Raw genomic sequence first — 57,671 nt, 5'->3', positions numbered from 1 at the left:
CTGCAAGTTCCGAAACAGTTCTGCCTAAAATCATGGAAAAGATGGAGAAATTCGGATGTCCTAAAGCTATTGCAACCTTTGTAGTACCAACAGGTTATTCTTTTAATTTAGATGGTTCTACTCTTTACCAAGCTATTGCTGCAATATTTATTGCACAATTATATGGTATTAATTTATCTATACCTGCTCAAATTAATTTAATGCTTGTATTAATGCTTACTTCAAAAGGTATAGCAGGCGTGCCAGGAGTATCTTTTGTAGTTCTACTCGCTACTCTTGGTTCTGTTGGAATTCCAGCCGAGGGTCTAGCTTTTATAGCTGGAATAGATCGTATACTTGATATGGCTAGAACTGTTGTAAATGTATTAGGCAATTCTTTAGCAGTTATTGTTGTATCAAAGTGGGAAGGAAAATATAATTCTATAAAAGGTAAAGAATATATAGACTCCATAAAAAAAGCTGCTTAATTGTACAGTAAAAAAAGTGATTGTTCATCTAGAAATTATTTTCTAAGTGAACAGTCACTTTTTATTTTTATATTCTATTATTCTAGATTAATTTCTACTTAATCTTAGTATATAATTATATAGATAATCTTTTGCTATTGCCTACAACTTATCTATAATCTTTTTCTGTATATATCTAATTACATCGCCTCTACTAATAACTCCAACTACTCTTCTGTCTTGATCTATGACCGGTATCTTTTTAAAGTTATGTTTTGAGAAAATAGACAAAACCTTTTCCATGGTATCTTCTGGAAAAGCGCAACAAACATCTTTACATTTTGCAATAGTCATGATACTAGTATCCTTTATTAATCCAATTTCTTCTTCTAATTCCTCTTTTTTAAGATAAAATACATATGAAATCAAATCATACATTTTTCCTTCTTTTGGATTTATGTTTCTTATAATATCACCATCGCTTACAATACCTAAAAGTATTCCCCTGTTATCTACTATTGGTACTCCACCTATTTTATTAGTAACCAGTATCTTCATTACATCTTTAATAGTATTTTCTTTGCTTGCGAAAATTACATCAGTAATCATAAAATCCTTTACTTTCATTATTCTATCCCCTTTAATTAATTTACTTTATAAATATTTTCTTATTTCCCTATTAAATTCATTAGTAAAATTCTATATTATTTTTATATAATTATCTTTTTAGTTTTGATATATCTATCTTTAAACAACATAATGTACTATCATAATTTAATTTTTTATATCATCTTCTAGTTCTCATAAATAATGTTAAAAATATAGCGATAGCAGCTATAGCTCCAGTTACCGAAATAGAATATGCCATAGCATCTACAGATGCTTGTCCTTGAATAATTTTCGCCAATTGAGATAGTGCCATAACTTTAGAAGTTTCTTGTGAAAAACCTTCATACATATATGATTTTGTTAATGAATTTATAGTTCCTACTGCTGTTTTATTGTATATATTTATTTGCTCTGCAAGTTTTGAATAATTATAACTTGTTTTCGATTGTATTATTACTGTCATTATAGTTACAGCAAGAGAACTTGCCACCTGTCTTATAGTGCTATTCAATGCTGATGCTCTTGGAATCATTTCGCCTTTTACTACATTCATACCAGCAGTGCTAATAGGCATCATTGCTATTCCTAATCCAATAGATCTTATACAGTTAATAAATATTATTGATTCCTTGCTAGAATTCATATTTATAGCTGTTGACAACTTAAATGTAGCCAGTGCTAATATAATAAGACCAGGTATAACTACAGGCTTAGCTCCGAATTTATCATAAAGCGTTCCGCTTAATGGCATCAATGCCCCCATAACTAGTGCTGATGGAAACATAATAAGTCCTGCCTGCATAGCAGTATATCCCCTTACATTCTGCAGAAATAAGGGCAATACATATGACCCTCCCATTAATCCTATAGTTAACACAGTTATTATAACTAAGCTCATACTAAAATCAAATAATTTGAGAACTCTCAGATCTAATAGTGGGTCTGGATGTGTAAGTTCATTAATCACAAATAATATGAGACTTAAACTCCCCAACGCTACTAACATTGGATTTATCATATCACCCCAATCAATTGATGATCCTTTTCCAAGTACATATAACAAACTTACTAAACCTACTGTAGATGATAAAAATCCTACTATATCAAATGCCTTAAATGGTTTCATAGGTTGGCCTTTTAAAATAATCATCCCCAACACTACTCCTATTATTCCTATTGGGATATTTACTGTAAAAATTAGCCTCCAATCCATTTTTTCTATAATCAATCCACCAAGAGTTGGTCCTATGGCAGGTGCTGCCATGGCTGCTATTCCATAAACCCCAAGTGCAAGTCCTATCTTTTTTCTTGGAAATACAGAATATATTATACTCATACCAACAGGCTGCATCATTCCTCCTCCAATAGCTTGAAATACACGAAATGCTATCATACTAGAATTGCTCCATGCAAATCCGCATAGCGCGGACCCTATTGTAAAAATTGCCAATGCAACTATATATACTTTTTTAGCACCAAAAATATCTTGAAGATATCCTGTTAAAGGAATAATCGCTCCAAGTGCTAATGTATAAGCTGTCATTACCCACTTCACATCATCCAATCCTACTCCAAATACAGACATCATTTTAGTTAATGCAACATTGATTATACTACTGCTTAGTACCGACATAAATGTACCAACTATGATAACTATCATTGCTAACCATGGATTTGCCTGTTCATTGCTACTATCCTTCATTCTTTACTCACCCCATTATTTAACATATTACTAGGCATTAAATAAGCTAAAACATTTACATACTCCTGTATCTAAGTTACTACAACTTCCTTATGCGTCTCTTCTCATTAATTTATGACTTTTTATCATATCTACGATTTCGAAAATATAAGTTACACTATGAAACTTATTTAAGTATAAGTTACGCCGCGTAACTTGTCAATGAGTTTTGAGTAACATTAGTAACTTGTAAGTTTATGATTCATTTGCTATTATGTAATTGTCAATTAGTAAGGAGGTAAAGAAATGGAATTTCAACGTGCTCGAAACGAAGAACAAAAAAGCATTAGGCGTGAACAAATCATCGAGGCTACATTAAAGCTATATGAAAGAGAGCCCTTAGAAAAAATCACACTTGCTTCAATTGCTAATGAGTTAAACTTTTCAAGAGCAAATTTATATAAATACGTTTCTACTAAGGAAGAAATTTTCCTATGGATATTAAGTTCAGATTTAGAAAAGTGGGTAAAAAAGACATATGATAAACTTAAAGACTATGCTCAATTGGAACTTAAAACATTTTGTCTGTTGTGGTCAGAACAAATGTATGAAAATCAGCGTTTTTTAAAGCTGTTCTCAATTTTAGTTTCAGTATTAAGAAGTAATGTGACAACAAAATCACTGGATATATTGAAGCAAGATCTTTCTAATAGCTTTGGTAAATTAAATTTGATTACTAAAAAGTTTATTCCTAACCTGACAGACGATCAACTTAAACTTTTTAATGAATATCAGATTTATTATGCCTCTAGTTTATATTCTCCAGCAGTGTCTTCTAAAAACCAACGTCAAGAATTTCAAACTGTCTCACTACTCGAAGCCCCTCCTGATTTTGTTTCGCGTTTTGCAGGATATCTTGAAGTAATTATATTGGGTCTTCAAGCGAAAAATAAATAATATTTATTTTATGATTCTTATGTATAATTCAAACTGTAATTAGTATAATAATTTATCTAAAAAAAGTAGGAATCAATTAAAGATTCCTACTAATTATTTCAATATTAATATATATCAAGATTATAACTTATTTATCTTTGTTTTTATCTAAATATATAAACATCTTATTAATTTTATAAATATACATAATCATTCATTACAGGCTGCAAGCCTTTAGACTTAATTGCTTCATACACTTCATCTACAGACCTGTTATCTGCAATTTCAAATTGATTATCTCCCCTGTCTTCTGCATCTTCCGCATGGCTTCCTATTCCTGTACTTACACCTGCTGAAATCTTAGTAGCTGCTAAGCCAATTACATTATTACGAAATCTTTCGCATTCTCTTGTTGAAATCGTAATATTAGCAAAAGGCATAAAAAGACGGTATGCTGTAATAACTTGCACTAGTTGTTTCTCATGCACATCCTTTGGATTAATTTTATCATTATTAATAATTGGTCTTAGCCTTGGACATGAAAATGCTATCTCGGCATGTGGATACTTTCTTTGAAGAAGGTATGCATGTACCCCTGTCGCAAAAGCATCTTTTCTAAAGTCATCTAGGCCAAGTAATGCTGCAAATCCAACACCACGCATCCCACCTTTTAGAGCTCTTTCCTGCGCATTAAGTCTATATGGAAATATGCGCTTATGCCCTTCAAGATGAAGTGTTTCATATTTATCTGAATTATAAGTTTCCTGGAATACAGTTACAAAATCTGCACCGCATTCTTGAAGATATTCATATTCATCAGAATTCATGGGATATACTTCTAATCCTACCATCTTAAAATACTTGCGTGCTATCTTACAAGCTTCTCCAATATATTTTACATCTGACATTTTTCTACTTTCACCAGTAAGCAGAAGCACTTCCTCCAAACCTGTTTTAGCTATTGCCTGCATTTCTTTCTCTATTTCATCGAAATTTAACTTCGCTCTGCGTATTTTATTATGACAGTTAAATCCACAATAAATACAATAGTTCTCACAATAATTCGCTAGATATAGTGGTGTGAACATGTAAACTGAGTTACCAAAATGCTTTCTTGTTTCCTCTTTAGCTAATTGAGCCATCTCCTCTAGAAACGGCATAGCTGCTGGTGATAATAATGCTGCAAAATCTTCTATTGTACGATAATCATTGTTCAAAGCTATTCTAACATCTGTTTCTGTATACTTATCATAATCATAAGCTTCCATATGATTAATTACTTTGTCCATTACATCTGATTCTAATACTTCCATCCCAGTCATATATTCCATGTGATTTATACGTTCTTCGCTCATAGTCTGCCTCCTAATCTTCTAAAAATCCAGTTAATGGTGAAGACGCAGAAGCACCTTTATCTAGAACTCTACCTAGTCCTGAAAGATATGCTGCACGTCCTGCTTCAATTGCTTGTTTAAATGCTCCTGCCATAGCTGGAATATCACCAGCTGTGGCAATTGCAGTATTAGCCATAACAGCTGCTACTCCCATTTCCATAGCTTCACAAGCTTGAGATGGTCTTCCAATCCCTGCATCCACAATAATTGGAAGATCTATTTCATCTACTAATATTTTTATAAATTCTTTTGTAGCTAAACCTTTATTAGATCCAATCGGTGATGCAAGAGGCATAATACATGCTGCTCCAGCATTAACTAGATCACGAGCCACATTTAAATCTGCATGCATATACGGCATTACTATAAAACCTTCTTTAGCAAGAATCTCAGTTGCTTTAATAGTCTCATAATTATCTGGAAGCAAATATTTTGAGTCATGAATTATTTCAACTTTTACAAAATCACCACAATTCATTGCTCTTGCAAGTCTTGCAATTCTAACTGCTTCTTCCGCATTTCTTGCCCCAGATGTATTTGGAAGCAATGTAACACCTTCTGGAATAAAATCCAAAATATTTTCACCTCCGTTTGTATTAGCGCGTCTTAATGCCAAAGTAATCATCTGTGCGCCTGCATTATCGACCGCAGCCTTAATTAAATTCAAATTATATTTTCCAGAACCTAGTATGAATCGTGATGAGAATTCATGTCCTCCAAGTGTTAATACATCTTTTTTCATTCCAATACTCTCCTTTAGCATTTTTCAGCAAGAACTAGCAGTATATAAAATTCGATTACTAAAATAAATTAATATGTATAACCAAATTATTAAATAAATAACTTAATTTAAAAGCTTGTCCTTTTCTAATCTAGATCTTGCAGTAAAATTATTATTTTTATTGTTGATAATATACATTAGTGATACTTCTGAATTTATTAATGCATCAGCCGCCTCCGACAAAGCTAATTACTTCTAAAGAATCACCATCTTTAATATTTGTCTGCTTATATTGGGATTTTGGCATTATCTCACCATTTAGCTCAACTACAATCTTATCTATTAAATATCCTTCACTGATAAGAAAGTCCTCTAACGATAATCCGGTTGCATTATCTGCCTCTTTTCCATTCACTTTTACCATTTAATCACCTCTTAAATATTTAATATAACTAAAAAAGGCCACACGAAAAAATACACCCAAGGTGGTGTACCCCTTCGTGTGACCTTCACACTCTGTAAATAATTATATCATTACACTAAGTTAGTGTCAAATTAACTTTAATTCAAAATGTCGTTATAAGTGGCTGCTATTGCTTAATATAACTATTTATAACATCCGCAATTTATTATAATTTTTCTCTCATACAGTCATTTCATTTCCTTATTACCAATTTGCTTTAATAAAAAATGCATTACAAAATCGAAAAACAAATTTTTGTAATGCATTTTTATCTTATTCTGACTATTCTTCATTATATATTTTATAAGCATTCCTTAATAAGCCTTTATATAAAAGACTACTTCCAACAAGCGAAATAATAATACAAATTCCAAGTATAACCAAATAATTCCTCAAAATTATGGCAACTGCCACTAATCCAGCTCCCAATATAAATATAATAAGCATAATTAACAGAGGTATATAATTGTTTTTAAACATTGCCTTTTCATTTTCCCATTCCAATTTTGGTGATCTAAAGTCTATATATAATCCCAATAAAGTTATCATAAGTATTGATCCAAATGAAGATATTGTTCCGAGCAATATTATGATAGGACTTACGTTTACTAGCAAGAGTCCTAAGACAACTATAACCATCCCAAATTCATTTATAAATAATGATGAAAGAATCTTAGAGTATAGCTGAGTTTTATATTCTACTGGAATATACTTCGATACAATAAAATCTTTACCTTCTCTTGAAAGTGCACTTGCACCTGCTCCACCTGACATTATACATACCGTTCCACCTACAAATGCAATTGCTATGGTAATCGCATTCCATTTGGGACTACTATTTAATAAATACCTATACTCTGATAGTTTACCACCAGAAAAAAATGCAACACCCATTACTGCCGGCATGTAAAACATCATCGCTATGCAATTAATAAAGAATTGAGGAGTTCTGAATAAGATTTTAACATCTCTTATAATTAATGCTTTTAATTTTGAATTTTCTTTTATTATTTTATCTGCCTTACCGTTTTCTAATATATTTTCCCTCTTGCTATAAGTTTCAGAAATCCCTATTACTCCCTTTAAATATAACTTTCCTCCTATATAATAATATATTATGAAAACTATTAAACTTAGACATAAAGACATAAGTATATTAAGCAAACCTCTAATATCATTATTATATAATAGCCCATTCGAAGAAAATCTACTTGTTATGAAAATATCATTTAGTGTACTTATCGCGCTGTTATTTCCATCTGAAAATCTTTGAATCATTTGCTGTGAATTTGTACTTCTTCCAGAACTTGATGTAAAAAGATTGAATCCTACTATCAATATTAGTGATGCACACCCTGTAAATACTCTAAATGCATCTTTATGCTTAGATAAGCTAGTAAACCTCATAAGAATCATGCATATTAATGATGCCAATACCATCGGTATAATAGGAGTTATTAATAACACTATAATTCCATATAAATAATATACAAAGCTTGCCTTTGACACAATTCCATATACTATAAGTGGCAAAATTAACATTGATGTATACACATACATATTAATTAACACTGCCATGAACTTTCCAAATACTATTTCACTGCTTTTAAAAGGAAGTGGCAATATAACTTCAATATCATTTGAAAAGTATAGGATATTTATTATTGTATACATTCCAAAGATGAAAGAAACACTCTCCCCAATTGACAATATTATTGATAATAATATTCCTTCCTGCCTCATAGCATGAAGTGGTCCGTAACCTTCACCTATCATTACTGTGAAAGGCATAGAGAGCATAACCACAACAAATATCATTAGAATTACTGCGAACACAGGCGTAATTTTTTTACCACTAGCAAACATTTCCTCAAATGCATTTCTTATAAAATATTTTGTTATTATCTTAAGCCTATTCATCTTGAATCATCTCCAAAAACATCTCTTCTAAGGATTCATTTTCTTTAAACTCTTTTCTCATATTGCTTAGTGTTCCATTAAATATTAATTGACCTTTATTAATAATCGCGACTTTATCGCAGACTTTCTCTGCAACTTCCAACACATGTGTAGAAAAAATCACGGTATTTCCTTCATCAGCATGTTCTCTCATCATTTCTTTTAATGTAAATGCTGATTTTGGATCTAACCCTGTCATTGGTTCATCTAATATCCAAACTTTTGGCTTATGAATCAAAACTCCCATAAGAACTATCTTTTGTCTCATACCATGAGAATATGAATATATCTTATCTCCTAATGCCAAGTCCATTTCGAATCTCTTTGATATTTCTTTTACCCTTAACAATCTTTCTTCCTTTGAAACTCCATAAACATCGGCCATGAAATTTAAATATTCCATTCCACTTAATCTTAAAAACATATCCGGGCTATCTGGGACATAACCAAATTGCTCTTTTGCTCTAACTGGCTCTTTACTAATATCAATTCCGTTAATTTCAATTTTTCCTGATGTGGGCGCTATTATTCCAGTTATCATTTTAATAGTTGTTGTTTTTCCAGCCCCATTAGGCCCTAATAATCCATATATTTCTCCATCCTTGATTTCCAAATTTAAATTGCTCACCGCATTATAATTTCCATTATAACTTTTTGTTATATTGCTTATATTTATCATAAACTTATCCTCTCCTTGGAATTATTATACTAAAACTCGGTCTTATAACAACTTAAATAAATCTTAATTTTAGATTAATTATTCAGTTCTTTTTAACATACATCCATAATCTCCACAATTATAATCACCATATATACCATATGATATACATTTTGCTCCGCCATTACATAAACTTAAAAATCTGCATTCAGCACACCCTTTAGGAATGTCTATTTTAGTAAGAGGATGACTAAAATAGACATTAAACTAAATGATGCAAATATTGAAATTTAATTAAGTAGTATATAACTTCCAAACATATTACATATATCCTCAAAAACATGTTTAACTAGAATCTATATATTAGAAAAGACTTCGTTTAAATACTTCCTATTTACTATCTTATAATTTAGATAACATTTTTCTTAATTCATCAATATCATTTACTGGAGCCATACATGATTTTCCTTTACATAAATAATATGTAGATTTTTCATTTATAAGATCATATTCCTTAATAAATGGTACTAGATCTTCTATTTTATTTCTATTTTCATCATTCTTAATTAGTGTCGTTAAATTAAAAATAGCCCTTTCACTTAATAAATCTTTAACTTTTTCTTCTTCACCTTTATCATTAATAACACATACTAACTCTTGTGATTCATCTAACGCAAATGATGCTGCCATTAAAAAGAATGAATGATTTATCTCTTCATTAAATACTGATCCGCAAATAAAATTGAATTGCTTCTCTGCAATTTCTTCCAGACTTAAATCTCCAGTAAGTCTTGCAAGCTTTATTAAATTATACGCTGCAACAGAATTACCTGAGGGCATAGCTCCATCAAAAAGTTCCTTAGGCCTAGCTATTAATTTTTCACTATCTTCGCCATAAAGGAAAAATCCACTTTTTTCATTATCCCAAAATAAATTAATCATATCCTTGTTCACTTCAATCGCTTTATTCAAGAATTCAACATCATAACTGCTTTCATAAAGCTCTATAAGGCCAAAACAAAGAAACGCGTAGTCATCCAAGTAAGCTTTATGACGTGAATCATTATCTCTATACCTTGCAAGAAGCCTTTTATTTTCATCAACCAAGTTATTGAAAATAAACTCTACTGCTTTCTTAGCATATTCGAAGTATCTTTCATCCTCAATAACTTTATAGGCTTTTCCAAGTGCAGCTATCATAAGTCCATTCCATGAAGTTAGTATTTTATCATCTTTATGTAATTCTGTTCTATCACTTCTATATTGAAGTATTTGTTCACTGAGTGACTTTATACTATTATCTGACTTATGAAAGTTTTTGTTTTTTATCAAATTTAGAATACTCTTGCCCTCAAAGTTTCCTTCAATGGATATGTCAAAATAATCATTAAAATATGTACCGTCCTCTTCTCCCAAAACATTTAAAATTTCTAAAGGTTCAAACACATAATATTTTCCCTCTTCACCTTCACTATCTGCATCCTCCGCACAGTAAAATCCACCATCTTTACTAGTAAGTTCTCTAAATACATATTCAAGCACTTTTGTTGCTACCTCTTTGTAAATCTCATTTTTTGTAACCTCGTATCCCTCTAAATACGCAATAACCAATAAAGCATTATCATAAAGCATCTTTTCAAAATGTGGTACTAACCATTTACTATCAGTAGAGTATCTTGAAAAGCCAAAACCTATATGATCAAATATTCCACCTCTATACATAGAAATCAAAGTTTTTTCAGCCATTTCTAAAGCTTTAATTTCTTTATGAGATTTATAATATCTAAGCAAAAACATTATTATATGAGGCGTCGGAAATTTAGGTGCATCACCAAAGCCTCCATACTTTTCCTCAAAAGCGTGTGAAATTTGATTATATCCATTTTTTAATGTCTTAGATGTCAACTTCATTTTGCTTGTTTTACCATCAAAATAGCCACCAAGTTCTGATAAAATACTATCACCAGATGATATAAGCTTATCCTTATTATCCTTCCATTGCTTATTTATTGAATTTAAAATATCTATAAGTCCTGGCATATTATACTTAGCTTTTTTGGGAAAATAAGTACCTGCAAAAAATGGTTTTTGATCTGGAGTCATTATCACTGTAAGCGGCCAACCTCCATGACCAGTTAAGGCTTGGCAGACTGTCATATAAACACTATCGATATCCGGCCTTTCCTCTCTGTCCACTTTAATTGCAATAAAATTATTATTCATAATTTCTGCAATTTCTTCATCTTCAAATGATTCATGAGCCATCACATGACACCAATGACAAGTTGAATAACCAATTGATAGAAAAATAGGCTTATCTTCCTCTTTAGCTTTTGCAAATGCTTCATCACTCCATGAGTACCAGTTTATCGGATTGTTCGCATGCTGCAGTAAATAAGGAGATTTTTCATTTATTAAATTGTTGGTTTTTATTGTAGATAACATATAAACAACACTCCTTTTATAATCTATTAAAATTATCTTTGCCATGCTGAAAAAATATATACACTGATGTAATACATGTAATAAAAAGCTTATTACATTATTATTTTCAGATTAAAATCTTTCTAGATATCCATACTATACTTATGAAAGGAGTGATAGTATGAGTAGTGATAGCAATAAATTTGATAATGAATTCAGTGATTTATCCACAGAAGATATATATTTCATAAGACAAATAGAAAAAAGAATAAATGAACACCATAATCCTCCAGTATGCCTCATAGCATATGATAAACAAAATGAAGGTAAGTAAATTTTATAAAAGATATAATTTAATATTTTTTACAAATCATTACTTAGCATAAAAAACTTTTAAAGTGGAAAGTTATTAATGTAAATAATAACTCTTAGATTTATAAGAATATTATTAATAAGCTCTACTAGTTTAAAGGAGGGATAAATATGAGAATTCGAGAAGGAGCAATACCAACTGCATTAGGTACAGTTGTAACAGGTGTAGGTGCAGCTATGGTAGCAATAGAGGTAGCACCAGTTATCGCTGCTGGAGTCGTTGGATTCGGTGCAGCTCACGTAGTTCTTGGAGCTATAGATTTAGTTGAACATAAAAAACACCATAGAAGAAGATAAATAAAATGTGATGTAATATAGTTATCTTGCCTGGTAGATTATAAATTTAATTCACCAGGTTTTTTATTTATACAATTTGATTTCACTCATATTGATTATTTGGTATTTATAGATTATACTAAAATTAATTTGTCGACAGTATACATTGTATAAATATTGAAATTAATTAGTCACTTTAACAAAACCTGTAGGAGGATATAATAATGGAAAAATATAAAATTGAAAAAGCCCCTTCTTACTATGATCAAGCTTACACTTCGATAAAAGCTATGATATTTAATGGCATTCTGAAACCCGGAGATAGAATCTATGAATCTAAACTTGCCAGCGAATTTCAAATAAGCAGAAGTCCAGTAAGAGAAGCCATACGTTCTTTGGAAAAAGACGGACTACTTGTTATTGGAGATAAATCAAAAATTACAATTTATAAGCCAACCAAAGAAGACATCGAAAATATTTATGAATGTCGCCAAGCTTTAGAATCTCAAGCTGCAAAGTTAACTACTCTTAAAGCATCTAACAAAGAATTAGATAAAATTGAAAAAATATTATTAGAAATCAAAAAAAATATAGATAACTTTGATGATACACTTACTAAAAATATTATTGAACTCAATACTAAATTTCATGATTTAATCTTAGATTTCAGCCAAAATAATCATCTAAAAAAATTGAGTAAAGATTTGAGTTCACTTACTTACTTTTATAGATCTATAGATATTTATGAACCTGAGCGTAATATGGATATTTTCAATCATCATCTTGAGATATTTCATTGCATTAAACAAAGAGATGAAGAAAAAGCATATAAAGCTATGTATAACCATATAGGCAATGATTTAAAACATTTGAAAAATATCTTATCAGTGGATTTCATTGTATAAGCCAAAGTGTAATCCATTATTCTTTAATTCAATTAATTTAAATATATATTAAAGGAGAATTTATAATGGTTATTTTTAATGCATTAGGAAGTGTATTCAGTATAGTTCTTATGATTTCTACTGGATTCTTTTTATCTCATAAAGGCTGGTTTGATGAAAAAACTTCGAAGCTTTTTTCAAGACTAGTATGCAATCTCGCTATCCCCTGCCTCATGATTTCACAATTTGCAGAAAGCTTTGATAAAGATAAACTGTTAAATCTTGGTGGTGGATTATTCGCTCCATTTACCTCCATGGCAATCGGTTATATAATTGCCGTAATTATTTCTAAAGCTATTAAAGTAGAAAAGAAACGAATTGGTACCTTTAGATCAATGTTTTTTGTATCCAATTCTATATTTATTGGCCTTCCAGTGAATATGGCTTTATTCGGTGAAAAAAGCATCCCGAATGTGTTATTATACTACATAGCAAATACTACTTTTTTTTGGACACTCGGTGTATATGAAATTAGTAGAGATGGAGATTCTACCAATGCCAATATCATCTCCTTTGATACAATAAAACGGATTATGTCACCCCCGCTGTTAAGTTTTACGTTTGCCGTTTTGCTTATATTGCTTGATATTCATCTTCCAAAATTTGTTCTGGACACTTGCAAATATTTCGGTAATTTAACAACACCATTAGCTATGTTGTTTATAGGGATAACAATTCACTCTGTTAATTTCAAAGAATTTAAATTTAGTTGGGACATGCTAGCAATAATTTTAGGAAGGTTTATCATTTCCCCAATATTAATTTTATTATTATGCAATTTTGCAAATACTCCTTTACTTATGAAAGAAGTGTTTGTTATCCAAGCAGCAATGCCAGTTATGACTAATACAGCAATAGTATCTAAACGTTATAATGCAGATTACGAATATGCAACAATAAATACAATAATAACAACTATTTTCAGCCTAATTGTCATTCCTATTTATATGTTATTGTTAACTTAAACTCAGAAATATATATTAAACCACTATATACTTATAATATATATTTTCTGTATTGCTAAAATTTTAATGATAAACTTTATTCCTTAACAATACAAAAAAGAGCAGCTTTTAAAACTACTCTTTCTACTGCTAAATTATATATCTACTTTTTATTAAACTTTACAATTTTAATTATATTAAAATCTATTTCTGTTTATTGGATGTGGTACTCGGTTTGCGTACCATTGAATAAATTACAAATACTGTTATTATTACAAATGTCATCTGTACCCCCCCTAATCTAATTGTTAATTATATATTACTATAATTATGTAATCGTATCAACGAACAATTAGTGGTATGAAAAGATAAAAAATACATTTTGTAAAATAATAAATAAAATTATCTTTAGTCATTTATTGAAAAATATAACTTATATTTTTTCGTATAAAAAAATTCAATTAACTAATAATACTATTGTTAATTAAAATAATATTATTAGGAGGTAACAACTATGAAACCAGAAAAAATGGACTCACCAAACCAAGGAATCAAATGTGTTGTTAATACATGTCAATATTATATGTCAGGTGATCACTGTTGTGCAGAAAAAATAGAAGTACAACCTAAAAATGCTAGCGATACTCAAGAAACAGACTGTGCTACATTCATCCCTGAAAATCAAATCTAATTTTATCTATGAGCTCGTTGGAATTATTCTGACGAGCTTTATTTTTGTTTTTATAACAATTATCAATCGTAAGACATCAGACATCACCCTTGAAAGATACACTTTTTTATTATATTATATAGACATAACCTAAAAGGAGGTTTGTTTATGCCACGAAAAGAAAAAAGCTTATCAGAAAGTGTTGCTGATGATATACTAGCAATGATTACTATAGATAAAAGATTTAACATTGGTGATAAACTGCCAAATGAAAATGAGCTTTCAACTGAATTAAAAGTAAGCAGAACTACTCTAAGAGAGGCCATTCGTATTTTAGTTGCCCACAATATTTTAGAAATTAGACGAGGTAAAGGTACATTTGTATCAGAACTAAAACACATTAATGAGAACATAGGTTTAGAGAATATTTCTACTCAAAAATTAGATGTTAAAGATTTATATGAAATGAGATTAATTTTTGAACCTGAAACGGCTTACTATGCTGCTAAACGTGCTACTGATAAGGAATTAGAAAGAATACTCTACTACGGAAAACTTGAAGAAGAAATGATCTTAAATAATGAAGATCGAACAGAAGTTGAGAGATCCTTCCATAAATCTATCGCAAAAGCCACTCACAATGAATTTATGAATAAACTGATGCCTATATTATATAAAGCAATTGATAATGGTGTTATTTTATCTGATGAAAATAAATCAATTCTTCAAAATACTTTAAACGATCATCGTATGATAATGGAATTTTTGGAGGCTCGAGATGCTGAAGGTGCAAAAACTGCAATGAAACTTCATATTATTCGGGCGATGAAAGACTTGGATATATCTAATGAATAAAAAAAAGTGCTAATTCTTTATATTGTAGAAATAGCACTTTTTTATTTTGAATTGACTTCTGTAATTGACAGCAGACATCATACAACATATAATAAAAATATACAACGCGATAATTTTTATATAGAAGGAGATTATGCTATGAGAAGTGATGTTATAACAAAAGGATCTAAAAGTGCACCTCAACGTTCATTACTTAGTGCATTAGGTTTAACAAAGGAAGAAATAGAAAGACCTCTTATTGGTATCGTTAGTTCACAAAATGATATAGTACCTGGTCATATGAATTTAGATAAAATAGTAGAAGCTGTAAAAATGGGAGTTTCAATGGCTGGAGGTACTCCAATTGTCTTTCCTGCAATTGCCGTTTGTGATGGTATTGCTATGGGACACGAAGGAATGAAATATTCATTAGTTACAAGGGATTTAATCGCAGATTCTACTGAAGCTATGGCAATGGCGCATGCCTTTGATGCATTAGTAATGGTTCCTAATTGTGATAAAAATGTTCCTGGACTTTTAATGGCTGCAGCTAGGGTTAATATTCCTACTATCTTTGTGAGCGGCGGACCAATGCTTGCCGGAAAAGTTGACGGATGCAAGACAAGCCTGTCAAGTATGTTTGAGGCTGTTGGTGCTTACAATGCTGGAAAAATTACCGCTGAAAAATTAGATGAATATGAAAATAACGTATGCCCTACTTGTGGTTCTTGTTCAGGAATGTATACTGCAAACAGCATGAACTGCTTAACAGAAGTACTTGGTATGGGACTTCAAGGTAATGGTACAATCCCTGCAGTTTATTCTGAAAGAATAAAACTTGCAAAGCATGCCGGTATGAAAATCATGGAACTACTTGAAAAGAACATAACACCAAGAGATATTATGACAAAAGATGCATTTATGAATGCCATGACTATGGATATGGCTCTTGGTTGCAGTACAAATAGTATGCTGCATTTACCTGCAATTGCACACGAAGTTGGTTTCGATTTAAATGTTGATATCGCTAATGAAATTAGTGCAAAAACACCAAACCTTTGTCATCTTGCTCCTGCAGGACATACTTATATTGAAGATCTAAATGACGCTGGTGGGATTTATGCGGTTATGAATGAAATAAACAAGCTTGGTTTATTAAAAACCGACCTACTAACATGTACAGGAAAAACTATTGCCGAAAACATTGAAGGATGTATAAATAAAAATCCTGAAGTTATTAGACCTATCGAAAATCCATATAGTCAAACTGGTGGTATAGCAGTTCTTAAAGGAAATCTAGCACCTGATTCATGTGTCGTTAAGCGTTCGGCTGTTGTACCGGAAATGTTAAAACATGAAGGTCCAGCTAAAGTGTTTGACTGTGAAGAAGATGCCCTTGAAGCCATAAATACAGGAAAAATTGTTGGTGGAGATGTTGTTGTTATTAGGTATGAAGGTCCAAAAGGAGGTCCTGGAATGAGGGAAATGCTTAATCCAACTTCTGCAATTGCAGGAAGAGGACTTGGAAGCTCCGTTGCTCTTATAACAGATGGGCGTTTTAGTGGCGCAAGTCGAGGCGCTTCAATTGGCCACGTTTCTCCTGAAGCCGCTGTTGGTGGCAACATTGCTTTAATTGAAGACGGAGATATAATTCAAATTGATATCAATGCTAACACAATTAACTTTGTAGTTACTGATGAAGAATTAGCAATAAGAAAAGCAAACTGGAAACCAAGAAAACCAAAAATAACGACAGGTTATCTTGCAAGATATGCCGCTCTTGTTACATCAGGAAATAGAGGTGCTATCTTAGATATTCCTAAATTTTAATTGAATTACTATTAATTATATACTTAATTTAAATAGTAAAATTAATATACTTTAGTTAATTATAATATAGCTGCAGATTTCTAATCTAGGAATAATTCCTATGACTAGAATTTCTGTAGCTATATTCTTTATTGCCAAATAACAAGACATCCCCTTAACATTTGATATCTTGATATTTCCTTCTTTCTATATAAATATAATAATGATTGCAATTTTTTAATTACATCCCCTACTCTCATCCTGCTAAAAAACAATTTACCGATTGTGTGATATACAACTTATTTGTATTATTTTCACATAAATATGTTATAATTCAAGATATATTTATGATAATCTTAGGAATTATATAGATATAAATACCACTTTAGGAGGCATATTTATATGACACAAATAATTCGAAGAGGCTTTATTCCATCTGATAAGATTGAATTTGACGAGAAGAACTTAACATTATTGAAAAAAGCTCAAAAAGATATCTGCTACTTAATAAATCATGGATATGGTATAGATAAAAGTGTTGAGTTTGTTGGAAATCATTTTTTATTTTCTACCAGGCAAAGATTAGCATTAAAAAGAAGCATATCTTCTTATAAAGATATTACTAGCAGGCAGAAGCGTAAAATATTAGATAAATATGAAAATAGCACACTACATATTGATGGTCTTAATATAATTATTACTCTTGAAGTAGCCTTGTCAAACTCAACACTCATTAAATGTATGGATGGAACATTCCGCGATTTAGCTGGACTTCGAGGAACATATAAGTTAATTGACAAAACAGATATAGCAATAGATTTGATTGGTAAAAGATTAGATAAAATGAAGATACAAAAGGCCATTTTTTATCTTGACTCCCCTGTTTCTAATACAGGAAGATTGAAATTAAGAATATTAGAAATTCTAGATAGATATAACTTTGATATAGAAGTTCTTCTTATTCCAAATGCAGATGTTATCCTAAATAAATTGGATCATGTTGTAACTAGCGATGGCATAATCCTTAATACATGCGAAAGTTGGATAAACCTAGCATATGAAATTGTTAAAGAAGACTTACCTAATACGTCTTATATTGATTTTGAAATTAGCTACTAGTATATTTAGAACAAATATCAAATTATATAAAAATATAAGCATTATATTAAAGTAAATTATAACAATCTACAACTCTTATGAATATATTATCTATAACTAATTTCCGAGGAGTAAAATATAAATGCTAATTGATAATGAGTTCACTAGTGAAGATACTGTGGACTTCGAAAACTTTGATAAATTTGAATTTTCACCAATTTTAGATGAATCTTTTGAAAAAAAGCGTGCACCTTTCACACCAAATAACGGAGGTTTTCCTCCACTAGACAACTATCCACCTAATTTTAATTTCAATCCTCCTAATTTTGATTATGACACTTCTCCAAATTTTAATTATCCTGGCGGTGGAGTATTTAATCCTCCTGGAGCACCAAAATCTCCACCACCTAATTACATTCCACGAAAAAATGATTCTGGAGTTCAAAAAATTGGAGTTAGTGGAGGAGTAAATGCTAAAGCCGTTAGTTCTAACTCTATAAGATTTTGTCTTTATAAATACACATATATCTGGGAGGAAAATGGAACAAACTATTGGGCTTTCTTATTAAGTGTTAATAGACGTACAGTATCTGGTTTTAGATGGTTCCGTAGAAATTGGGTATATTTCGGATTAGATTTAAGAAGGATAGATTCTTTCATATGCTACAGATCTGATTCAGAGACAGAAGAGAAATGTAATGATTGTATGAATCTAAATAGAAGCGATAAAACATTATTTCTAAATAATCAAAAAGAATATTCACTAAATGGAAGCAAGGATATTTATACTAAAACCTTAGCTTCAATAGATATACCTGATATTAAAGAAGATGTTATGAATAAAACAGTAGGCTATATAGATGACAACGAAATTACTAGTGAAATACCTTGTGTAAAAGCTAGAAACATTTGTTATAGAATTAACTTAGAAGTAGCTTACCCAAGCGAGTATGATATAAACTTAAAAAGAAATATAAACGAATTGGTAGAAGAAGCAGGTAATGATGCATATAAAATTGCTGGATTAACCAGAAACATCGACAGTGATTCTAATCCACTTGAAACTTTCAATTTATCTGCTAAATCAATTCCTGATGCTCTTAGGGCTTTCTCTGATTCCTTTAGCAGTAAACTTAACCTTTTAGATCCCGCTCTAAACCCTGAAGACATCACCTACTGCGTAAGGAGTGAAAAGATTTATAACAATTGGAAACCTTATTTTTACAATGATTCATTATATTAGAAGATAGCTTTTATGCATTTCTGACAATTGATTAAAAAATAAGACTAGAGAAATTCTTCAACTTCTCTAGTCTTATTTTCTATTATTAAAAGCATTTAAATTGTATAATTTAAATATAATCCTTCAACTTTTTCCCAATCTATTAAATTCCATATGTTTTTTACATAATCTGCCCTTAAATTCTTATACTTTAGATAGTAAGCATGTTCCCATACATCTATAGTCAGAATTGGAACAAATCCATTCATAGCAGGTGAATTTTGATTTAGTGTATTTCTTACCGATAATTTTCCATCTTTATCTTTAACTAAGAAACCATACCCAGATCCAAATTGACCTATAGCAGCATTACTTACTTCGGTTTTTAGAGTATCTAAATCTCCAAATGTATTATATATTTCTTCTAATAACTTTCCCTCTGGAGCTTTCTTTGGAGTTGGTGAAAGAAGTGCAAAATATAAATTATGATTTGATACTCCCCCACCTTGATCTATTACTCCTTGCCTAATTTCTTCTGGCAATTCATTCACACTTGCTAGCAATTGATCTAAAGATTTTCCCTCTGTATACTGTTCATAGCCTTTTATAAGTGAATTTAAGTTGTCTACGTATTTTTGAAGATGCTTACTATAATGTGTTTCAACTGTTTCTGCATCTATATATGGTTCTAATGCATCAAATGCATATGGTAATTGGATTTTATCAAACATATTTCATCTCTCCTTAGTATTTTATTAATTTGAAATATTAATAGTTTTAGCAAGAAAAAATGATTTATGTATTGTAACTTATATTTATAATATTATATATCTGTCTCCCATGGGTTCTCTTTATTTTCTGAGAATAATATGCAACTTTTTATTGAATTTTCAATCATATCACTTACTGCTTGATCTGTATAAAAGCCTGCATGAGGTGTTATTATTACATTAGGAAAAGAATTCAAAACCGCTAAATTCCTGTTCTTTAACGTCTCGCCCTTTAGATCACTATAATAAATATTAGATTCCTGTTCAATTACATCCAAAGCAGCTCCACCTATCTTTTTACTTTCAATGCCTTGTATTAAATCATTTGTATTAATTAATGAACCACGAGCAGTATTAACAATAAAAACTCCGTTTTTCATTAGTTTAATAGCTTTCTTATTAATTATATGATAATTCTCCTCGGTAGCGGGCATATGCAGAGTTATAATATCACTATCTTTAAGTAAATTGTCCAACTTTACATATTCAGCATTTGATTTCACTTCATCATTTTCATAAATATCATGTGCCAATATTTTGCAACCAAAACCACTTAAATGATTGATAACAGTCCTTCCTATTTTTCCTGTACCTATAACACCTATTGTCAAATTAGGTAATTCCTTACCTTGAATACCCCTTAAAGAAAAGTCTTGTACATTACTTCTTTCCATTATAAGTTTGATTTTTCTAACTGCCATTAATATTAGCATTATAGTATAATCTGCTACACTATTTGGCGAATAAGTTACATTTCCCACACGAATACCAAGTTCCTTGGCTTTTTTCAAGTCTATATGGTCATATCCTATAGTCCTTGTTGAGATAAATTTAACACCTAACTCATGAAATTTTTTAACTAATTCCGAATTTATATTTGTTGTAATTATACTGATACAATCAAAACCTTTTGCAAGATGTGCTGTTTCTAAATTTGGTTCCTCATTACATAAAACAACTTCAACATTATACTTTTTACTAAATTCCTTAAAATACTGTGTTTCATCGCGCCTATGACTATATGCTAAAATTTTCATTTAATATCAGTTCCTTTCAGAAATTATTATTTCTACAATATTTATTTAATTCTAATTTTACCATACTTTTTAACTTAATTTCCAAATTATTCATAAACTTATCATATCTCTAATACAGCAAGCTAATTATAAAATTCCTAGAGAAGAACAAAATCGCAAGCGACCGTGAAGCCGGAGATTTTTTCACGCATCTGCCTTTTCGAACGCATGTGAGAAAAATCTGCACATCAGAAATGGCAGCTATGCTACATATAAGAACATTTTATGCAGGCGAATAAGATTTCTTTTTTATTCTTTTTAAAATATAAAAACTAGTCAATCAACCTTTTTTAAGTTATACCCTCAAGCAGTACCTCATCCACAGATTTTATTAGAATATAAATTTCTAAAGAATAAAAAAAGGGAGCACAACTGCCCCTCTTACAATTTTGAACTACTATATTTCTTAAAATGAACTTATCAATAGCATGACATTTAAAATAGTAACTATTCCTGCAATACTCCATAAAACAATCTTTTCTAATGTAGTGTTTTTATATTTTCCCATTACTTCTTTTGATGATGTTAAATATATTTGTGTAAAAATTGTTATTGGTAATTGTATACTTAATAGCATTTGGGAATAAAGTAAGCCCTCAAATGGATTGCTAACAAAAAATATAATAACTAAAGCAACCAATATAGTTATTAATACTCCGATCTTACTGCTTTTACTGTTTATATCATATTCTTCTCCAAATAAACCAGCGAATATTGATCCTCCAGCCATACCAGCTGTAACTGATGATGCTAATCCAGCAAAAAGCAATGCTATAGCAAATATTATCGAAGCTGAATTTCCAAGCAATGGTTTTAACATTGTTTGAGCTTGTTCAAGTTCGGTAACCTGAACATTATTATTATAAAATGTTATTGCAACTAAAATCATAGCACTATTTATTATAAATCCAATTATCATTGATAACATTGTATCCATAAATTCATACTTTAATTGTCTCTCTAATATGGATTTATCTTTTAAATTCCACTTTCTACTCTGGATTACCTCAGAATGTAAAAATAAATTGTGTGGCATAACTACAGCCCCCAATACACTCATTATTATTGGTAGGGAATTTACTGGAATACTAGGTACAACTGCACTACGTATTGCTTCTCCCCAATTTATATTCACCAAGAAAGTTTCAAATATAAATGATATTCCTATAATTGATACGAATCCAATTATTACTTTTTCTATTTTCTTATATGAATTGGAAAATAGCATAAATATAATTACTAACGCAGAAATTAATGCACCTAATTTTAGTGGAATATTAAATAACATGTCCAAAGCTATCGCTGCTCCTAATACTTCTGCCATAGCAGTACTCACTGCTGCTAACATTGCTGTTATTGTAATTACTCGTCCTAAAAATTTATTTATATGTTTATTAATTGCTTCCGAAATACATAATCCTGTTACTATTCCTAAATGAGCAGCATTATGTTGTAATATTATTAGCATTATTGTTGATAGAGTAACAATCCAAAGCAGTTTATAACCATAATTAGATCCGGCTGCAATGTTTGATACCCAATTTCCTGGATCTATAAAACCTACTGTAACTAAAATTCCTGGTCCAATATATTTTAATAGATCTTTTCCGATTAATTTATTTTTAGTTAGATCTTTATTTTTCTCATTCATATATAGATCCACTCCTTTCTTCTACTTATTATATGATAATGATTATCAACTGTAAATACCTTTTATTTTCTTTAATATATAACTTATTATTGCTTACCCAATTTATCCCTTCTTAATTATAATATATAAAGATATAGTTTTTAACCCTAATCGGTGACAAACTTCTAATTGTTTTAATAAAAAAATAACATAAGTTATTGAAATATCAATAATCTATGTTATTCCTATCATATATAAATTAGTACAAATCTATTTTTCTTCTAATTATCTCCATCTAAAATATTCCCAAGCATCCCCAGAACACCGCCTTCTTCTCTATTTTTTCCACCAGAAGTTGGAGCCGCCGCAAATACACGTTCTGCAAGTCTACTAAATGGTAAACTTTGAACCCATATCTTTCCTGGTCCCATTACAGTTGCAAAGAATACACCTTCTCCACCAAATAGCGTATTCTTAATTCCCCCCACAAATTGTATATCATAATGCACATCTTTAGTCATAGCAACTAAACACCCAGTATCTATTTTTAATGTTTCTCCAGGCAATAAATTTCTTTCAACTATCGCACCACACGCATGTACAAAGGCTAATCCATCACCTTCTAATTTTTCGAGTATGAAACCTTCACCACCAAAAAAACCTACACTTAGCTTTTTTCTAAAATCTATCCCTACAGATACACCTTTAGCTGCACATAAAAAAGCGTCTTTTTGACATATTAATTTTCCACCCAATAAACTTAAATCCATAGGAATTATTTTTCCTGGATAAGGTGCAGCAAAATACACTTTTTCTTTTAATGCTCCCGAATTTGTGAATGCAGTCATAAACAAACTTTCTCCAGTAAGCACTCTTTTTCCTGCAGAAAAAATTTTATTCATAAAACTGCTGCTACCTTGCTTAGACCCATCTCCAAATATAGTTTCCATTTGTATATTAGGATCCATCATCATCATCGCTCCAGCCTCTGCTATTACAGTTTCTGTAGGATCAAGCTCGATTTCTACATATTGTATATCGTCACCTTTTACCTTATAGTCAATCTCATGCGAATACATCAGTTGTACTCCCCCTTATTGCTAAAATTTTAATTTTCTTAATCAACTTTTTATTGATTATTTATAATAAATTTATCATTCTGTAACATTTCTGTAACATAAATCTATTATAATAATATTTGTAAAGTAGTTAAAGCATTATTATTAACCCTAATTTAAAAATACTTATAAATAGTATTTTAGAATGGCTTATTCCCCTAAATAAGTCATTCTTTTTTTCTATCATATTTTATTATATTGAGTCAAATATGTTCTCTGAATCACTTTAAATTCTTTGTAAGACCTAAAGTTGTATCTGTTGTTTCCATATCTACCTTATACTGCTCTCCTAAATCATAAGCATTGTAATAACCTTTCTCCATCATGTAATTTGATATTTTTTCATGAGTTTGAATTGCATCTTGTAATTGCTTCTTTAATATAGCTCTAACTTCTAATGAAGTTGATTCTGTTATCGCAACTGCATAATTTTGTACTCCGCTCTTGGCCGAAATTAAAAAGTCAGTAGCTATAACTTGATCAGTCATTTTACTCATTCCTGTAAGACTTTCTATTAATCCATTCATAATTCCGTCTCCTTTCTAAAATATAGTATTTATTCTTCTGAAGATGCAATATTAGATTTTTCCATAAGACTTCTCAACTCTTCAATATGTTTTTCTGATACAGATACCTCTTGTTTCAATATTGATTTTAATTCTTCATCAGAAACTAATGGTGACATAGTAAGCGCTTTAGTTAAACATGTATTTTTGAATGTTAATATTTCATGCAACTGCATAGTTTCATTTGGTGCAATACTTTGATCATTCATATTTTTTTACCCTCCTTAATAAATAAACTTTTCCTATGGCTTTAGAACAACTTTAATACATCCGTCAGTTTTTGTATCAAATACTTCATATCCATATGGCGCTTGATCAAGGGGCAATCTGTGAGTAATAATATCACTTGGATCTACTTTTCCTTCAGCAAGTAATTTATAAAGTGTTGGCATATATGGAATAACTGGAGCTTGACCTGTTCTTATATTAATATTACGATTCATTATATCTCCAAAAGGAAATGCATTATACCTTCCTCCATAAACTCCAGTAACTTGAATCATTCCGCCTTTTCTTACTGCCTGAGTAGCTATAACAAATCCACCTAATGATCCGCTTTGAAGTTTTAAACCTGATCCTAAAAACTCCATTGGTGTCATTTTTCCATCCATTCCAACACAGTCTATTACTACATCTGCTCCACCATGAGTGATTTCTCTTAGATATTCCCCTGTATTCTCATGTTGTTCGAAATTAACAGTTTCAACTTTATTATGTCTCCTTGCATGCTCTAACCTATAATCGATATAGTCAACTGCTATTACCCTCTCTGCACCGTGCATCCAGCAGAACTTTTGTGCTAATAGTCCTACAGGCCCACAACCTAATACAATAACAGTATTACCTTTCTTAACCCCAGCATTTTCTACGCTCCAATAAGCAGTTCCCATTGCATCTGACATCAATAATAATTTTTCATCCTCTACTTCACAATCTTCTGGAATTTTGAAAGGAGTAAAATTAGCATAAGGCACTCTCATATACTCTGCCTGGCCTCCTGGATATCCTCCAAATGTATCTGAATATCCAAAAAATCCTCCATTTTCTCCATTAGGATTTGAATTATCACACATACATGTTAAATCATGTTTACAATAAAAACACTCTCCACAACTTACATTAAAAGGCACTATTACTCTATCACCTTTTTTTAATTTCGTAACTTCTGGTCCTACCTCTTCAACAATCCCCATGGGTTCATGTCCTATGATATAATCTTGTGGTAAGTTTGGAACCATATCATGAATTAAGTGCAAATCAGAACCACATATCGCTGTACTTGTAAGCTTAACAATAATATCATCAGCTTTTTGGATTTTAGGATCTTTAACTTCTTTAACTTTTACATTCTTTATTCCTTGAAATGTTACAGCCTTCATTAAACAATTACCTCCTTTATTATTTTTCTAGTGTTGCAAACATACCACTTCTACTTGTATCTCCAGGAAATAAATCTAAACTAGCAATTTGAGATATTGTTGTAGATGATTCAATATCCATTTGAAATTGCTTTTCTAAATTTGTAGGGTGGAACCAACCTTTTTCTACCATAAGATTTGATATTTCTTCATGCATAAGAATTGCGTCATTTAGCTGATTCTTTAAAACAGTTCTAACTTCTGGAGTTGTCGCCTCAGTCAATGCAATCGCACAATTTCTCACACCACTTTTTGCATTTAATAAAAAGCCTAGAGACATATTTGCATCCACAAGTTTAGGCATCCCCTCTGCATTTCTTATTTCTAAATAATCATTAATCATAATTTTCCCTCCTTTGTTTTCTATCATTTTTCCAAACGATGTATATGTGAAATTTTCATCTTATTTTAGGAGCTTTTTTCAATAAATTTTGTAAGTTACTTATTGCTGTTATAGATTGTTGTACATCCTTCTCTAATAACGCCTTGAGATCTTGATCAAATACTACACCTTCCATCATTTTTGATGTGGTCATGCATATAGTTTTGAAGTTTAACATTTCATGAACTTGCATTGTCTCATTTGGTGCCAGATGTTTTTGTTCCATAAATTCACCTCCTAACTTCCTTCTAATAAATTTATTCTTCCACACGCAACTTTTAGTTATACAATTAACTAAACAAAATAGATACAATCAAGGAGAACACTCATAAAGCTACTAACGCTAAATACCCCTATAGGATAAAATTTAATTTTCTATCCTATAGGGGTAAAAATCATTCTCTTATGTTATTTAAGTCCCTTTATTATAATACTCATATACCAAAATAAATTCTTTATATAAAATTAATTAAAATGCTTAACCTTATACTTTTACAAAGAACACTCAATTTTTATATACGTATTATCCACAATTTGATAATTTAATTTTGATTTTAAATTTTTAACTGCAGATAACTTCTCAATATAATCAATATCAGATAAAGTTATATCTTTCAATCCTGCGATAAATTCAACCTCAGAATTTCTCTTCAATTTATCATTTATAACTTCCTTAAGTTCATTGTTTATATTCATAAAATACCCACACTCCTCATCTACATAATAACTATTCTCTATACATAACATAGATATATGATAGCATATTTTGTTGAATTATGCAATTTATTCACTATTTTCCTTTTATTTAAATTGAGTATTCTATTACTTAATCTTCTAATAATTTTAATAAAAATCTTTTTTTAATTGACATAATATTGCCACAATTATCCTTTATTATAATATTATAAACAATTTATATTAATTGTTCTCCTATTAAATAAATATACAACAACTCAGTATTCAGGATAACTTGATTCCCTTAAACAAGTTATCCTTTTTATTATTTATTAATATATTTAACTCATATAAAACTAATAATTCTAATAAAATTGTATGACACTTTAAGCCCATAGCAAATTTTGTAACTTTTCATATCTAAGTCACTCTATATTCATATAGTAAGTTAAATATTTGACAATCATATAATTCAATATCAAAAAAAGGCTTAAGTATTAACTACTTAGCCTTTTTTGGTGATTACCATCTCTCACAAACCATATTTTTTATACCCTATTTTTATACCCACTTATATTCTACCATATTCCAACATAATTTCACTTATTTTCGTAATACATTTTCATCTATATATTGATGTTTTATAACAAAATACATCAATATATCTGTAATTTTATGTCGTTTAAAATCATTATTAATCTAAATTTACATAAAATATTCGTTAAAAAATTATCTATTTGTTTGTAATATTTTATAAATATTATTATTTTAATATAATATTATTTTATTCTATAAAAATAATACCTAAAACTAAAATAAATTCTCCATATTTATTCACCATCATACGCATTAATTGCTATTGGTAATGATTGAATTACTATATTACCTACGGCTGGCAATCCTATTAAAACAGCACTTATTATTTCTTCTCTTGTTGCTCCAAGAGATTTTGCATGTTTAACATGAAAAGGCAGACCGCCTTCAAGTCTTGAAGAAGCTAAAACTGCAATATATGCAAGTTCCTCTGTTTTTGAATCAAGTTTACTTACTGAATCTAATTTTTGAACTGTCTCCATCCATATCTCTTGATACTCCGGCGCCTCTTTCATAAAAGTTTTAAATGCATTACTAACTGATGACACATCACTCATTCTCTTATCCTCCAATCATTTTTGTTAATTTAACTTATTAAGTATATAATCCCATATGGCAAGTGCTGAATTTTTCTTACCATCTGAGGATTCCAACAATTTTTTTAATGTATTTATATTTTCCTTATAGGAAGTGTCTTTAATTATATTTCTTATAGCCAATTGTATGTTTGGTGCATTCCATCTATGAATTGGTATTCTTATTGCTGCACCTTTCATTACTACATTATCAAGATTTATCTGCTGCTCTGGCTGCATTGCAAATCCAACAATAGGAGTACCACTTGCAATAGCAGTTTGAACTGTTCCTTGGCCACCATGAGACACAACCACATCTGCAAGTTCATTTACTAAAGGTGCTGGTACAAATTCATCTGTAATATAAACATTAGGGCTATTTCCCGCACATTCGATTGCTTCCTTAATTTGACATACAGCTTTAGGTGCCAAAATCACAGCACTCCATTCTTTTCCTATTCCTTGGGTGAGAGCTTTTATTGCTTCAAATAAATATTCCTTTTTTCCAGAACTTCCAAACGTACAGAAAACTTTAAGTTTTTTACTCTCTGAATTAAAAATTCTTAAAATATTTTCATCTATTTTTGAATTATTTGATGCTGGTGCATATAATGGCCCTACAACTTTAAAATTATCAGGAAGTTTATGCTCTTTATTAAATTCTTCAAAATCATTTATTATCGTTAAATCCGCCTCAAGCATATCGAACACTGTTTTAACTGGACTTCCATTCCACTGAAATTCTTCAAGTGCTTTGATAATATTAGTTTAAACAAAAGCTGGTACTTTTAACTTTACTGCTTTAGGAATTAATTTCATAATCCCTTTTCGAAAGTTTAAAGGAAGGTACGTCAGAGGTTTAATATTGTCTGGTGCATGTTTCATTAACGTAGTAAGATATACATCCTTGTGCATAGGTGTAGGCATATAACAAATTCCTGGTATTGGCTTGTCAACCATTCTTCTTGCAAGGCCTGCTATAGGGTTGAATCCATAGATAACAATATCTGGTTTTAAGTCATCAAAAGCCTCTATCTCCCCTTTTAACAATTCACATGCAAGTTTTACATTTCCTATTATATTACTGCCTTTAGTTTTAAAATCCTCACGAAATTCTATCCCTGGAAGTGATGGCGAACATTTGTGAATCTTAAATCCATTTGAAATTACTTTATCCTCAAAAACACTCCCTGTAGATAAAAAAGTTATATCTACTTCACAATCTTCTGGGCAAAAACTTCTGATCCCATCTGCTATTTCTATTGCGCGTGTTACTTCTCCAGCATCTGAAATTACGCTTGAAAAAACAATTCGTAAAACTTTTTTATTCCCCATATAAATACCTCCACTATAACATAGCTTTGCCTAAAAATTTTCATTAATAAAGTTTTCAATCCAAGAAATTTCAGTATATATAAATGCTATTGGTCTTTCAAACAATGCTTTTATATGTGATCGCTCCTTTGCTGTAGGATGCTGATCATATCTTTTAATTAAAAATTCTTTTCTATCTTTTAAATTTTCCTTATGGTTAATTAAAGCTTTATTCAATTCTTCCTTTGTTAATAAATAAGAAAATAATAAACCTATATCAAATTCACTGGGGTCAGTCTTATACTCGCTTATCATTTTTATAATTTGATTCCTAATAATTACTTTAGTTTCTTCTTTTATGAAATACACTTTTCTCTTCGGTGAACCATATTCCTTTTCATATCTAGAACCAATATAACCTTTCTTCTCAAGTTTATTCAAAGAATTATAAATTGACGAAAATCCAATATCGGTCCACCCTCTCATATTCCTTTGTTCTATTACAGTTTCAAATTCGTATCCATAATAATCTTTATCATATAAGAGCGATAAAAGTATCACTTCAATTTGTGTCATGTTCATTACACCTACCTATTCTATTACTAGAATAGCATTTCAGGAAGAATGTGTCAATATAAACTATAATTTAATTATTATAAGGATAATAATGTGGAATTTTAGATTGGAATTCTTTTAAGCTTACGATATAATTATCACCATCGAATTCAATAAGCGATACTCCATCAAATTCTTCAATTTCTCCATCATATCTACATTTAAAATACCACTCAACTACTGATATATTTCCCTGATGAATAAACTGCTTTATATCCCAAACCAATACTTTTCCACGTTTATTCCATTCTTTAAACCATGTTGTAACTGTATCTATTCCATGATATTCAGGACCATAACATTCGCTATAAGTTACATTTAAATCAAAAACATCTTTTAATACTGAACAATTATTATCTAACCAAGATTTAAAATATTTTTCAATTATTTGTTCTCTAATATTCATTACTCACCCAGCTTCTTTCTTAAATCTGAAATATAAGTATTTTGTATTTTCTTTAAATCCATAAAGAGATATGAAATCATCCTAATAATAGGATTTTTAATAAAGAGATTCTCTTTAAATACTATTTTAGTTCCACCATTTTCTGTTTCTGAAAAACTACCTTTCCAAAACCCAGTAAACATTTTATTTTCCATATTAAAAGCATACTCACTATATTCATCCTTCTTGGATATAATAAACTTTGTAGCACTCCCGTTATGAGTGTATTCAACAAATTCTTTCCCATTATTATAAATTTCAATTCTTTCGATATCACTACGCCAACTATATTCATTATTATTTGTTACTATATCCCAAACTGATTTTATATTAGAATTAAATTCTGCTGTTATTTCTGCTACTCTCGCCTTTCCCAAAGTCTTCCCCCCTATTATTTTCTTCCCGTCATTAAAAATAAAGAATACTTCACTCTATTTTCCCCTACAAGTTTTTCGCCATTATAAAAAGTATTTGACTCTATTTCTTTAAACTCCATTTCTGACAACAAATTTTTAAGATTATTTCGATTAAATCCATTGTGACCATTGAAGTCATTTTCTTCTTTATGGAAACTCCCATCCTCTTCAAAGAATTGATTGTCACATATTAATCCTATTATTTTTTTATTACAATAAATTCCGTAATCTCCAAACATCTTTCTATACGTTATGCTCCCGGCACCACTTATCTGTTCACATACATATTCTACAAATTCTATATTTGAAGCCATTTTCTTTCCTCCTATTAACCTAACTTTACAACATCGCTACTTCTTATATAATAGCAACCTATAAATATACCTTTTATGTATAATTTTAGCATAAGTAATAATCTAAAAGATAGTTAATATTTAAAAATGATTTTTAAACTTCATCTCTAACCCGCATGTTTACTATAAATATTTATATATGTATATATTTTTCTTTAAATCTATGTTCCTAGGTAAATAGATTTATATAAATAAATTTACCTAGGAACATAGATACATATTTTCATTTATTTTATCACTCCTATAGTTCATTTTTAGTCTTTTCACAAAATCATTACTAAAAATAGCACACGCATATTCAATAAATTTTTTATCAAGAAATATGATGTGTGCTATGTATTATTTTAAATATATAACTTTTTTATTTAAATTTTATCACATATGTCGGCTGAACATACTTTATCTCTTCCAGTTTGCTTTGCTTTATATAAAGAGTCATCTGCTTGTCTTAATAATGTTTCAATGTTGTCTGTTAATTCTGGGTAAGCAGACACACCTACAGAAACAGTAATTCTTATCTTTCTACCGTCACCAATTTCAAACTCATGCTTCTTTACTTCATCACATATCCTTTTTCCTATATCCATCGCCCGCTCTTTAGAACAGTCAATTAATAAGATACAAAATTCTTCTCCTCCAACTCTTGACACTGCATCGAATACTCTACAAGTATTTTTTAAAATAACAGCTAGCTCTCTTAGTACTATATCACCAACTGCATGACCGTATGTATCATTAACATACTTAAAATGATCTATATCAACCATTAAACACGATAACTTTTCATTCTTTTCTTTTGCACTTGTAACACTTTTATTAAATATCAAATCAAATTGTCTTGTATTATTTAATCCAGTCAAAAAATCTTTAGTAGCCTCATTTTTATATCTCCTATACAATTCATTTGACGACTTAACATATTTTAACAAATAATAAGCTAATATAGCTGCAATTGCCGACATAATCAAATACGCCAAGAGTATCTTAAATACATCACCAACATTAAACAACAAGTAATAATATGTACTAATCATCGAAAATATACTAAGTAAGTATATCGCTAACCACTTTTTAACCATGTTTAGCTTCAATTTACCAGTTATGAAATACGATAATAATAATATTAATATTTGATAGCCTGCTACTATTGATGATTGATTGATTCCAAAATATAAAATTCTAAATAGGACTATACTTATTCCTGTAACTAATGAAGGTAGAAGTCCACCAATATAATATATTAACATTAATGCTATAACTCTTAAATCCACCAGAGTTTTTGTACTTTCAATATTTATTGTGTACATCATCATTCCTATTGCGAGAATTCCGCCACCTAAACCAAGTAAAACCTTTGCAAAAATTTTAGAACTGCATTCAATGGGCGCATCCTTTGATAAATGTCCACCTAAAAATATTGCCGATATCAAAAGAAGTATATTAATAAAAAAATTACTCATTGTTCCCACCTCCAATTCTATTTATTAATTTAAATATATACAAATAATAATTATTATTTAAAATTTATTATTACAATTATACCACTAACTACCTTTTATGACAAATAATTTTTTCCTAAACTCAAAGCCCAATGCAAAGCAAATTATTAGTCTTGCATTGGGCTTGTATTATACATTAATCTCTACTTTGAAAAGTTATTTTTCAAATTTATTACCTTCTATTTTTTAGTTGAATACATATTAAAATGATTTGCTTATCTCGTTACCTACCTTCAATATATAATTTTCATTTAGACTTTTAAATATTCTACATCCATTCTTTTATAATATCTCTTACAATATATCTGGCCTTTTTAAATTTTTATTTTTCTTCCTTTAAACTCATCTTCAAGAAATTCATATTCATTATCTATAGCAATTAAATTATTTTTTGAGTATGATTTTTCAATAATCTCATATAATTTTTTTGAATAGATGTCAATATATAAATTTCCATATTGACATATCCAAAACTCACTTTTTTGTTTCTCGCAAATTCAATAAATATAAGATAACGAAGCATTACATCTTCCCAACCAAACAGTGTTCCCTCATAAAAAATCCACGATGCAAAAAAGCCCCGTATCAAGCCATTTCTGACCTAATACGGGGCGTATGCCATATCTATTTTTCCCGAACTTTTTTATGAGTTTGGGGCTTTAAATGCTAGATTGGAAACTTTATTTTAACTATGTAGCCAATGTTCCTTAATAAAAAACTCCTGAACGCTCCCAATCCCCTTCACTCCCTTATTCCTTCTACCTTTATCCCCTTTTTCCTCTTTCTTCCTTAATAATAAAGTCCTGAACGAAAATAGCCACTTTTTTCTGGTTATCCACAAGCTCCGTGATAATAAAGTTCTGAACGATCTTCTTTCTTTTTTCCCTCTTCTTTTTCGGAATTTTTTCCTCTTTTCTTCTTCTTTTTCCTGGATATTCATAGTTGGGTGATTTGCTTTAAGGTGTGTGATTTCAATATGTTGAGTTAGGTCGCCAAGGCGTAGCGAGGGTAATGTTTTAAGATTTGGTGGTTGAATTTTGGTGGGCAAAAAAGCCCAATGCTTGGTTAAAATTTAACCTTTCATTGGGCTTATATTCAGAACTTTTTTATTTCGTTCAGTTCTTTTTTATTAAGGAACAGCCAAATGTTCCCTCATAAAAAATCTCCCAACCTCCTCCACACCCTCTCAACCCTCACTCCCACTCACCTCCCACCCTTTTACCAGTTCATCCCTCATAATAAAGTCCGCCAAGCCAAAATCGCCCTTTTTTCCGACTTATGAACAGGTTAAAATTCAGATAACATGCCAGAATCATAATATAGTTCCCCAAAACAAACACGCTAAAAAGCCCCGTATTAAGCCATTCTGACCTAATACGGGGCGTATGCCCTATCTATTTTTCCCGAACTTTTTTATGAGTTTGGGGATTTTGAATGATAGATTGGGATGTTTTTTATTATAATACACCAAATGTTCCTTAATAAAAAACTTCTGAACGCCCCCAATCCCCTTCAATTCCTTATTCCATCTACCTTCATCCCCTTTTTCCTCTTTCTTCCTTAATAATAATGTCCTGAACGGAAATCCCCTCATTTTTCTGGTTATCCACAGCCCTCATGATAATAAAGTTCTGAATGATTTTCTTTTTTTTCCCCTCTTCTTTTTCGAGATTTTTTCTTCTTTTCTTCTTCTTTTTTCTGGATATTTACAGCTGGGTGATTTGCTTTAAGGTGTGTGATTGCAATATGTTGTGTTAGGTCGCCAAGGCGTAGCGAGGGTGTGCAACATGATTTTGTAGTTGTATTTTTGGGGACGAAAAAAGCCCAATGCTTGGTTAAAATTTAACCTTACATTGGGCTTGTATTCAGAACATTTTTATTATGTTCAGTTCTTTTTTATTTATATACACAAACAGACTACTTAGTCATTCCTTCTTGAACAGCAACTGCTACAGCAACAGTCATACCAACCATTGGGTTGTTACCTGCTCCGATTAATCCCATCATTTCAACGTGAGCTGGAACTGATGATGAACCTGCGAATTGTGCATCTGAATGCATTCTTCCCATAGTATCAGTCATACCGTATGAAGCTGGACCTGCAGCCATGTTATCTGGGTGAAGAGTTCTTCCTGTACCACCACCTGATGCTACTGAGAAGTATTTCTTACCTTGTTCGATACATTCTTTCTTGTATGTTCCTGCAACTGGATGTTGGAATCTTGTTGGGTTAGTTGAGTTACCAGTGATTGATACGTCAACTCCTTCTTTATGCATGATTGCAACACCTTCTCTAACGTCGTCAGCACCGTAACATCTTACTTTTGCTCTTTCTCCGTTTGAGTATGCTTTTTCTTTAACTACTTTAACTTCTCCAGTATAGTAGTCAAATTGAGTTTGAACATATGTGAATCCATTAATTCTTGAAATAATGAATGCAGCATCTTTTCCAAGACCGTTTAAGATAACTCTTAATGGTTCTTTTCTTACTCTGTTAGCTTTTTCAGCTATTTTAATAGCACCTTCAGCAGCAGCAAAACTTTCGTGTCCTGCTAAGAATGCGAAACATTTAGTTTCTTCTCTTAAAAGCATAGCTCCTAAGTTTCCGTGTCCTAAACCAACTTTTCTGTCATCTGCAACAGAACCTGGGATACAAAATGCTTGTAATCCTTCTCCGATTGCTTCAGCAGCATCAGCAGCCTTAGTACAACCTTTCTTTATTGCTATAGCAGCACCTAAAACGTATGCCCATCCAGCGTTTTCAAATGCGATTGGTTGAGTTTCTCTAACAATTGTATATGGATCCACTCCAATTTCAGCACAAACTGCCTTTGCATCTTCTAGAGTTTTCATTCCGTACTTTTCTAGTACTGGAGTGATTTGGTTAATTCTTCTTTCATAACTTTCAAATAATGCCATTTTAATAATCCTCCTTTACAAATAATTATTTATGTCTTGGGTCTAATAATTCAGCAGCGTCAGCAACTCTACCGTATTGACCTTTAGCTTTTTCTAATGCTTCGTTAGCATCCATTCCTTTAGCAATACTTTCCATCATTTTTCCTAAGTTAACAAACTTATATCCAATGATTTCTTTATCGTCATCTACAGCAACTTCAGTAACATATCCTTCAGCCATTTCAAGGTATCTTGGTCCTTTAGCTAAAGTTCCATACATAGTACCAACTTGAGATCTTAAACCTTTTCCTAAATCTTCAAGACCTGCTCCTATAGGTAGTCCACCTTCTGAGAATGCAGTTTGAGTTCTTCCATAAACGATTTGTAAGAATAATTCTCTCATAGCTGTGTTTATAGCGTCACAAACTAAGTCTGTGTTTAATGCTTCTAATATAGTCTTTCCTGGTAATATTTCTGAAGCCATAGCAGCTGAATGAGTCATTCCTGAACATCCAATTGTTTCAACTAATGCCTCTTGAATAATACCGTCTTTAACGTTTAATGTTAATTTACAAGCTCCTTGTTGTGGTGCACACCAACCTATTCCGTGAGTTAAACCTGATATATCAGTTACTTCTTTAGATTGAACCCATTTTCCTTCTACAGGAATTGGCGCTGATCCGTGATTAGGACCTTTAGCAAGTACACACATTTCTTCAACTTCTTTTGAATACATCATATATTTTTGCTCCTCCCTAATTAATAGATAATTACAAATTATTAAATCTTATTTCTAAGTTTAAAATTGTAGTTGGGCATAAAATAACCCAGTGGGGCACTTTTCCCTATTCCTATTCTAGCAAATGATTTGATTCCCCACAACCTTTATTTAAAAATTTATGCACATTTATCTACTTTTATTTGAAAATCCGAACTACAAATGAATAAAAATCTTATATTAACTTTAATTAGATAAAATATTGTCTAATACTTTCATTATGTATTTCTACATGGATATTATAAATTAATTTTCCAAAAATAAAAATAAATTAAAAATACCTATTGAAATATTCTTTAAGACATGGTAGAATAATTTTTGTCAGTTTACATGCCGCTGTGATGGAATTGGCAGACGTGGTGGACTCAAAATCCTCTGGTAGTGATATCGTGCCGGTTCGAATCCGGCCAGCGGCACCATTTATTTTGGTGGATTGCTGTATTACTTGGTTTAAATACCTTGTAGTACAGCTTTTTTTATTTTCTACTATATATTTTATTGGGTTATTAACTTAACTATATCTTTGAATTATTTCTTTAATTTTAGCCACTTATAATAATGCAGAAATAGCCTTGAAATAAATCATATTTCAAGGCTATTATTTATTCTTATAAACTATATTCCTTTGGCGGATTACCAGAAAAATCAGCAATAACTGCTTTTGCATCTACTAAATAAAATACTTCAAAAATTGGATTTGAAGCTTCTTCATATTGTCCATTTATTATAGGATTTAACATACATTCCTCTTTAACTTCTAGATTATCTTCAAATACAGCCTTTCCACTTATCCTTATCCATGAATATGTTGAACTGGAAACAGATATTTCTATCTCAGGGTTAGCCTGCATATCCTTATAAACCTCTTTAGTATTGTTTGTACAAAACCAAAGCTTCCCTTCTTTCTCTAAGCAGAACATAAATGGACGACACTTTGCCTTTCCATCACGTCCTACCGTTGCTAAATATTGAACTGGGTTTGCATTTAAAAACTCAACTACTTTTTTCATTTTTTATCTCCTCTTATCATAGAACATTTTAATATTCAAAAAAACACAATGTAAGTTTTTTCTACCTGAAGCGGCCGCTTCTTATATTTTTATTATAATTTGTTAAATTATAATTGGAAAGTAAGCACTTTAAAGTGCTATAGTATCCAAATACATACTATTAAAGCGCCAACTACCAAAACCTATTCACAGCAACTTATTAAATTATGTATAATATATGATTCCAAACTTAGTATATAGTTGAGTTTTCATTGATTTCCTTTACCTTTGAACTTATAATAAAGCTTATGATATCAAAAACTATGTAACTACTCAAAAAAACATAAAATTTAGAAATGTACTTTAGGAAAGGATGTGTATTTTCATGTCTAGAGAATTGCCCGATTGCCCAGTTGAAATTACTCTGCAACTCATAGGAAATAAATGGAAAATTTTAATTATGAGGGATTTACTTGAGGGAACAAAGCGTTTTGGAGAACTAAAGAAATCTGTTGGTTCTATAACACAGAAAGTTCTTACCCAAAACCTAAGAGATATGGAGGATTCCGGACTAGTTACCCGCAAAGTTTATGCTGAAGTCCCTCCAAGAGTTGAATATTCCTTAACCGAAACTGGGTATAGTTTAAAACCTATTCTTGATTCTATGATTAAATGGGGAACTTCTTATAAAACCACTCTTAATTCATGTGGTATTTAAGATATTTATAGAATTTTAACAGAATCAATTATTTAGCATTTTATTAATTAATAGAGCTTTTGGAAATGAATACTTTGTAGTTTTTAGTATTCTTAATGGCAGATTACGTTTAACAACAAAGTATCCATAATTTAAAAAATAGTTATAAAATTCATTATATACTGCAATTAATTTTCTACATTTTAGCCTTAGCTAAACGCTCAGCTTATCAGTATCTTAAATATAAATGTATTATTACAACTTAATTAGATACATACTATCTTTATATATCTTTAGCCTAGAAATAATCTGAAAAATAAGGCTTCTCTACTGGTATTAACTGTTCTAAAATTTTAAGCATATAATATTCTGTTTTTATTCTTCCACACTCATATAAAAATGTAGGACGCTTATATCCCATAAGCATAGTTGTTAATGTCTGAATATCCATTTCCACTAAATTAGCAGCATACATATCATCACTTTTCTCACAGACTGTTTCTTCTTCATCCCAATAAATATTAAAAACACCATTATTCCATTGAGCAATAGGATCATTTATTTTGAAGCTGATTCTAAGTTTTTGTGATTTTACTAAAAATGGGTATTGGGTTATAAATTCTTTTACATTTATAATCCTTGCCATAAAATACGGCTTAATAGTTTCAACTATCTCACTATCTTCAAATAAAAAAGCCATTGGTTCCCCTGAAAAATTATTACCTTTTACTTCGTTCACCATAGAATAATGTGCACTTATATAATTCCAGATTCCATGATGTGCTTCAGTATTTAAATAAACCATTTCTTTAATATAAAATATATCATTTCTAATATAATAAATTAAATAACCAAGAGGTTTATGATTTTTACTGTAATAGATAGCCGGAATAATATCATCACTATCCCAACGCCAATATTCATCCCAAGCAAGCTCATCTCTAATCATTGCGCCATGACGTTGCATAGAAAAATAGTCATGTACATTTAAAAGGTCTTCGCATTCAAAATCTACACGCTCCATCATTCCTTCTACTGACCGTTTTTTAGGAAGCTGCGAGTCTTTGATTGTAAAAGTTATTTTATCAGAAATGATTTCCCAGCCATGCTTTCTATAAAGGGGGATTGAATATGGGTATAGGCAAGAAATAACTTGACCTTCTTCATTCATATGAATAATAGCCCGTTTAATTAAAGAATGAATTAATCCCTTTCCAGTGTATTCAGGATAAGTGGCGACACCTGTAACCCCCCCCATCTTACAAATATTATCATGAATATTTACTTTCATTGAATATACTACAATCATCGAAGCTAATTTCCCTTGATAAAACCACCCCAGAACATATGCATTTTTAAGAATCGGCATTTTAGCATGCATAATTTGCTCTTCTGTCCAACCAGTATGCAGAAGATCTTCCATTGTTATTTGAAATGCATAACGTAAAAGCCCATTAAATTGTTCTAAATCATCCTCAGTTAATTTTCGCATTTTAAATTCGCCGTATTCCTCAATAAACATTTCTTTATCTTTCATAAATCCTCCCTATATGCATCCAAAACATATTAAATATAATACGCTTAGCGTTCATTCCTAATAAAAAAATATTAATTTCAATAATTTCACAAGACCTTATAATTAATTATTACTTCCTTATTATCTTATATTATACTATAAATCTTTGTGCTATACATGCTAAGTTTTACAATTTATTCCTCTTAATTTTAAATATGTAGATTCCTCTTCATAGTATTTGCATAAAAAGCAATCTCCCCTTCCCTCGCAAATACAATAAAATAAAACCTACTTATTGATTATATTGGACAAACAAAATTTATATTTCCTATATAACACCTTACAATTTCTTTCATAAACTTTTAGTCAATTATACAAACAACATTTATTTTTTCGATTACTGATTAAGAATAAATTAAGGTGCTTTAAGGTTAATATTAAGAGAAACATGTTAAAATATATTTGCAAGGAGGTAATATATGATAATAAAAAAACAAGCCTATAACATCTCTAAGATTATACTAGTATCTATATTTTTAAACTTAATACAAATAATCTTTATAACACTATTCATTTACTATAAAAGTCAAAACCCCCACATGATTGAAGGAAACTTTATCATTTATGTTGTAGCTGTAAGTATAGGGATTAATAGTATTATTACAGGAATAATATTCTATAATTTTTTATTTAAGAAAGGTAGTAATAATTTAATAGATACTATAAGGTATCTTGAGGAATTTAATAGAACATTAAGGTCTCAACGTCACGATTATTTGAATCACATTCAAGTTATTTACTCATTAATGGAACTTGAAGAATTTAGGGAAGCAAGAAACTATATAGAGCCCGTTTATAAAGATATAGTACGAGTTAGTAAAGCTCTAAAAACCTCAAAACCAGCAGTGAATGCATTGCTCCAGGCAAAATTACAAATGGCAGAAAAGAACGACATAGAGATGGAACTTGAAATAAAAAGTACCTTAATGAATCTTAATATGGAGCCATGGGATTTTTGCAGAATTATTGGCAATATTATAGATAATGCTATATTTGCTTTAAAGCAAAAGCCTAGCAATAGATATATACTTGTTGAATTATCAGAGGATCTGAAAAATATAAGGATGAATATATCAAATAATGGAGATTGTATCCCCAATGAAATTATAGGTACCATATTTAAAGAAGGATTTTCAACTAAGAGTGGAAAAGGTGATGGCATGGGGCTTGCCATAGTCAAAGAACTTGTTGAAAGTTTTTCCGGTACGGTTGAAGTTACCTCAAATGATAAGCGAACATCTTTTGAAGTAGTTCTACCTAAAAAAGAATAATAAAGTCTGATAAATTTATAACCAAAGATGCTACCACTCTAATAAATGACATTTGAACCTTAAAAATGTATAACTTAGAAGCTTTATGTTACCAAACTTCAACATGTAGCTTATTATATTTATATAGCAAGGAGGGAGGTACAAAAATATGATCGCACTTTTACCTGATGTAACAGTTCTTACAGTTTTACTTCTAATAGTAGGATTTGGATTAGTACTTTTAGAAATGCATATTCCAGGCTTTGGGGTCCCAGGAATTGCGGGAGCTATATGTTTAATACTTGCAGTAGTATTAACTGCAGAGAATTTTGCACAAGCATTAGTTATGACCTTAGGAATTCTAGCAATTCTCGGAATTATGTTAGGCGTTGTTCTAACCTTTTTCACAAAAGGAAAGTTCTTTAAACAATTAATTCTTCCCGATGAGCAAAAGAAAGAACAAGGGTATATTAGCTCATCAGATTTGGATTATTTACTCGGAAAGTCAGGAATAGCTGTTACCGATCTAAGGCCAACTGGTTCTGTAGATATAGACGGAGTTAAATTTGATGTAATTTCCGAAGGAGAATACATTCACAAAGGGACTAATATAGAAATATTTAAAGTTAGCGGAGTTAAATTACTAGTAAAAAAAGTTAAAATATAAATTTATATTTAAAGGAGAGATTATTAATGATTACTAATTTACTTATAGTAGCAATAGCAGTTGTATTTTTAATTACTGTATTTGTTAGATTTATACCAATAGGATTATGGATATCATCTTTAGCAGCAAATGTTCAAGTAAGTATATTCAATTTGATTGGTATGAGACTTAGACGAGTTGTACCTTCTAAAATTGTAATTCCACTTATTAAATCAACAAAAGCTGGTATGGGACTTAACGTCAATCAATTAGAAGCCCATTATTTAGCTGGTGGTAATGTAGATAATGTAGTTAATGCATTAATTGCAGCTCATAGAGCTGACATAGATTTGCAATTTGAAAAGGCTGCTGCTATTGACTTAGCTGGTAGAGATGTCTTAGAAGCAGTTAAGATGAGTGTTAATCCTAGAGTTATTGAAACTCCAAATGTTTCAGCAGTTGCAAAAGATGGTATAGAACTTTTAGTTAAGGCTAGAGTTACAGTTAGAGCTAATCTCGAAAGGTTGGTTGGAGGAGCTGGAGAAGCAACTATTTTAGCCAGAGTTGGTGAAGGTATAGTTACTACAGTTGGTTCTTCTACTAGCCATAAGATAGTATTAGAAAATCCTGATGCTATTTCAAAAACAGTATTAAACAAGGGCTTAGACGCAGGTACTGCCTTTGAGATTCTATCTATTGATATAGCTGACGTAGATGTAGGAAGAAATATAGGAGCTCAACTTCAAACTTTACAAGCAGAAGCTGATAAAAATATCGCACAAGCTAAGGCTGAAGAAAGAAGAGCAATGGCAGTAGCTAAAGAACAAGAAATGAGAGCTGCCGTTGTAGAATCAGAGGCTGAAGTACCAAGAGCAATGGCTTATGCACTTCGAGAAGGAAAGCTCGGAATAATGGACTATTATGACATGCAAAATGTTATTGCAGATACAAATATGAGAAGTTCAATTTCCAGTGCAGGAAATAAAGGTCAATCCCTTACTAATGATGGTAAAGAGCAGAGAGACAAAAAATAAACTCCTGGGAGAGTGAAAATATGAAATATAATGATACTATTGATCTATTAAAGATTTTTGCAAATGCTATATTGGATCCTACGTCTATAACAAAAAATAATAGCAAAAATCTCGTTTTTAAATATCCAAGAAGCTTTGAATCAAACGATAGTATGGATAGAAGCATTTATGCCGAATCAGAAAATGAAGATGAAGAATATGATGAAAGTGATTCCACTGAAGATAGACCCAATGAAAACGCAGACCCTTATGATAATACAAGAAATAATTACTATGATAAAAAAGAAGCTACTTCTTCAAATTCACAAGGAATTATAGATTCTATTACCCAGGAAATAACACCAGTTAGACTTCAACAAGCTATTATACTTTCAGAGATAGTTGGAAAGCCAAAAAGTAAAACTAGAAAAAGAAGATTTTAAATTAGGAGAATTATTCTATGAATATAAAAGTGCTTATAGTTGACGATGAAAAAGGAATAAGAACCATAATTAAAAAGATACTAGATAAATCTGGAGGATTTGAAGTTGTCGGAGAAACAGATAATGGTGAAGAAGCTATAGGCATATTTAAAGAGCACCGCCCTAATGTGGTGTTCTTTGATATTGAAATGCCTAGATGCAACGGTATAGATTGTGCTAGAATATTAACAGATATAGACCCTAAAACTATAATTATCTTTGCAACAGCTCATGCAGAATACATGTCTGAGGCCTTCCAGTTGTATGCTTTTGATTATTTGATAAAACCTTTCAAAATAGAAAGAGTAATGCAAACCTTAGACAGAATTAAAAATTTAAATAAACCCAGCTATGGAGATGGTATAGATAAAATAATAAAGCATGAAAAGGGATTGGATAAGCTTATGATAAAAAATAAGGAAGGCATAAGCTTTGTGGATACAAAGGAAATTGTTTTAGTTCAGAGAGAAGAAAGCTCGACTGTTATATATACAAAAACAGATAGTTTCACTACTTCTATTTCTTTATCCGATATAGAAGAAAAACTCGACCATACTCAATTCTTTAGAAGCCACAAATCCTATATTATAAATTTATCATTGATTACTAAAATTTATCCATATGGAAGATGGACCTATATTGTTAAACTTAAAAATACAGAAAAAGATGCCCTACTTACTCATGAAAGATATGATGAAATTAAAAAACTTTTTAGTTTGTAGTAAATTAAACCTTCTAGAAATAGTAATATAACAACTACTTCTAGGAGGTCTTTATTATAAAGAAATAAACTATATATATTTTTATAAATAGAATATGTACTAAGTTCTATAATTCAATTTGGACCTTTCTTGTTTTTCTCTACTCTTCATTAAAAAATGCAAACAAGTTAACTATCATCTCTAAAAAAATGATAATAATTGGCTGGTTGTCATATGCACCTGGTTTATAAAATTGTCCAGCTGAAGGCATCTGAAAATAAAAATGTGCTTTACTTCTCAAAACCGCAACATCGTTAGTTGTTATTACTACGGTCGTTATACCATTGTTATACGCTTCTACTATCTGTCTATTAATTCCCTTACTTTTCCCACTATTAGTAATAGCGATTAGCATATCGCCCTCTTCTGCTAAACTACAACTTTCATCTATTTCAAACTTATTATCTAATGCTTCGATATTCCTTTTATATTTAAAAATACGATATCTTAAATACTTAGCAATTAATCCAGACTCTCCTATACCTATTACTCGAATATTATTACTTTTTTTCATCTTAGATACTAATTTTCTAATCTCATCTTCACTTATCATTTTTTCCAATATATTCAAAACCGATAAGTATGTAGTAACTGTTCTGTTGATAATATGATCTTCATTTTCTTTCTCTTCTTTATTAAAATAGCAAGAAAAATCATATCTAAATTCTACATACCCTTTATATCCTAACTTTTTACAAAATCTTGTTATAGCAGAATTAGATACATTAAGATCTTCTGCAAGTACCACTATCGTGCTATTCATAATCAATGTCGGGTCAGACATTAATCTATTATAAATTTCAAGTTCAACTTTCGTAAATGTTGAAGCCATAGACTTCATCAAACTAATCGGATCCAAATTTCCCACCTCATATTCCTTATTTATTGCATTATACCAATATTATAGCAAAAAACTATATCCTATTTCACCTGTTTAAATTAAGAAACAGGGTTATTAGCTAAAATAAAAATGTTACACAACTTAAATTTAGTTGTGTAACATTCTATTTAAATATTTTATTTATACTGACACACTATTTCCGCTTTGAGCAGCTTGTTCATTCTTATAGTTTATGTTATCTAGCTTATTAAAGAATGGAAGATAGATAAAGAATGACATTACTAATACTAAGAATTGCAATATTGCTGTTCTAACACCACCAACTAAAAGACCTGAAATTACTGGAGGAGTTGTCCATGGAACCATTACCCCACCAAATGGTGGAACTATTCCTGTTGCTATTGCAAAATAAAGTATTATTCCTGATAACATAGGAGTAATTATAAACGGAAGAGCCATAAATGGATTCATTACTATTGGTGTTCCGAATGTAATTGGTTCGTTTATATTAAATATTGCTGGTACTATTGCCAATTTACCTAATTGTTTGCATTGAGCTGATTTCGAAAATGCCAACATTGCTGCAACTAAACCTATTGTCATACCAGCCCCTGTTACTGTCATAAATTGATCCAAAAATTGTTGTGTTACTATATGAGCTCCATTTGCTATTGTTAATTCTTTTCCACTTGTAACTATAGCTGCATTATCTAATGTATTTGACGTCAACACACTTGACATTACACCACTTACTATTGTTGATCCATGAACTCCAAACCACCATAAGAAAGGAATTGCAAACCCCATAAATAATACTCCACCTATTGAATCTGTCATACCTTGTAAAGGTGTTTGAATCACTTTATATATCCATTCGATAAGAGTTGTGTGTAATCCCCAGTTAAACACTGAATAAAGCACTGTTGCACCAACTATTATTACTGCTCCTGGTATTAACGCTGCAAAAGAGTTTGCAACACCTTGTGGTACACCTGCCGGCATTTTTATTGTAATATTTCTCTTCATAAACCATGAGTAAACTGCACCCACTATTAATCCTATAATAATTGCAGTTACCATACCTTTTCCCCCACACCATGCTGTTGGGATGACATCACCTACTGTTTCTCCACTTTTAGTTATTACAGAAGAACTAGTTGTTAATACGAATACTACAAATGATATTACTCCTGCCGATAACGGCTCATACCCTTCATTTTTAGCATAAGTATATGCTATTCCTATTGTTGCAACAAGTGCTATCATGTTAAAAGTTGCTCCATTTGCTTTAAACAGTGGATCTGTCCAACCTGCACCTAATGTAACAGCTAACCAGTCGTTTAATGGTTGATATGGCAATTGTGCTAATAATAGAAATATTGAACCTACTAATGTTAGAGGTAATGTATATAAGATACCATCTTTTAAGGCAAGAACACCTTTTAAGTTGACAAATTTCATAACTATCGGTATTATTTTTTCATTTAAATTATTTTGAAACGATGACATAATAATTCCTCCTTAAATACTCAACTAAATAACAAATTTTATATTACCTAAAGTTCCAAATCTTAATATAAGTAAACATTGCGCGCTTAATGAATACATATTAGGATCTGTTAACTACTAAGTCTTTACTAAAGTTTCTCTCCTCTTTCTTCTATTATCTTTTTGTACCAATATCCTGATAATTTTATTTTTCTATCTAAATTATTCTTATGATCAACATATATAAAGCCATATTGCTTTTTATATCCATTTAGCCAGCTCAATAAATCGATTGCAGACCAAGCGTAATATCCTTTTAAATTTATATTTTCTTCAATTGCTCTCTTCACTGCTTTTAAATGTGCTTCGATGTATTTTATCCTCGGAACATCTACTATTTCATCCTCAATTATTGGATCTTCATCCCCTAAACCATTTTCAGTAATATACATTTTTATATCACCATAACTATCTTTTAGCATCCTTAATCCATCTAAGAATGCGTCCGGAGCAATCTCCCAACCCCATTTTGTATAAACTTTATCTTTTAACATAACTGTTCTAAAAATCCCATCAAATGATGCATTTCCTGGCGCTCCTGTAGAATTCTCTCTAGTTTTTTCTTGATTTTCATTTTGAATATTATTTTTTGCAACCCTTTTCGGTTGATAGTAATTAAGACCTATAAAATCGTTCTTTGAAGCCATTTCTTTTATTACACTTAACTCATCTTCAGTCCATTCCGGAAGCCATCCTTTCTGTTCCAATTGTTTAACCACATATTCTGGATAACTTCCTTTTAATATCGGATCATAATACCAATTAATTTCATACTGATTTGCATGGTATGCTGCTTTAATGTTTTCCTCATTGCTATCTATACTAAATGCTGGAGAAAAAACATGAGTTATTCCTATTTCACCAAACTGCTTCATTTCCTTATAAGATTTCACCGCTTTAGCATGTGCCGTAAAAACATTGTGTGTTACTTGAAAATACTTTTTAGGATTGTTTTTAATACCCGGTGGATGTGCCCCTGCCAAATACCCTAACGATGCAAATACAACGGTTTCATTAAAAGTAATCCAATGCTTCACCCTGTCACCAAATGCTTTAAAACATACCTCCGCATATTTTACAAAAGCATTAACAGTTCTTTTATTTGTCCATCCCCCGTCTTCCTCTAAATTTTGAGGCATGTCCCAATGATATAATGTGATGAATGGAACTATTCCGTATTCCAAGCATTCATCTATCAAATTATTATAAAAATCAATCCCTTTTTGATTAACTTCTCCATCACCATTTGGAATTATTCTTGGCCAAGAAACAGAAAATCTATACGATTCTATTCCAATTTCCGCCATTAATTTTATATCCTCTTTATATCTATGGTAATGATCTACTGCTATATCTCCATTAGTTCCCTCAAAAGTTTTCCCTGGAATCTTTGAAAATACATCCCAATTTGATATTCCCTTACCATCCTCGTTATATGCTCCCTCTACTTGATATGCAGCAGAAGCTGCTCCAAATAGAAAATCCTTAGAAAATTTCATAATTTAATTACTCCTTCTATTTCTACATATTTATTTATTGATTCACTAGTTAGTTAATCTTAGCGCAAAATCTAATACTTTCTCCCCATTCATCATTCCGTAATCAACCATAGGTATTACATCGACAGGAATTCCTAATGGTTCACATATCTTTTTCGCTTTTCCTAATGTGTATCCAACTTGTGGTCCTAATAATGCAACATTTACACCATCTAAATGTTTATCCATTTGACCTTCTGGAAAAGCTTCAACATCCACCTCTATCCCTCTGATTTTAGCTGCAGTCTTTATTTTATTTACCAAAAGACTTGTTGACATTCCTGCTGCGCAAAATAATCTAATTTTTATCATTTCCTACCCTCTCCTTTTTAAACAATACATATTCCTATAAAATTATTTGAAATATAGTCTATTTTCGCTTAAACAATTGCTAATTTATTTACAACTTTTCTTAATTCAATTATTTGCTCTATTAAATTTTTCTCTGTTATTGCAGTCATCAAATGATCTTGTGCATGTACAAATAAAACTGACATATTTATTCTTTCACCGTTAGCTTCTTTTTGTAGAAACATCGTTTGTGCATCATGTGCTTTTGCGATAGCATCATTTGCTAATTGCATTTCTTTTTCGGCTTCTTCATAATTTTCTTCTTTCACATTGTTAAGAGCCATATAAGCGTGATTTTTACAGTCTCCAGCATTGATTATAATATTCATAATTGCTATTTCTAATTCTTCCATAACTAATCTCCTCCGCCCTATATAATTTAAAGTATCTTTATTTCATGCAATTACATCAAAGCAATATAGATGCCAAACTCTACAAAAGCTTTTTTAAAAGATAGTATTAAAAAACTCTCTTTATTTCACTTAAAAGATGGAAAACCTTATTATATAAAGCTTTTACCATTTTTTGTTTTTCTGAAAATATTTTTATTTTTGAATAATTTTTTTAAAAATATTTTTACGAGCAAATCTTTATTGTTTGATTGCTTTTTCAACTGTTTAACTTTTCGCTTATAGTGTTTAAACAAAAAAACTATTTTTACACAGTGTTTAAGCAATTCAATATAGTGTTTATTTTTATTAATCAATTGTCAGACACTGTTTTTAATTCCAACAAACAAGTTTATGATATTGCGTTAATCATAATTTTTTTAAGTCACTGTTTAAGAAACTATGTTTACACATATATTTATTCGACAAAGTAATTTCACTTCAATACATGTAAATAGCTCTTTCATTTTAATTTTTAAATAAAATAATTTAAACAATATCTCAAAAATGAATTTTACTAATATAAGCAAATATATTATAATTAAAAATTGACAATGTATTATCAAAAAGCAAAAAAATAAACACTTTAATAAAAGAAGTATGATTATTTTGATAATGCGAAAATATTTAAGGAGGATTATTCATGAAACAAAAGCTAAGCTTTCAGCAAAACTTATTAATAGGTTCATTACTATTTGGACTATTTTTTGGTGCTGGTAATCTAATTTTCCCAGTTCAGATGGGACAACAGGCTGGAAATCACATTTCTACAGCTACTATTGGATTTTTAATTACCGGTGTAGGACTACCTATATTGGGAATTATTGCATCAGCTCTTTCGAGAAGTGAAAGTTTATTTGATATGGCGAGGCCTATTAGCTCTCGTTATGCAAGTATATTCACATGCTTATTATATTTAACAATTGGCCCTTTATTTGCAATTCCGCGTACTGCTACAGTTGCATTTGAAGTTGGAATTCATCCTTTTATTTCTGATGAATATTTGAAGCTAGGACTAATTATTTTTTCATTAGCATTTTTTGCTTTTACTGTTTATTTTTCATTAAAACCAGGACAAATTCTAGATTGGGTTGGTAAGTATCTTACTCCTATTTTCTTGGTATTATTATCAATTTTATTAATTGCTACATTTGTAAGTCCTATGGGACAAGCAAGTCAATTTCCCGCTCAAGGAAATTATGCAACTCAACCATTATTCACTGGTTTATTAGACGGGTATAATACCATGGATGCACTAGCTTCTGTAGCCTTTGCTATTATTATCATTTCTAATATACAAAAATTAGGAGTTAAAAATCCTCAATCAATTGCTATAGAGACATGTAAATCAGGATTTGTTAGCGTTATAGGAATGACTATTATCTATGGATCTCTAGCTTATATGGGTGCTACAAGCTTAGGCAGCGTAACCCGTGCTGATAACGGTGGAAGTATATTGTCTATGGTAAGTAATCATTACTTTGGTTTCACCGGACAAATATTATTAGCTTTTATTGTTGGAATTGCCTGCATAAAAACAGCTATCGGTTTGATAACTTCTTGTTCTGAAATGTTCAGTGAAATGTTTCCAAACTCTATTTCTTATAAAAAATATGCTATTTTATTTACAGTTTTCTCTTTCATAATTGCTAACTTTGGATTAAGTAATATTATTCAATTATCTATACCAGTACTTATGTTTTTATATCCTTTAGTAATTACTTTAATCATACTGTCTCTATTAGCACCTTTTATTAATAAACAAAGCGATGTTTATAGATGGACAACAGGATTCACAGTTATTGCGGCATTTTTTGATTTATGCAAATCATTGCCTCAGCCTCTACAAGAAAATTTAATAGTTAAGCAGCTTGTTAATTTTGCTCACTCATATTTGCCTGGCTTTGATTATGGATTTGGATGGATAATACCAGCACTTTACGGGTTCTTTATAGGACTAATCATCTGGACTATTCGTTCGAAGAAACGCAAAAGTGCTTAACTATAATATTTCAAGGATAACTTAGACTTATGCAATAATCTGCCGAAAGGAGAAATATTGTTATTTCACAGGACTATGAAAATTTCTCTGAAAGCGCTAAATTGCAAGTTGCACCATTAATGCTTGCTCCAAATTTCGTTGTGACAAGCATTAGTGAAACAACCTACAATTAGGAGCTTTTAACAGCTTATTTTCAATGACTGCTGCATAAAAATGTTTCTCCTTTCTAGTATGGTATTTATAACATGCAGTTTATTGTTTATATTGATTAAATAACAATTTGACATTAGCGACAAATTTCAAGTGATAAGTTAATAAAGAAAAGCCATAGGCTTTTCTTAAAATAATGTTTTTAGAAATTCCCAAAGGAAATTTCGCCCTTAACTTGTTACTTATCTATTGTCACTTTCCACAAATCAATGGCTGATTTATAAATTATAAATCAGCCATTGATTTGTTTATCTATATATTTAAAACTATACAATATTTTTATGAATTAAAAAGAACGTAATCGCAGGCGACATTGGAACCGGAGATTTTTACCCATCTGCCTTTTCAAATACATATGAGCCAAATCTGGTATATGAATATATTATCTTTATAAAAGACAATCTTCAAAACCAGTCTTTTTCATAATTCATAATACGAAGAACACAGTATTTGCAGATTTGATTTAAGTATCAACTTTTAGAGAATAAAAAATAACCTAGCATACTAATGCTAAGTTCAATCTAAGAGATTCAATTCATATCATAAATTGGTGGCTCACCCGGGAATCGAACCCGGGACACCATGATTAAAAGTCATGTGCTCTACCGACTGAGCTAGTGAACCAAAAATTGGCTAGGATGACAGGATTCGAACCTGCGAATAATGGAGTCAGAATCCATTGCCTTACCACTTGGCGACATCCCAGTATGGGGTGAACGATGGGACTCGAACCCACGACAACCAGTGCCACAAACTGGCGCTCTACCAACTGAACTACGTTCACCATAGTTGCCTTTAATTAATTACAATTTCACTTCTAATTTTAAAGACTAAAGTATTACCAATACAGGTAAAAAATTTTTATTTGCTTGTTTATTATAAGTTACATATTATTAATTGTCAACTATATAAATATAATTAATGCTGACTCTGGTACTAAATATATATAATTACATGTGCTTAAACTTAGCATAGACGAGGTATAAAATAGTTTTCTTTTATTATCTTTCCACTTCTAACTAAAAACGCTCCGATTTGAAATAAGAAAATTATTTTTGCAAAATATAAGTTTATCATTTCCTAATTTAAAATAAAATTAGAATTTATCAAATAAATTTTAGGGGTGATAACATCACCCCTATATAAAAACAGTCATTGAAATATTTCTATTTACTTAAATACCTTTATACGTTCTTCTAATGGTTTAAATTCTTTTGGTTCAGGCTCCGCTGTTGGTTTTCCAAAAGGCATTTGACCAATAAGTTTCCAACTATCAGATATTCCCCATTCTTTCTTTATATCATTTTCAATAAGCTCATTATAATGTTGAAGTGACGCTCCAAATCCTTCAATTTCTAGAGCAGTCCAGATCACAAACTGATGCATTCCACTTGCTTGCTGAGACCAAATTGGAAAATTATCCTTATAAAGTGAAAATTGTTGTTGAAGAGATTCTATTACACTATTATCTTCAAAAAATAAAACTGTACCATAACCACTTCTAAATGAATTTATCTTTTCCTCAGTTGGACTAAATTTGTCTGCAGGAACAATCTTTCTTAGAGCATCCTTTGTAATATCCCATAATTTATCATGATTCTCTCCCAACAATAATACTACTCTTGCACTTTGTGAATTGAATGATGATGGTGTATGCTTTACAGCATGTTCTATAATTTCATTGATCCTATCGTCAGAAACCACCTTTTCTTTACTAATTCCATAATATGAACGTCTATCTGCTACAGCAGTAAAAAAACCTTTTGACATTTAATCATTCCTCCTATCATGTATATATTTTTTAAGTCTCTATACTTATACTTTTTTCTTTCTAAATATTTATTTATAATAATTTAAAATTATATCTGAATAACCAATATATTTTTCTATCAAAAAACAGTAAAGTCATATAACTTTATATCAATATTTTTAATTAGTTACTTACATTTAGTAACTAACTTTAAATTAATTATTACACACTTATAAAACTTAGTCAATAGTATTTTAAATACAAATTCATAATATTTAAAATTTTCAAATAATAAAAAAATCTCAGACGACTCTGGTTAAGTTCCGTATTGTGCATCGCACTGTTTTATTATCTTCTAAATTTTATGATCTTCTCAAAGAATAAAAAAATATAAAGAACCTCTATTATAGTTAAGAAAGTTCTTTATATTTCTTATATTATCTTAGTTAAGTCCATTTTTCTGCCCATTTTTGTATCTCATCCATAGCACTTTGGAGATCACGACCTTTTTCTGTCAACTCATATTCTATACGTACTGGAGTTTCTGGATAAACTTTTCTAATAATTATTCCTTCCTTTTCCAACTCCTTAAATCGTTCTGTAAGCATACGAGCACTCATATTAGGAATTGCTTCTCCTATATCTGAAAATCGTTTTTGTCCATTCAATAACGTTCTTATAATCAATCCGGTCCATCTTTTTCCTAGTAATTCAAAAGCATTTTCAAACCTTGGGCACATATGAAATTTTTCCATATTTAATCACCACCTGTTACTATTCTATCATAACCACTTAATTAAGATAAGCAACTTATGATATTATACTAAATATAATAATATTCATTAAATTAGTCAATATTCCGTAAAACTTATGTATTAACTTTGACCTTTATGGTAATATCTAATATTAATTAATTATTGAATCTAAAGGAGGATTTTATTATATGGTTAAACCTTTATTTTTGGCTCATGGTTCTCCAATGATGGCCATTGAAGAAGATAATTATACTGAATTTTTAAATAATCTTGGTAAAAAACTAAATCCCCAAGCCATTGTTATGTTCACAGCTCACTGGGATAGCGAAATACTGACTATATCATCTTCTGATTCCACATACGAGACAGTATATGATTTTTATGAATTTCCAGAAGAACTTTATAACGTAAAATATGAGGCAAAAGGTTCTAGTACAGTTGCAGCAAAAGTTGAAGAAAAATTGTCAAATGAAGGCATAAAAGTAAAAATGGATTTAAATCGAGGTCTAGACCATGGAGCTTGGACTATTTTAAAGCATCTTTACCCAGAAGCCAATATTCCCGTTGTTCAAGTTTCGATAAACTCAGAATTATCTATTGAAGAACAAATCAAAATAGGTAATTCTCTAAAAACTTTAGGTAACGAAGACATTCTGGTTATCGGAAGCGGAAATACAGTTCATAATCTAAATTTAGTTGACTTTGAAGCTGTAAGCAGCGATTCTTGGGCTGAAAAATTCGATGACTGGCTAATTAACAGATTAAAAGAAAATGATTTTAATTCACTTTATAGTTATAGAGAGCAAGCTCCGAATGCTGATTTAGCTGTTCCAAGCCCTGAGCATTTTGTTCCATTATTTATAGCATTAGGCAGTAGTTCATTATTAATTCCTAGAGTTATTTTTCGCGATTATGAACTAGGAAATTTAAGCCGTCTTTGCCTTGAATTTTAGTAATCTAATATTTTAGCAGGATATGATACACTCAATCCTGCTTTAATAAAACAACAACTTAATAGTATTTTTCCCTTACTTCTCTGGTAAATCCATAATCAATAATCACTGGTCTACCATTAATTATTCCCCAACTACTTTGTCTATTCAAATCGCTTAATAGTAAATTATAATTTTGGGAAATATTTTTTATCTCTTTTAAATTGAACATTTCCTTTTTACTTTTAACATTAAAGCATCTCCATATTTCCGTAATATTATATACCTTATCTGCTCTCTCCATGATTAAAAACTCAAAGTTTTTCGAAACATCTACAACCTTCGCAAACAAATTCGAGTTGTCATAATTAGAAATATAATACTCTGTTTTATTTTGTGCAATTCCCGCGGCATTCTTCGCTATTTTAACTACATATCCAGTCCCCAGATCAAATACTTCTCTGCAAGAACCAGAACCAATATATCTACAATACCCTCGTTTTATACTAAATATAATTCGATTAATATCCATTAAAACACCTGCTTTATGCTTATCTCTTTATATTCATTAGTAAAATTCTACATATTATATTATTCGCTCGACACGAAATTGGTTCACTCTGCTTTTACAACTTAATTAATTCCAAATAAAAATGTAGCCGAGGAATTTTATTTTTTCCTAAGCTACATTTATACTTTCTACTTATCCGGCTCAACATGAACCATTACTTGGGTTATATCTAGATCTTCTTTCAATTTATCTTCTATTTTTTCGGTAATGGAATGCCCTTCAACTAAAGACAATTCAGAACTAACACTAACTACCAAATCAAGTAAAATATTATTTCCATGAACGCGCGCTCTTATATTCTTAATTTGTTTAACCCCAGGAACTTGATTAATAGATTTAGTTATACCATCAAGCTTCTCTCTACTAAAACCATCTGATAGATTATGAGTTGCCTCCCTAAATATATCCCATCCTGTCTTTAATATTAAAGCACTTACAACTACAGCTGCAAGAGGATCTATCCAAGGAAAACCAAACTGAGAAGCAACAATACCTATAGTCGTACCAATGCTTACCCATGCATCAGAAAGATTATCTTTTGCGGCAGCCATAAGACCAGAGCTTTTTATCTTAACAGCAATCCTCATATTATAACGATATACCATGTAAATAGCCGCAGCACAAAAAATTGCAACTACAGCAGATATTAAATCAGGAGCCTTAGGGTTAAAAAAGATAACTGATTTAATCGCATTATAGAGCACATCAAGACCAACAGCCAGCATAATTAAAGATGCTATTAATGATGCTATTGTTTCTGCTCTAAGATGACCATAAGGATGATCATCATCAGCTGGCTTTCCCGATATTTTTAGCCCAATTAAAACTGCCACTGAAGCTATTATATCGGTAGTATTATTGATTCCGTCAGCTAATAATGCCTTAGATTGAGCCAGAAAGCCAACTCCGAGTTTTAATAATGATAATGTTATATACGCTATAATACTCACTCTAGCCCCACGTTCAGCTATTTTTAAATTATTATAACTGTTTTCCATACTTTCCACCCCTGACTATACTATTTTTCAATGCTATCTTAATAATTATTATTCTTAAATAAATCTATACAAAACCTACTCTTCATTAAAGTAATTTACTTTAATGTGCTCTACTATAAGACAATTACAGCATATGATTTACTATAAAAATGTATTTTATAATTAAAGATTACATAAAGTTAATTTTCCAAATAACATAAGTATTATTCGTTATTATGCCTACATATTATATGCCACTAAATTTTATAGACATTATAATGCTTATAGATATATAGATTAAACTTAACAGCATTTAGCATTTGGTTAGTAATCTCAGGTTAGCTAGTATAGCCATAAATAAAATATTATTATCAAACAGAAAGTAATTAAAATGTTCATTTTACAGATAAATTAATTTGTTATAGAATTTTCTATATATTTATCAAGGTACCTTTCTAAGTCATCAATCTCTTCATTTTTAGGTAAACAACTAATTAATGTTTTTAAAACGTCTCTCTCCTTTATATAGTTAAGAGAGAATGAAAAATTCAAATCAATTATCCAACTTAATTCATATATTTTTCTATCATTATAATTATTCAGTGAATTATTACTAATTTTTTTGTTTGAACGAATATCTTTAATAAGCTCTGAATTGTAGCCTGATGTAAAAGGTAAATTATCAAGCGCCGGATTAGGATGATTTTTTCTTTCTCTCTCATATTCCATAATGATTCTGAAAATATCAAGTTTATCGGCATCTCTAATCAATTTGCAAAACAATGATTCTTCGTTATTTAAATCCATCGGAAGATCTTTTGCATTATGAAGATTTACAGCTTTAATAATAATCCTTCTTCTACTGTCATCTAAGTTTTTTAATGTTCCATTTTCTTCTAATATTTTAACGCCTAAAGCAGCATGATTTTCTGAAAAAGCATCCCTAAATGTCTTATACTTTTTAAATTGTTCAAACCTTCCTATATCATGAAATAATCCTATTATCTCCGCTGTATTAACTTCTTCTTGGGTCAAATTTAAAGATTTCGCAATATTTACAGCATGCTCTGCGACTTTTAATGTATGTATTTCCTTAAGCTCAATATTCTGATTTATTAAGCTATCTTCCCCATAAAGTTTTTTTACATAAGAGCTAAACCAATTATAATATTCTTTAACTAATATATTTTCCATTTTTATCTCCTTACTGTATCTAGATATATATCTATTATACTCTCTTAGCACAAATTACTTAAATAAAAAACTCTTTCTATCTGGTATAAGTTTTAATTCACATGCATTATAAATTTTTTAAAAATAAAAACACCTTGACAACATTCATTTAATATTGCCAAGGCTTTATAATTTAGGATTTTATCATAAAAATTATATTTGTTTTATATCTATATTCTATTTTTTTGTAAATACTTATCTATAGCTTTTGCTGCCTTTTTACCAGCACCCATAGCAAGTATTACTGTTGCTGCTCCTGTAACTGCATCTCCACCAGCATAAACTGCTTCTTTAGTAGTGAGACCTGTTTCGTCTTCAGCTACAATACATCTTCTCTTATTAATTTCTAATCCTTGAGTTGTTGATGAAATTAACGGATTTGGTGATGTTCCAAGTGACATTATTACAGTATCTACATCCATAACAAATTCTGAACCTGGAACTTCAACAGGACTTCTTCTTCCAGATGCATCTGGTTCTCCAAGTTCCATTCTTACACATTTCATTCCTTTAACCCATCCATTTTCATCTACTAAGATTTCTGTCGGATTAGTTAATACGTCAAAATTTACTCCTTC

General features: G+C 30.4%; 62 protein-coding genes and 4 tRNA genes (1 of these 66 running past the window's edge). 20 read left to right on the top strand and 46 right to left on the bottom strand.

All coding sequences use genetic code 11. The features are described 5' to 3' along the window. Positions 1 to 467: the end of a cation:dicarboxylate symporter family transporter gene (locus T483_RS0108020; RefSeq protein WP_026886384.1), read on the top strand. It extends 805 nt beyond the left edge of the window; the window shows 467 of its 1,272 coding nt (coding positions 806-1,272); its start codon lies off the left edge, out of view; it ends in the stop codon at positions 465 to 467. Positions 468 to 608: 141 nt separating this feature from the next. Here the strand turns inward: T483_RS0108020 and T483_RS0108015 are convergent, their stop codons facing one another. Beyond that, on the bottom strand, positions 609 to 1,073 hold the full coding sequence (locus T483_RS0108015) for a CBS domain-containing protein (protein ID WP_026886383.1): 465 nt from the start codon (positions 1,071 to 1,073) through the stop codon (positions 609 to 611). Positions 1,074 to 1,233: 160 nt separating this feature from the next. Further along, the gene (locus tag T483_RS0108010) at positions 1,234 to 2,757 is read right to left on the bottom strand and encodes a DHA2 family efflux MFS transporter permease subunit (protein WP_026886382.1); all 1,524 of its coding nucleotides are present in this window, start codon (positions 2,755 to 2,757) and stop codon (positions 1,234 to 1,236) included. Positions 2,758 to 3,042: 285 nt separating this feature from the next. On the opposite strand from T483_RS0108010, the gene T483_RS0108005 reads away from it, so the two are divergent. Further along, a complete protein-coding gene (locus tag T483_RS0108005) occupies positions 3,043 to 3,693 on the top strand; it encodes a TetR/AcrR family transcriptional regulator (RefSeq protein ID WP_026886381.1) in 651 nt (216 codons plus the stop codon). A gap of 173 nt (positions 3,694 to 3,866) precedes the next feature. Here T483_RS0108005 and thiH read toward each other — a convergent pair whose 3' ends face one another. The 6 genes from thiH to T483_RS0107970 form a co-directional block, all read right to left on the bottom strand. After that, a complete protein-coding gene (gene thiH / locus T483_RS0108000; protein WP_026886380.1) occupies positions 3,867 to 5,027 on the bottom strand; it encodes a 2-iminoacetate synthase ThiH in 1,161 nt (386 codons plus the stop codon). 10 nt (positions 5,028 to 5,037) lie between these two features. Next, positions 5,038 to 5,808 (bottom strand): thiazole synthase, encoded by a 771-nt coding sequence (locus T483_RS0107995; RefSeq protein WP_026886379.1) that lies wholly within the window; start codon positions 5,806 to 5,808, stop codon positions 5,038 to 5,040. Positions 5,809 to 6,013: 205 nt separating this feature from the next. Beyond that, positions 6,014 to 6,211 carry a sulfur carrier protein ThiS gene (gene thiS / locus T483_RS0107990; protein WP_026886378.1) on the bottom strand — a complete coding sequence of 66 codons (198 nt, stop codon included), beginning with the start codon at positions 6,209 to 6,211 and terminating at the stop codon, positions 6,014 to 6,016. A 321-nt stretch (positions 6,212 to 6,532) separates the two neighbouring features. Continuing rightward, a complete protein-coding gene (locus tag T483_RS0107980; protein ID WP_026886377.1) occupies positions 6,533 to 8,170 on the bottom strand; it encodes a putative ABC transporter permease subunit in 1,638 nt (545 codons plus the stop codon). Continuing rightward, the gene (locus tag T483_RS0107975) at positions 8,163 to 8,888 is read right to left on the bottom strand and encodes an ABC transporter ATP-binding protein (RefSeq protein WP_026886376.1); all 726 of its coding nucleotides are present in this window, start codon (positions 8,886 to 8,888) and stop codon (positions 8,163 to 8,165) included. Before T483_RS0107975 ends, T483_RS0107980 begins: the two co-directional genes overlap by 8 nt. 381 nt (positions 8,889 to 9,269) lie before the next feature. Further along, a complete protein-coding gene (locus T483_RS0107970; protein WP_026886375.1) occupies positions 9,270 to 11,312 on the bottom strand; it encodes a thioredoxin domain-containing protein in 2,043 nt (680 codons plus the stop codon). A 160-nt stretch (positions 11,313 to 11,472) separates the two neighbouring features. Here T483_RS0107970 and T483_RS31550 point away from each other — a divergent pair, with 160 nt between their 5' ends. From T483_RS31550 to T483_RS0107920, 9 genes are all read left to right on the top strand, one after another. Continuing rightward, positions 11,473 to 11,625: a hypothetical protein gene (locus tag T483_RS31550; protein ID WP_196244856.1), complete on the top strand. Its 153-nt coding sequence runs from the start codon at positions 11,473 to 11,475 to the stop codon at positions 11,623 to 11,625. 149 nt (positions 11,626 to 11,774) lie between these two features. Continuing rightward, a complete protein-coding gene (locus tag T483_RS0107960) occupies positions 11,775 to 11,960 on the top strand; it encodes an asparagine synthase (RefSeq protein WP_026886374.1) in 186 nt (61 codons plus the stop codon). Between the two features lie 203 nt (positions 11,961 to 12,163). After that, positions 12,164 to 12,844, top strand: a complete 681-nt coding sequence (locus T483_RS0107955) for a GntR family transcriptional regulator (protein ID WP_026886373.1) — start codon at positions 12,164 to 12,166, stop codon at positions 12,842 to 12,844. 65 nt (positions 12,845 to 12,909) lie between these two features. Further along, positions 12,910 to 13,848, top strand: a complete 939-nt coding sequence (locus T483_RS0107950; RefSeq protein ID WP_026886372.1) for an AEC family transporter — start codon at positions 12,910 to 12,912, stop codon at positions 13,846 to 13,848. A 493-nt stretch (positions 13,849 to 14,341) separates the two neighbouring features. Further along, positions 14,342 to 14,518: a DUF1540 domain-containing protein gene (locus T483_RS30430; RefSeq protein ID WP_080696945.1), complete on the top strand. Its 177-nt coding sequence runs from the start codon at positions 14,342 to 14,344 to the stop codon at positions 14,516 to 14,518. Positions 14,519 to 14,665: 147 nt separating this feature from the next. Further along, complete coding sequence (locus T483_RS0107935) at positions 14,666 to 15,352, top strand: FadR/GntR family transcriptional regulator (RefSeq protein WP_026886371.1); 687 nt, start codon at positions 14,666 to 14,668, stop codon at positions 15,350 to 15,352. A gap of 138 nt (positions 15,353 to 15,490) precedes the next feature. After that, the gene (gene ilvD, locus T483_RS0107930; protein WP_026886370.1) at positions 15,491 to 17,161 is read left to right on the top strand and encodes a dihydroxy-acid dehydratase; all 1,671 of its coding nucleotides are present in this window, start codon (positions 15,491 to 15,493) and stop codon (positions 17,159 to 17,161) included. 381 nt (positions 17,162 to 17,542) lie between these two features. Beyond that, positions 17,543 to 18,259: a DUF434 domain-containing protein gene (locus T483_RS0107925; protein ID WP_026886369.1), complete on the top strand. Its 717-nt coding sequence runs from the start codon at positions 17,543 to 17,545 to the stop codon at positions 18,257 to 18,259. A 121-nt stretch (positions 18,260 to 18,380) separates the two neighbouring features. After that, positions 18,381 to 19,481 carry a hypothetical protein gene (locus T483_RS0107920; protein WP_026886368.1) on the top strand — a complete coding sequence of 367 codons (1,101 nt, stop codon included), beginning with the start codon at positions 18,381 to 18,383 and terminating at the stop codon, positions 19,479 to 19,481. 95 nt (positions 19,482 to 19,576) lie between these two features. On the opposite strand, the gene T483_RS0107915 is transcribed toward T483_RS0107920, so the two are convergent. The 22 genes from T483_RS0107915 to T483_RS0107810 all read right to left on the bottom strand — a co-directional run bounded on the left by T483_RS0107915 (position 19,577) and on the right by T483_RS0107810 (position 36,543). Further along, entirely contained in the window at positions 19,577 to 20,191 is a 615-nt protein-coding gene (locus T483_RS0107915) for a superoxide dismutase (protein WP_026886367.1), read from the bottom strand. Positions 20,192 to 20,283: 92 nt separating this feature from the next. Continuing rightward, a complete protein-coding gene (locus tag T483_RS0107910) occupies positions 20,284 to 21,267 on the bottom strand; it encodes a D-isomer specific 2-hydroxyacid dehydrogenase family protein (protein ID WP_026886366.1) in 984 nt (327 codons plus the stop codon). 445 nt (positions 21,268 to 21,712) lie between these two features. Then, complete coding sequence (locus tag T483_RS0107905) at positions 21,713 to 22,957, bottom strand: Nramp family divalent metal transporter (RefSeq protein WP_026886365.1); 1,245 nt, start codon at positions 22,955 to 22,957, stop codon at positions 21,713 to 21,715. Between the two features lie 260 nt (positions 22,958 to 23,217). Next, positions 23,218 to 24,015: a TIGR00266 family protein gene (locus T483_RS0107900; protein ID WP_026886364.1), complete on the bottom strand. Its 798-nt coding sequence runs from the start codon at positions 24,013 to 24,015 to the stop codon at positions 23,218 to 23,220. Between the two features lie 260 nt (positions 24,016 to 24,275). Next, complete coding sequence (locus T483_RS0107895) at positions 24,276 to 24,581, bottom strand: spore coat protein (protein WP_017208801.1); 306 nt, start codon at positions 24,579 to 24,581, stop codon at positions 24,276 to 24,278. Positions 24,582 to 24,610: 29 nt separating this feature from the next. Beyond that, entirely contained in the window at positions 24,611 to 24,829 is a 219-nt protein-coding gene (locus T483_RS0107890) for a spore coat protein (RefSeq protein ID WP_023976369.1), read from the bottom strand. 33 nt (positions 24,830 to 24,862) lie between these two features. Further along, positions 24,863 to 25,999, bottom strand: coding sequence for a zinc-dependent alcohol dehydrogenase (locus T483_RS0107885; RefSeq protein WP_017208799.1), 1,137 nt, complete (start codon positions 25,997 to 25,999; stop codon positions 24,863 to 24,865). A gap of 19 nt (positions 26,000 to 26,018) precedes the next feature. Further along, positions 26,019 to 26,381, bottom strand: a complete 363-nt coding sequence (locus T483_RS0107880) for a spore coat protein (protein ID WP_026886363.1) — start codon at positions 26,379 to 26,381, stop codon at positions 26,019 to 26,021. Positions 26,382 to 26,436: 55 nt separating this feature from the next. Then, entirely contained in the window at positions 26,437 to 26,646 is a 210-nt protein-coding gene (locus T483_RS0107875; RefSeq protein WP_026886362.1) for a hypothetical protein, read from the bottom strand. Positions 26,647 to 26,912: 266 nt separating this feature from the next. Continuing rightward, positions 26,913 to 27,116 (bottom strand): hypothetical protein, encoded by a 204-nt coding sequence (locus T483_RS0107870; protein ID WP_026886361.1) that lies wholly within the window; start codon positions 27,114 to 27,116, stop codon positions 26,913 to 26,915. Positions 27,117 to 27,925: 809 nt separating this feature from the next. After that, positions 27,926 to 28,246, bottom strand: coding sequence for a carboxymuconolactone decarboxylase family protein (locus T483_RS0107865; protein ID WP_017208795.1), 321 nt, complete (start codon positions 28,244 to 28,246; stop codon positions 27,926 to 27,928). Positions 28,247 to 28,270: 24 nt separating this feature from the next. Next, positions 28,271 to 28,966, bottom strand: coding sequence for a glycosyltransferase (locus T483_RS32085; RefSeq protein ID WP_242841823.1), 696 nt, complete (start codon positions 28,964 to 28,966; stop codon positions 28,271 to 28,273). A 66-nt stretch (positions 28,967 to 29,032) separates the two neighbouring features. After that, entirely contained in the window at positions 29,033 to 29,599 is a 567-nt protein-coding gene (locus T483_RS32080; RefSeq protein WP_242841822.1) for a hypothetical protein, read from the bottom strand. 30 nt (positions 29,600 to 29,629) lie between these two features. Beyond that, positions 29,630 to 30,154 (bottom strand): PadR family transcriptional regulator, encoded by a 525-nt coding sequence (locus T483_RS0107850; RefSeq protein ID WP_242841821.1) that lies wholly within the window; start codon positions 30,152 to 30,154, stop codon positions 29,630 to 29,632. A gap of 70 nt (positions 30,155 to 30,224) precedes the next feature. Beyond that, positions 30,225 to 30,599, bottom strand: coding sequence for a nuclear transport factor 2 family protein (locus T483_RS0107845; RefSeq protein ID WP_026886358.1), 375 nt, complete (start codon positions 30,597 to 30,599; stop codon positions 30,225 to 30,227). Beyond that, positions 30,599 to 31,015, bottom strand: coding sequence for a hypothetical protein (locus T483_RS0107840; protein WP_026886357.1), 417 nt, complete (start codon positions 31,013 to 31,015; stop codon positions 30,599 to 30,601). Before T483_RS0107840 ends, T483_RS0107845 begins: the two co-directional genes overlap by 1 nt. A gap of 14 nt (positions 31,016 to 31,029) precedes the next feature. Next, entirely contained in the window at positions 31,030 to 31,368 is a 339-nt protein-coding gene (locus T483_RS32075; protein WP_026886356.1) for a TfoX/Sxy family protein, read from the bottom strand. 404 nt (positions 31,369 to 31,772) lie between these two features. Continuing rightward, positions 31,773 to 32,867: a GGDEF domain-containing protein gene (locus T483_RS0107830; RefSeq protein ID WP_026886355.1), complete on the bottom strand. Its 1,095-nt coding sequence runs from the start codon at positions 32,865 to 32,867 to the stop codon at positions 31,773 to 31,775. A 724-nt stretch (positions 32,868 to 33,591) separates the two neighbouring features. Beyond that, a complete protein-coding gene (locus T483_RS0107825; protein ID WP_155268459.1) occupies positions 33,592 to 33,846 on the bottom strand; it encodes a hypothetical protein in 255 nt (84 codons plus the stop codon). Positions 33,847 to 34,296: 450 nt separating this feature from the next. Beyond that, the gene (locus tag T483_RS0107820) at positions 34,297 to 34,500 is read right to left on the bottom strand and encodes a hypothetical protein (RefSeq protein ID WP_026886353.1); all 204 of its coding nucleotides are present in this window, start codon (positions 34,498 to 34,500) and stop codon (positions 34,297 to 34,299) included. A gap of 323 nt (positions 34,501 to 34,823) precedes the next feature. Next, a complete protein-coding gene (locus T483_RS0107815; protein WP_026886352.1) occupies positions 34,824 to 35,825 on the bottom strand; it encodes a GGGtGRT protein in 1,002 nt (333 codons plus the stop codon). A 25-nt stretch (positions 35,826 to 35,850) separates the two neighbouring features. Beyond that, on the bottom strand, positions 35,851 to 36,543 hold the full coding sequence (locus tag T483_RS0107810; protein WP_026886351.1) for an iron-sulfur cluster assembly scaffold protein: 693 nt from the start codon (positions 36,541 to 36,543) through the stop codon (positions 35,851 to 35,853). Positions 36,544 to 36,914: 371 nt separating this feature from the next. On the opposite strand from T483_RS0107810, the gene T483_RS0107805 reads away from it, so the two are divergent. Beyond that, a tRNA-Leu gene (locus tag T483_RS0107805) sits at positions 36,915 to 37,001 on the top strand. Between the two features lie 189 nt (positions 37,002 to 37,190). Here the strand turns inward: T483_RS0107805 and T483_RS0107800 are convergent. Next, positions 37,191 to 37,592, bottom strand: a complete 402-nt coding sequence (locus T483_RS0107800; protein ID WP_026886350.1) for a pyridoxamine 5'-phosphate oxidase family protein — start codon at positions 37,590 to 37,592, stop codon at positions 37,191 to 37,193. A gap of 364 nt (positions 37,593 to 37,956) precedes the next feature. On the opposite strand from T483_RS0107800, the gene T483_RS0107795 reads away from it, so the two are divergent. Then, entirely contained in the window at positions 37,957 to 38,289 is a 333-nt protein-coding gene (locus T483_RS0107795) for a winged helix-turn-helix transcriptional regulator (RefSeq protein ID WP_026886349.1), read from the top strand. 277 nt (positions 38,290 to 38,566) lie between these two features. Here the strand turns inward: T483_RS0107795 and T483_RS0107790 are convergent, their stop codons facing one another. Then, entirely contained in the window at positions 38,567 to 39,805 is a 1,239-nt protein-coding gene (locus T483_RS0107790) for a GNAT family N-acetyltransferase (RefSeq protein WP_026886348.1), read from the bottom strand. A gap of 458 nt (positions 39,806 to 40,263) precedes the next feature. Here T483_RS0107790 and T483_RS0107785 point away from each other — a divergent pair, with 458 nt between their 5' ends. The 5 genes from T483_RS0107785 (at position 40,264) to T483_RS0107765 (ending at position 43,957) form a co-directional block, all read left to right on the top strand. Then, on the top strand, positions 40,264 to 41,115 hold the full coding sequence (locus tag T483_RS0107785) for a sensor histidine kinase (protein WP_026886347.1): 852 nt from the start codon (positions 40,264 to 40,266) through the stop codon (positions 41,113 to 41,115). Between the two features lie 148 nt (positions 41,116 to 41,263). Then, positions 41,264 to 41,761, top strand: coding sequence for an NfeD family protein (locus tag T483_RS0107780; protein ID WP_026886346.1), 498 nt, complete (start codon positions 41,264 to 41,266; stop codon positions 41,759 to 41,761). A 26-nt stretch (positions 41,762 to 41,787) separates the two neighbouring features. Continuing rightward, positions 41,788 to 42,774 carry a flotillin-like protein FloA gene (gene floA / locus T483_RS0107775; RefSeq protein ID WP_026886345.1) on the top strand — a complete coding sequence of 329 codons (987 nt, stop codon included), beginning with the start codon at positions 41,788 to 41,790 and terminating at the stop codon, positions 42,772 to 42,774. A 20-nt stretch (positions 42,775 to 42,794) separates the two neighbouring features. Continuing rightward, entirely contained in the window at positions 42,795 to 43,196 is a 402-nt protein-coding gene (locus T483_RS0107770) for a hypothetical protein (protein WP_026886344.1), read from the top strand. Positions 43,197 to 43,213: 17 nt separating this feature from the next. Further along, positions 43,214 to 43,957 carry a LytR/AlgR family response regulator transcription factor gene (locus T483_RS0107765; protein WP_026886343.1) on the top strand — a complete coding sequence of 248 codons (744 nt, stop codon included), beginning with the start codon at positions 43,214 to 43,216 and terminating at the stop codon, positions 43,955 to 43,957. 139 nt (positions 43,958 to 44,096) lie between these two features. Here the strand turns inward: T483_RS0107765 and T483_RS0107760 are convergent, their stop codons facing one another. The 5 genes from T483_RS0107760 to T483_RS0107740 all read right to left on the bottom strand — a co-directional run bounded on the left by T483_RS0107760 (position 44,097) and on the right by T483_RS0107740 (position 48,627). Then, positions 44,097 to 44,864 carry a MurR/RpiR family transcriptional regulator gene (locus T483_RS0107760; RefSeq protein WP_242841820.1) on the bottom strand — a complete coding sequence of 256 codons (768 nt, stop codon included), beginning with the start codon at positions 44,862 to 44,864 and terminating at the stop codon, positions 44,097 to 44,099. Positions 44,865 to 45,017: 153 nt separating this feature from the next. Next, a complete protein-coding gene (locus T483_RS0107755) occupies positions 45,018 to 46,346 on the bottom strand; it encodes a PTS sugar transporter subunit IIC (protein WP_026886341.1) in 1,329 nt (442 codons plus the stop codon). 128 nt (positions 46,347 to 46,474) lie between these two features. After that, complete coding sequence (locus T483_RS0107750) at positions 46,475 to 47,884, bottom strand: GH1 family beta-glucosidase (protein ID WP_026886340.1); 1,410 nt, start codon at positions 47,882 to 47,884, stop codon at positions 46,475 to 46,477. 45 nt (positions 47,885 to 47,929) lie between these two features. Beyond that, the gene (locus T483_RS0107745; protein ID WP_026886339.1) at positions 47,930 to 48,235 is read right to left on the bottom strand and encodes a PTS sugar transporter subunit IIB; all 306 of its coding nucleotides are present in this window, start codon (positions 48,233 to 48,235) and stop codon (positions 47,930 to 47,932) included. 68 nt (positions 48,236 to 48,303) lie between these two features. After that, the gene (locus T483_RS0107740) at positions 48,304 to 48,627 is read right to left on the bottom strand and encodes a PTS lactose/cellobiose transporter subunit IIA (RefSeq protein WP_026886338.1); all 324 of its coding nucleotides are present in this window, start codon (positions 48,625 to 48,627) and stop codon (positions 48,304 to 48,306) included. Positions 48,628 to 49,306: 679 nt separating this feature from the next. Here T483_RS0107740 and brnQ point away from each other — a divergent pair. After that, positions 49,307 to 50,665, top strand: coding sequence for a branched-chain amino acid transport system II carrier protein (brnQ, locus tag T483_RS0107735; protein WP_026886337.1), 1,359 nt, complete (start codon positions 49,307 to 49,309; stop codon positions 50,663 to 50,665). Between the two features lie 758 nt (positions 50,666 to 51,423). Here brnQ and T483_RS0107730 read toward each other — a convergent pair. From T483_RS0107730 to T483_RS0107710, 5 genes are all read right to left on the bottom strand, one after another. After that, a tRNA-Lys gene (locus T483_RS0107730) sits at positions 51,424 to 51,499 on the bottom strand. Between the two features lie 6 nt (positions 51,500 to 51,505). Further along, positions 51,506 to 51,580, bottom strand: a tRNA-Gln gene (locus T483_RS0107725). Between the two features lie 3 nt (positions 51,581 to 51,583). Continuing rightward, positions 51,584 to 51,659, bottom strand: a tRNA-His gene (locus tag T483_RS0107720). 386 nt (positions 51,660 to 52,045) lie between these two features. After that, complete coding sequence (locus T483_RS0107715) at positions 52,046 to 52,645, bottom strand: nitroreductase family protein (RefSeq protein ID WP_026886336.1); 600 nt, start codon at positions 52,643 to 52,645, stop codon at positions 52,046 to 52,048. A gap of 426 nt (positions 52,646 to 53,071) precedes the next feature. Further along, a complete protein-coding gene (locus tag T483_RS0107710) occupies positions 53,072 to 53,380 on the bottom strand; it encodes a winged helix-turn-helix transcriptional regulator (protein ID WP_026886335.1) in 309 nt (102 codons plus the stop codon). A gap of 188 nt (positions 53,381 to 53,568) precedes the next feature. Between T483_RS0107710 and T483_RS0107705 the strand changes: the two genes are divergently transcribed. Continuing rightward, the gene (locus tag T483_RS0107705; protein WP_026886334.1) at positions 53,569 to 54,333 is read left to right on the top strand and encodes a DODA-type extradiol aromatic ring-opening family dioxygenase; all 765 of its coding nucleotides are present in this window, start codon (positions 53,569 to 53,571) and stop codon (positions 54,331 to 54,333) included. Positions 54,334 to 54,391: 58 nt separating this feature from the next. Here the strand turns inward: T483_RS0107705 and T483_RS0107700 are convergent, their stop codons facing one another. From T483_RS0107700 to T483_RS28820, 4 genes are all read right to left on the bottom strand, one after another. Next, on the bottom strand, positions 54,392 to 54,844 hold the full coding sequence (locus tag T483_RS0107700) for a hypothetical protein (protein WP_026886333.1): 453 nt from the start codon (positions 54,842 to 54,844) through the stop codon (positions 54,392 to 54,394). A 167-nt stretch (positions 54,845 to 55,011) separates the two neighbouring features. Further along, the gene (locus T483_RS0107695; protein WP_026886332.1) at positions 55,012 to 55,881 is read right to left on the bottom strand and encodes a cation diffusion facilitator family transporter; all 870 of its coding nucleotides are present in this window, start codon (positions 55,879 to 55,881) and stop codon (positions 55,012 to 55,014) included. Between the two features lie 390 nt (positions 55,882 to 56,271). Next, positions 56,272 to 57,054, bottom strand: a complete 783-nt coding sequence (locus T483_RS0107690) for an HD domain-containing protein (RefSeq protein ID WP_026886331.1) — start codon at positions 57,052 to 57,054, stop codon at positions 56,272 to 56,274. A gap of 209 nt (positions 57,055 to 57,263) precedes the next feature. Then, positions 57,264 to 57,671, bottom strand: a 408-nt coding sequence (locus T483_RS28820) for an FAD-dependent oxidoreductase (protein ID WP_035790071.1), incomplete at its 5' end; no start/stop codon positions are given.

Source organism: Clostridium beijerinckii HUN142 (assembly GCF_000621745.1).
In the GTDB taxonomy this organism is placed as follows: domain Bacteria; phylum Bacillota; class Clostridia; order Clostridiales; family Clostridiaceae; genus Clostridium; species Clostridium beijerinckii_A.
This window is presented reverse-complemented; position numbering and strand designations above follow the sequence as displayed.

Coding starts and splice junctions, on each gene's coding strand:
- T483_RS0108015 (WP_026886383.1), bottom strand. CDS start 1,073: ATGAAAGTAAAGGATTTTATGATTACTGATGTAATTTTCGCAAGCAAA.
- T483_RS0108010 (WP_026886382.1), bottom strand. CDS start 2,757: ATGAAGGATAGTAGCAATGAACAGGCAAATCCATGGTTAGCAATGATA.
- T483_RS0108005 (WP_026886381.1), top strand. CDS start 3,043: ATGGAATTTCAACGTGCTCGAAACGAAGAACAAAAAAGCATTAGGCGT.
- thiH (WP_026886380.1), bottom strand. CDS start 5,027: ATGAGCGAAGAACGTATAAATCACATGGAATATATGACTGGGATGGAA.
- T483_RS0107995 (WP_026886379.1), bottom strand. CDS start 5,808: ATGAAAAAAGATGTATTAACACTTGGAGGACATGAATTCTCATCACGA.
- thiS (WP_026886378.1), bottom strand. CDS start 6,211: ATGGTAAAAGTGAATGGAAAAGAGGCAGATAATGCAACCGGATTATCG.
- T483_RS0107980 (WP_026886377.1), bottom strand. CDS start 8,170: ATGAATAGGCTTAAGATAATAACAAAATATTTTATAAGAAATGCATTT.
- T483_RS0107975 (WP_026886376.1), bottom strand. CDS start 8,888: ATGATAAATATAAGCAATATAACAAAAAGTTATAATGGAAATTATAAT.
- T483_RS0107970 (WP_026886375.1), bottom strand. CDS start 11,312: ATGTTATCTACAATAAAAACCAACAATTTAATAAATGAAAAATCTCCT.
- T483_RS31550 (WP_196244856.1), top strand. CDS start 11,473: ATGAGTAGTGATAGCAATAAATTTGATAATGAATTCAGTGATTTATCC.
- T483_RS0107960 (WP_026886374.1), top strand. CDS start 11,775: ATGAGAATTCGAGAAGGAGCAATACCAACTGCATTAGGTACAGTTGTA.
- T483_RS0107955 (WP_026886373.1), top strand. CDS start 12,164: ATGGAAAAATATAAAATTGAAAAAGCCCCTTCTTACTATGATCAAGCT.
- T483_RS0107950 (WP_026886372.1), top strand. CDS start 12,910: ATGGTTATTTTTAATGCATTAGGAAGTGTATTCAGTATAGTTCTTATG.
- T483_RS30430 (WP_080696945.1), top strand. CDS start 14,342: ATGAAACCAGAAAAAATGGACTCACCAAACCAAGGAATCAAATGTGTT.
- T483_RS0107935 (WP_026886371.1), top strand. CDS start 14,666: ATGCCACGAAAAGAAAAAAGCTTATCAGAAAGTGTTGCTGATGATATA.
- ilvD (WP_026886370.1), top strand. CDS start 15,491: ATGAGAAGTGATGTTATAACAAAAGGATCTAAAAGTGCACCTCAACGT.
- T483_RS0107925 (WP_026886369.1), top strand. CDS start 17,543: ATGACACAAATAATTCGAAGAGGCTTTATTCCATCTGATAAGATTGAA.
- T483_RS0107920 (WP_026886368.1), top strand. CDS start 18,381: ATGCTAATTGATAATGAGTTCACTAGTGAAGATACTGTGGACTTCGAA.
- T483_RS0107915 (WP_026886367.1), bottom strand. CDS start 20,191: ATGTTTGATAAAATCCAATTACCATATGCATTTGATGCATTAGAACCA.
- T483_RS0107910 (WP_026886366.1), bottom strand. CDS start 21,267: ATGAAAATTTTAGCATATAGTCATAGGCGCGATGAAACACAGTATTTT.
- T483_RS0107905 (WP_026886365.1), bottom strand. CDS start 22,957: ATGAATGAGAAAAATAAAGATCTAACTAAAAATAAATTAATCGGAAAA.
- T483_RS0107900 (WP_026886364.1), bottom strand. CDS start 24,015: ATGTATTCGCATGAGATTGACTATAAGGTAAAAGGTGACGATATACAA.
- T483_RS0107895 (WP_017208801.1), bottom strand. CDS start 24,581: ATGAATGGATTAATAGAAAGTCTTACAGGAATGAGTAAAATGACTGAT.
- T483_RS0107890 (WP_023976369.1), bottom strand. CDS start 24,829: ATGAATGATCAAAGTATTGCACCAAATGAAACTATGCAGTTGCATGAA.
- T483_RS0107885 (WP_017208799.1), bottom strand. CDS start 25,999: ATGAAGGCTGTAACATTTCAAGGAATAAAGAATGTAAAAGTTAAAGAA.
- T483_RS0107880 (WP_026886363.1), bottom strand. CDS start 26,381: ATGATTAATGATTATTTAGAAATAAGAAATGCAGAGGGGATGCCTAAA.
- T483_RS0107875 (WP_026886362.1), bottom strand. CDS start 26,646: ATGGAACAAAAACATCTGGCACCAAATGAGACAATGCAAGTTCATGAA.
- T483_RS0107870 (WP_026886361.1), bottom strand. CDS start 27,116: ATGAATATAAACAATGAACTTAAGGAAGTTATAAATGATAAATTGAAG.
- T483_RS0107865 (WP_017208795.1), bottom strand. CDS start 28,246: ATGAGTGATGTGTCATCAGTTAGTAATGCATTTAAAACTTTTATGAAA.
- T483_RS32085 (WP_242841823.1), bottom strand. CDS start 28,966: ATGCTTGAGGCGGATTTAACGATAATAAATGATTTTGAAGAATTTAAT.
- T483_RS32080 (WP_242841822.1), bottom strand. CDS start 29,599: ATGGGGAATAAAAAAGTTTTACGAATTGTTTTTTCAAGCGTAATTTCA.
- T483_RS0107850 (WP_242841821.1), bottom strand. CDS start 30,154: ATGACACAAATTGAAGTGATACTTTTATCGCTCTTATATGATAAAGAT.
- T483_RS0107845 (WP_026886358.1), bottom strand. CDS start 30,599: ATGAATATTAGAGAACAAATAATTGAAAAATATTTTAAATCTTGGTTA.
- T483_RS32075 (WP_026886356.1), bottom strand. CDS start 31,368: ATGGCTTCAAATATAGAATTTGTAGAATATGTATGTGAACAGATAAGT.
- T483_RS0107830 (WP_026886355.1), bottom strand. CDS start 32,867: ATGAGTAATTTTTTTATTAATATACTTCTTTTGATATCGGCAATATTT.
- T483_RS0107825 (WP_155268459.1), bottom strand. CDS start 33,846: ATGAATATCCAGGAAAAAGAAGAAGAAAAGAGGAAAAAATTCCGAAAA.
- T483_RS0107820 (WP_026886353.1), bottom strand. CDS start 34,500: ATGAGGGGATTTCCGTTCAGGACATTATTATTAAGGAAGAAAGAGGAA.
- T483_RS0107815 (WP_026886352.1), bottom strand. CDS start 35,825: ATGGCATTATTTGAAAGTTATGAAAGAAGAATTAACCAAATCACTCCA.
- T483_RS0107810 (WP_026886351.1), bottom strand. CDS start 36,543: ATGATGTATTCAAAAGAAGTTGAAGAAATGTGTGTACTTGCTAAAGGT.
- T483_RS0107800 (WP_026886350.1), bottom strand. CDS start 37,592: ATGAAAAAAGTAGTTGAGTTTTTAAATGCAAACCCAGTTCAATATTTA.
- T483_RS0107795 (WP_026886349.1), top strand. CDS start 37,957: ATGTCTAGAGAATTGCCCGATTGCCCAGTTGAAATTACTCTGCAACTC.
- T483_RS0107790 (WP_026886348.1), bottom strand. CDS start 39,805: ATGAAAGATAAAGAAATGTTTATTGAGGAATACGGCGAATTTAAAATG.
- T483_RS0107785 (WP_026886347.1), top strand. CDS start 40,264: ATGATAATAAAAAAACAAGCCTATAACATCTCTAAGATTATACTAGTA.
- T483_RS0107780 (WP_026886346.1), top strand. CDS start 41,264: ATGATCGCACTTTTACCTGATGTAACAGTTCTTACAGTTTTACTTCTA.
- floA (WP_026886345.1), top strand. CDS start 41,788: ATGATTACTAATTTACTTATAGTAGCAATAGCAGTTGTATTTTTAATT.
- T483_RS0107770 (WP_026886344.1), top strand. CDS start 42,795: ATGAAATATAATGATACTATTGATCTATTAAAGATTTTTGCAAATGCT.
- T483_RS0107765 (WP_026886343.1), top strand. CDS start 43,214: ATGAATATAAAAGTGCTTATAGTTGACGATGAAAAAGGAATAAGAACC.
- T483_RS0107755 (WP_026886341.1), bottom strand. CDS start 46,346: ATGTCATCGTTTCAAAATAATTTAAATGAAAAAATAATACCGATAGTT.
- T483_RS0107750 (WP_026886340.1), bottom strand. CDS start 47,884: ATGAAATTTTCTAAGGATTTTCTATTTGGAGCAGCTTCTGCTGCATAT.
- T483_RS0107745 (WP_026886339.1), bottom strand. CDS start 48,235: ATGATAAAAATTAGATTATTTTGCGCAGCAGGAATGTCAACAAGTCTT.
- T483_RS0107740 (WP_026886338.1), bottom strand. CDS start 48,627: ATGGAAGAATTAGAAATAGCAATTATGAATATTATAATCAATGCTGGA.
- brnQ (WP_026886337.1), top strand. CDS start 49,307: ATGAAACAAAAGCTAAGCTTTCAGCAAAACTTATTAATAGGTTCATTA.
- T483_RS0107715 (WP_026886336.1), bottom strand. CDS start 52,645: ATGTCAAAAGGTTTTTTTACTGCTGTAGCAGATAGACGTTCATATTAT.
- T483_RS0107710 (WP_026886335.1), bottom strand. CDS start 53,380: ATGGAAAAATTTCATATGTGCCCAAGGTTTGAAAATGCTTTTGAATTA.
- T483_RS0107705 (WP_026886334.1), top strand. CDS start 53,569: ATGGTTAAACCTTTATTTTTGGCTCATGGTTCTCCAATGATGGCCATT.
- T483_RS0107700 (WP_026886333.1), bottom strand. CDS start 54,844: ATGGATATTAATCGAATTATATTTAGTATAAAACGAGGGTATTGTAGA.
- T483_RS0107695 (WP_026886332.1), bottom strand. CDS start 55,881: ATGGAAAACAGTTATAATAATTTAAAAATAGCTGAACGTGGGGCTAGA.
- T483_RS0107690 (WP_026886331.1), bottom strand. CDS start 57,054: ATGGAAAATATATTAGTTAAAGAATATTATAATTGGTTTAGCTCTTAT.